At 50.1% G+C, this 57,671-nt stretch carries 53 protein-coding genes and 1 riboswitch (2 of these 54 only partly in view); of the genes, 25 read left to right on the plus strand and 28 right to left on the minus strand.

The annotated features are described in order from the left end of the window. Positions 1-524: the 5' portion of a ribonuclease T gene (gene rnt / locus SPK40_RS00590; protein WP_248141036.1), read on the minus strand. Its footprint begins 142 nt before the window's first position; only the first 524 of its 666 coding nucleotides appear in the window; the start codon lies at positions 522-524; its stop codon lies off the left edge, out of view. Positions 525-707: 183 nt separating this feature from the next. Here rnt and motY point away from each other — a divergent pair, with 183 nt between their 5' ends. Continuing rightward, positions 708-1,595, plus strand: a complete 888-nt coding sequence (gene motY, locus SPK40_RS00595) for a flagellar protein MotY (RefSeq protein ID WP_371929342.1) — start codon at positions 708-710, stop codon at positions 1,593-1,595. Between the two features lie 61 nt (positions 1,596-1,656). Here the strand turns inward: motY and SPK40_RS00600 are convergent, their stop codons facing one another. Together SPK40_RS00600 and SPK40_RS00605 are read right to left on the minus strand one after the other, a co-directional pair. Continuing rightward, positions 1,657-2,100 carry a DUF2753 family protein gene (locus SPK40_RS00600; RefSeq protein ID WP_248141033.1) on the minus strand — a complete coding sequence of 148 codons (444 nt, stop codon included), beginning with the start codon at positions 2,098-2,100 and terminating at the stop codon, positions 1,657-1,659. Between the two features lie 12 nt (positions 2,101-2,112). After that, on the minus strand, positions 2,113-2,724 hold the full coding sequence (locus SPK40_RS00605) for a superoxide dismutase (protein WP_330959097.1): 612 nt from the start codon (positions 2,722-2,724) through the stop codon (positions 2,113-2,115). Positions 2,725-2,899: 175 nt separating this feature from the next. Here SPK40_RS00605 and SPK40_RS00610 point away from each other — a divergent pair, with 175 nt between their 5' ends. Next, positions 2,900-3,244 carry a hypothetical protein gene (locus SPK40_RS00610; protein ID WP_248141029.1) on the plus strand — a complete coding sequence of 115 codons (345 nt, stop codon included), beginning with the start codon at positions 2,900-2,902 and terminating at the stop codon, positions 3,242-3,244. A 40-nt stretch (positions 3,245-3,284) separates the two neighbouring features. On the opposite strand, the gene gloA is transcribed toward SPK40_RS00610, so the two are convergent. From gloA to rsxA, 8 genes are all read right to left on the minus strand, one after another. Next, complete coding sequence (gene gloA, locus SPK40_RS00615; protein WP_248141028.1) at positions 3,285-3,677, minus strand: lactoylglutathione lyase; 393 nt, start codon at positions 3,675-3,677, stop codon at positions 3,285-3,287. Between the two features lie 24 nt (positions 3,678-3,701). After that, positions 3,702-4,343, minus strand: coding sequence for an endonuclease III (gene nth / locus SPK40_RS00620; RefSeq protein ID WP_330959098.1), 642 nt, complete (start codon positions 4,341-4,343; stop codon positions 3,702-3,704). Between the two features lie 72 nt (positions 4,344-4,415). Further along, the gene (locus tag SPK40_RS00625; protein ID WP_248141026.1) at positions 4,416-5,120 is read right to left on the minus strand and encodes an electron transport complex subunit E; all 705 of its coding nucleotides are present in this window, start codon (positions 5,118-5,120) and stop codon (positions 4,416-4,418) included. A 5-nt stretch (positions 5,121-5,125) separates the two neighbouring features. Continuing rightward, complete coding sequence (gene rsxG / locus SPK40_RS00630; protein WP_330959829.1) at positions 5,126-5,758, minus strand: electron transport complex subunit RsxG; 633 nt, start codon at positions 5,756-5,758, stop codon at positions 5,126-5,128. An 11-nt stretch (positions 5,759-5,769) separates the two neighbouring features. Next, entirely contained in the window at positions 5,770-6,816 is a 1,047-nt protein-coding gene (gene rsxD / locus SPK40_RS00635; RefSeq protein WP_330959099.1) for an electron transport complex subunit RsxD, read from the minus strand. A 2-nt stretch (positions 6,817-6,818) separates the two neighbouring features. Next, positions 6,819-9,380 carry an electron transport complex subunit RsxC gene (gene rsxC / locus SPK40_RS00640; protein WP_330959100.1) on the minus strand — a complete coding sequence of 854 codons (2,562 nt, stop codon included), beginning with the start codon at positions 9,378-9,380 and terminating at the stop codon, positions 6,819-6,821. Between the two features lie 5 nt (positions 9,381-9,385). Continuing rightward, positions 9,386-9,970, minus strand: a complete 585-nt coding sequence (rsxB, locus tag SPK40_RS00645; protein WP_248141023.1) for an electron transport complex subunit RsxB — start codon at positions 9,968-9,970, stop codon at positions 9,386-9,388. 2 nt (positions 9,971-9,972) lie between these two features. Further along, the gene (rsxA, locus tag SPK40_RS00650; protein ID WP_027252796.1) at positions 9,973-10,554 is read right to left on the minus strand and encodes an electron transport complex subunit RsxA; all 582 of its coding nucleotides are present in this window, start codon (positions 10,552-10,554) and stop codon (positions 9,973-9,975) included. A 668-nt stretch (positions 10,555-11,222) separates the two neighbouring features. Here rsxA and uvrB point away from each other — a divergent pair. The 3 genes from uvrB to SPK40_RS00665 all read left to right on the plus strand — a co-directional run bounded on the left by uvrB (position 11,223) and on the right by SPK40_RS00665 (position 15,453). Beyond that, positions 11,223-13,244 carry an excinuclease ABC subunit UvrB gene (uvrB, locus tag SPK40_RS00655; protein ID WP_330959101.1) on the plus strand — a complete coding sequence of 674 codons (2,022 nt, stop codon included), beginning with the start codon at positions 11,223-11,225 and terminating at the stop codon, positions 13,242-13,244. Positions 13,245-13,638: 394 nt separating this feature from the next. Beyond that, positions 13,639-15,093 carry a quorum-sensing sigma-54 dependent transcriptional regulator LuxO gene (gene luxO / locus SPK40_RS00660; RefSeq protein WP_330959102.1) on the plus strand — a complete coding sequence of 485 codons (1,455 nt, stop codon included), beginning with the start codon at positions 13,639-13,641 and terminating at the stop codon, positions 15,091-15,093. After that, entirely contained in the window at positions 15,094-15,453 is a 360-nt protein-coding gene (locus SPK40_RS00665) for an Hpt domain-containing protein (protein ID WP_248141020.1), read from the plus strand. On the opposite strand, the gene yvcK is transcribed toward SPK40_RS00665, so the two are convergent. The 3 genes from yvcK to SPK40_RS00680 all read right to left on the minus strand — a co-directional run bounded on the left by yvcK (position 15,415) and on the right by SPK40_RS00680 (position 17,474). Beyond that, positions 15,415-16,314, minus strand: coding sequence for a uridine diphosphate-N-acetylglucosamine-binding protein YvcK (yvcK, locus tag SPK40_RS00670; RefSeq protein ID WP_330959103.1), 900 nt, complete (start codon positions 16,312-16,314; stop codon positions 15,415-15,417). The two genes, SPK40_RS00665 and yvcK, sit on opposite strands and share 39 nt — an antisense overlap. A gap of 149 nt (positions 16,315-16,463) precedes the next feature. Then, positions 16,464-17,039, minus strand: coding sequence for an LON peptidase substrate-binding domain-containing protein (locus SPK40_RS00675; RefSeq protein WP_248141018.1), 576 nt, complete (start codon positions 17,037-17,039; stop codon positions 16,464-16,466). Between the two features lie 207 nt (positions 17,040-17,246). Beyond that, positions 17,247-17,474, minus strand: a complete 228-nt coding sequence (locus SPK40_RS00680) for a hypothetical protein (protein WP_248141017.1) — start codon at positions 17,472-17,474, stop codon at positions 17,247-17,249. Positions 17,475-17,681: 207 nt separating this feature from the next. Next, positions 17,682-17,827: riboswitch (molybdenum cofactor riboswitch) on the plus strand. Here SPK40_RS00680 and moaA point away from each other — a divergent pair. The 11 genes from moaA (at position 17,816) to SPK40_RS00735 (ending at position 30,994) form a co-directional block, all read left to right on the plus strand. Next, positions 17,816-18,805 (plus strand): GTP 3',8-cyclase MoaA, encoded by a 990-nt coding sequence (gene moaA, locus SPK40_RS00685; protein ID WP_330959104.1) that lies wholly within the window; start codon positions 17,816-17,818, stop codon positions 18,803-18,805. It overlaps the preceding riboswitch by 12 nt. Positions 18,806-18,841: 36 nt before the next feature. Further along, a complete protein-coding gene (moaC, locus tag SPK40_RS00690) occupies positions 18,842-19,342 on the plus strand; it encodes a cyclic pyranopterin monophosphate synthase MoaC (RefSeq protein WP_330959105.1) in 501 nt (166 codons plus the stop codon). Continuing rightward, the gene (moaD, locus tag SPK40_RS00695) at positions 19,339-19,584 is read left to right on the plus strand and encodes a molybdopterin synthase sulfur carrier subunit (protein ID WP_248141012.1); all 246 of its coding nucleotides are present in this window, start codon (positions 19,339-19,341) and stop codon (positions 19,582-19,584) included. The genes moaC and moaD overlap by 4 nt, the downstream gene beginning before the upstream one ends. Positions 19,585-19,587: 3 nt before the next feature. Continuing rightward, on the plus strand, positions 19,588-20,055 hold the full coding sequence (gene moaE, locus SPK40_RS00700; protein ID WP_442957535.1) for a molybdopterin synthase catalytic subunit MoaE: 468 nt from the start codon (positions 19,588-19,590) through the stop codon (positions 20,053-20,055). A 650-nt stretch (positions 20,056-20,705) separates the two neighbouring features. Further along, a complete protein-coding gene (locus tag SPK40_RS00705; RefSeq protein WP_330959106.1) occupies positions 20,706-21,833 on the plus strand; it encodes a porin in 1,128 nt (375 codons plus the stop codon). Positions 21,834-23,097: 1,264 nt separating this feature from the next. Then, positions 23,098-24,729, plus strand: coding sequence for an ABC transporter substrate-binding protein (locus tag SPK40_RS00710; RefSeq protein WP_330959107.1), 1,632 nt, complete (start codon positions 23,098-23,100; stop codon positions 24,727-24,729). A 96-nt stretch (positions 24,730-24,825) separates the two neighbouring features. After that, the gene (gene oppB, locus SPK40_RS00715; protein ID WP_330959108.1) at positions 24,826-25,746 is read left to right on the plus strand and encodes an oligopeptide ABC transporter permease OppB; all 921 of its coding nucleotides are present in this window, start codon (positions 24,826-24,828) and stop codon (positions 25,744-25,746) included. Positions 25,747-25,761: 15 nt separating this feature from the next. Next, positions 25,762-26,673 (plus strand): oligopeptide ABC transporter permease OppC, encoded by a 912-nt coding sequence (oppC, locus tag SPK40_RS00720; protein ID WP_330959831.1) that lies wholly within the window; start codon positions 25,762-25,764, stop codon positions 26,671-26,673. 80 nt (positions 26,674-26,753) lie between these two features. Continuing rightward, positions 26,754-27,719, plus strand: coding sequence for an ABC transporter ATP-binding protein (locus SPK40_RS00725; RefSeq protein ID WP_248141008.1), 966 nt, complete (start codon positions 26,754-26,756; stop codon positions 27,717-27,719). Beyond that, complete coding sequence (gene oppF / locus SPK40_RS00730; RefSeq protein ID WP_330959109.1) at positions 27,719-28,708, plus strand: murein tripeptide/oligopeptide ABC transporter ATP binding protein OppF; 990 nt, start codon at positions 27,719-27,721, stop codon at positions 28,706-28,708. Before SPK40_RS00725 ends, oppF begins: the two co-directional genes overlap by 1 nt. A 171-nt stretch (positions 28,709-28,879) precedes the next feature. Next, the gene (locus tag SPK40_RS00735) at positions 28,880-30,994 is read left to right on the plus strand and encodes a methyl-accepting chemotaxis protein (RefSeq protein WP_330959110.1); all 2,115 of its coding nucleotides are present in this window, start codon (positions 28,880-28,882) and stop codon (positions 30,992-30,994) included. A 59-nt stretch (positions 30,995-31,053) separates the two neighbouring features. On the opposite strand, the gene SPK40_RS00740 is transcribed toward SPK40_RS00735, so the two are convergent. From SPK40_RS00740 to SPK40_RS00760, 5 genes are all read right to left on the minus strand, one after another. After that, a complete protein-coding gene (locus SPK40_RS00740; protein WP_330959111.1) occupies positions 31,054-32,187 on the minus strand; it encodes a ribosomal protein uL16 3-hydroxylase in 1,134 nt (377 codons plus the stop codon). Positions 32,188-32,304: 117 nt separating this feature from the next. After that, the gene (gene purB, locus SPK40_RS00745; protein ID WP_248141003.1) at positions 32,305-33,672 is read right to left on the minus strand and encodes an adenylosuccinate lyase; all 1,368 of its coding nucleotides are present in this window, start codon (positions 33,670-33,672) and stop codon (positions 32,305-32,307) included. A gap of 73 nt (positions 33,673-33,745) precedes the next feature. Beyond that, positions 33,746-34,363 (minus strand): high frequency lysogenization protein HflD, encoded by a 618-nt coding sequence (gene hflD, locus SPK40_RS00750; RefSeq protein ID WP_248141002.1) that lies wholly within the window; start codon positions 34,361-34,363, stop codon positions 33,746-33,748. 8 nt (positions 34,364-34,371) lie between these two features. Further along, on the minus strand, positions 34,372-35,481 hold the full coding sequence (mnmA, locus tag SPK40_RS00755) for a tRNA 2-thiouridine(34) synthase MnmA (protein WP_330959112.1): 1,110 nt from the start codon (positions 35,479-35,481) through the stop codon (positions 34,372-34,374). A gap of 254 nt (positions 35,482-35,735) precedes the next feature. Then, the gene (locus SPK40_RS00760; RefSeq protein ID WP_371929340.1) at positions 35,736-36,305 is read right to left on the minus strand and encodes a pseudouridine synthase; all 570 of its coding nucleotides are present in this window, start codon (positions 36,303-36,305) and stop codon (positions 35,736-35,738) included. Positions 36,306-36,543: 238 nt separating this feature from the next. Here SPK40_RS00760 and icd point away from each other — a divergent pair, with 238 nt between their 5' ends. Further along, entirely contained in the window at positions 36,544-37,794 is a 1,251-nt protein-coding gene (icd, locus tag SPK40_RS00765) for an NADP-dependent isocitrate dehydrogenase (RefSeq protein ID WP_248140999.1), read from the plus strand. A 388-nt stretch (positions 37,795-38,182) separates the two neighbouring features. On the opposite strand, the gene cspD is transcribed toward icd, so the two are convergent. Further along, positions 38,183-38,407 (minus strand): cold shock domain-containing protein CspD, encoded by a 225-nt coding sequence (cspD, locus tag SPK40_RS00770; protein WP_248140998.1) that lies wholly within the window; start codon positions 38,405-38,407, stop codon positions 38,183-38,185. 225 nt (positions 38,408-38,632) lie between these two features. Here cspD and clpS point away from each other — a divergent pair, with 225 nt between their 5' ends. Together clpS and clpA are read left to right on the plus strand one after the other, a co-directional pair. Beyond that, complete coding sequence (gene clpS, locus SPK40_RS00775; protein WP_330959114.1) at positions 38,633-38,953, plus strand: ATP-dependent Clp protease adapter ClpS; 321 nt, start codon at positions 38,633-38,635, stop codon at positions 38,951-38,953. A 46-nt stretch (positions 38,954-38,999) separates the two neighbouring features. Then, positions 39,000-41,264: an ATP-dependent Clp protease ATP-binding subunit ClpA gene (clpA, locus tag SPK40_RS00780; protein WP_330959115.1), complete on the plus strand. Its 2,265-nt coding sequence runs from the start codon at positions 39,000-39,002 to the stop codon at positions 41,262-41,264. 144 nt (positions 41,265-41,408) lie between these two features. Here the strand turns inward: clpA and infA are convergent, their stop codons facing one another. The 3 genes from infA to aat form a co-directional block, all read right to left on the minus strand. Next, on the minus strand, positions 41,409-41,627 hold the full coding sequence (gene infA / locus SPK40_RS00785; protein ID WP_027252769.1) for a translation initiation factor IF-1: 219 nt from the start codon (positions 41,625-41,627) through the stop codon (positions 41,409-41,411). 175 nt (positions 41,628-41,802) lie between these two features. Then, a complete protein-coding gene (locus SPK40_RS00790; RefSeq protein ID WP_248140994.1) occupies positions 41,803-42,492 on the minus strand; it encodes an arginyltransferase in 690 nt (229 codons plus the stop codon). A gap of 7 nt (positions 42,493-42,499) precedes the next feature. Then, complete coding sequence (aat, locus tag SPK40_RS00795; RefSeq protein ID WP_330959116.1) at positions 42,500-43,204, minus strand: leucyl/phenylalanyl-tRNA--protein transferase; 705 nt, start codon at positions 43,202-43,204, stop codon at positions 42,500-42,502. 30 nt (positions 43,205-43,234) lie between these two features. Between aat and SPK40_RS00800 the strand changes: the two genes are divergently transcribed. Continuing rightward, entirely contained in the window at positions 43,235-43,699 is a 465-nt protein-coding gene (locus SPK40_RS00800; protein WP_330959117.1) for a glycine zipper 2TM domain-containing protein, read from the plus strand. A 60-nt stretch (positions 43,700-43,759) separates the two neighbouring features. Here SPK40_RS00800 and cydC read toward each other — a convergent pair whose 3' ends face one another. The 4 genes from cydC to ald form a co-directional block, all read right to left on the minus strand. Further along, a complete protein-coding gene (cydC, locus tag SPK40_RS00805; RefSeq protein WP_330959118.1) occupies positions 43,760-45,481 on the minus strand; it encodes a heme ABC transporter ATP-binding protein/permease CydC in 1,722 nt (573 codons plus the stop codon). Continuing rightward, on the minus strand, positions 45,474-47,246 hold the full coding sequence (cydD, locus tag SPK40_RS00810; protein ID WP_248140986.1) for a heme ABC transporter permease/ATP-binding protein CydD: 1,773 nt from the start codon (positions 47,244-47,246) through the stop codon (positions 45,474-45,476). The genes cydC and cydD overlap by 8 nt, the downstream gene beginning before the upstream one ends. Before the next feature lie 96 nt (positions 47,247-47,342). After that, the gene (gene trxB, locus SPK40_RS00815; RefSeq protein ID WP_330959119.1) at positions 47,343-48,299 is read right to left on the minus strand and encodes a thioredoxin-disulfide reductase; all 957 of its coding nucleotides are present in this window, start codon (positions 48,297-48,299) and stop codon (positions 47,343-47,345) included. 166 nt (positions 48,300-48,465) lie between these two features. Continuing rightward, on the minus strand, positions 48,466-49,587 hold the full coding sequence (gene ald / locus SPK40_RS00820; RefSeq protein ID WP_330959120.1) for an alanine dehydrogenase: 1,122 nt from the start codon (positions 49,585-49,587) through the stop codon (positions 48,466-48,468). A gap of 156 nt (positions 49,588-49,743) precedes the next feature. On the opposite strand from ald, the gene lrp reads away from it, so the two are divergent. The 5 genes from lrp to serS all read left to right on the plus strand — a co-directional run bounded on the left by lrp (position 49,744) and on the right by serS (position 57,080). Next, entirely contained in the window at positions 49,744-50,238 is a 495-nt protein-coding gene (lrp, locus tag SPK40_RS00825; RefSeq protein WP_027252761.1) for a leucine-responsive transcriptional regulator Lrp, read from the plus strand. Positions 50,239-50,622: 384 nt separating this feature from the next. Further along, positions 50,623-53,625: a DNA translocase FtsK gene (locus SPK40_RS00830; protein WP_330959121.1), complete on the plus strand. Its 3,003-nt coding sequence runs from the start codon at positions 50,623-50,625 to the stop codon at positions 53,623-53,625. Between the two features lie 33 nt (positions 53,626-53,658). Continuing rightward, positions 53,659-54,255 carry an outer membrane lipoprotein chaperone LolA gene (gene lolA, locus SPK40_RS00835; RefSeq protein WP_371929407.1) on the plus strand — a complete coding sequence of 199 codons (597 nt, stop codon included), beginning with the start codon at positions 53,659-53,661 and terminating at the stop codon, positions 54,253-54,255. 70 nt (positions 54,256-54,325) lie between these two features. After that, entirely contained in the window at positions 54,326-55,663 is a 1,338-nt protein-coding gene (locus tag SPK40_RS00840) for a replication-associated recombination protein A (RefSeq protein WP_330959122.1), read from the plus strand. A 124-nt stretch (positions 55,664-55,787) separates the two neighbouring features. Then, positions 55,788-57,080, plus strand: a complete 1,293-nt coding sequence (gene serS, locus SPK40_RS00845) for a serine--tRNA ligase (protein ID WP_330959123.1) — start codon at positions 55,788-55,790, stop codon at positions 57,078-57,080. Positions 57,081-57,145: 65 nt separating this feature from the next. Here the strand turns inward: serS and SPK40_RS00850 are convergent, their stop codons facing one another. Further along, a protein-coding gene (locus tag SPK40_RS00850) for a hypothetical protein (RefSeq protein ID WP_330959124.1) crosses the window boundary here: on the minus strand, positions 57,146-57,671 show its 3' portion. Its footprint extends 362 nt past the window's final position; 526 of the gene's 888 nt are visible here — the last part of the coding sequence; the start codon falls outside the window, past its right edge; it ends in the stop codon at positions 57,146-57,148.

The following is a 57,671-nucleotide window of genomic DNA, read 5'->3' on the forward strand; positions in this document are numbered from 1 at the left end:
GGGATCCCGGCCGCCTCGCAAGCTTTCGCCAGCACCGTTTGTCCGAATGCAAGGCCACTGAGTGCCGCTGTGTCAAACGTCGCAAACGGATGGAAAGGGATACGTTTCAGACTGGCGCGTTCTGAGGCTGTCATAACGAAGCTGTGATCAAAATTTGCGTTATGGGCCACCATAATGGCACGGGAACAGCCGGCCGCTTTCTGCTCTTTGCGGATTTCTTTGTAGATCTCTTTCAGGGCTTCTTCTTCAGAAACAGCACCACGTAAAGGGCTGAAAGGATCTTTAATCCCATTGAAGTCCAGCGCTTCCTGATGAATCACGGCACCTTCAAAAGGGGTGATATGAAAATGCATTGTGCTGGCAGGTTTGAGCCATCCATCTTCGTCCATGGTTAAAGTGACGGCACAAATCTCAAGCAGGGCATCTGTACTGGCATTGAAACCGGCAGTTTCCACATCGACGACGACAGGGAAGAAACCACGAAAGCGACTTTTCAGGGTATTTGTTGTGTTTTCTTGGCTCATGATAATGCTGTTGAAAAAAAAGAGGCCCGCATTATGTCAGATCTGGCCGTGAAGCTAAACCCTAACCCCGCAGAGTAAAAATTATTGATACAGAGCCATAAAGCGAAAACAGGGTTAAAGATTTTGCACCAGAATCCGATACAATACTCAGTTCTTGCAAGTAGGTTGACCGGGATGAAAAAAATGACGTTGCCATTAAAGCTGGGGGCTTTGTCTTTAGCACTGATAGGAGCCTGTTCACCGGCCTGGGCAGGAAAATATTATGTCGCGACACCCGGAGACTCGACTTGGGAGATGGCGGTCGATACCCCTTTAGAATGCCGGCTTCAGCATCAGATTCCGAATTTTGGCCAAGCTGAGTTTACTGCCCGCGCCAGTAAAAAAATGAATCTTGATTTTGAGCTTCAGATGCGTCGTCCGCTGGGGCAGACGAGTAATGTAACTCTGGTGTCGATGCCACCGCGATGGCGTCCCGGAGAAGCCGCCGAGCCTTTGGCGAAGCTGAAATTTTTCAAACAGTTTGATGGTTACGTCGGCGGACAGACAGCCTGGACCATGTTGTCGGAACTGGAAGAAGGGAAAATCCCTACATTCAGTTATCCCGACTGGCAGCACAGAAACGAACGAGTTGAAGTTGGGCTGTCAGCCGTTGCATTTAACACCGGATACAAAACTTTCAGCAGTTGTTTGGCGAATTTGCTGCCATACAACTTTGAAGATATTTCTTTCACCGTCCTTCACTATGACAAAAACAGCGATGAGCTGAACAAGGCATCGCAGAAACGGCTGGCGCAAATTGCTGACTTCATCAAGTACAGCACGGATATTGATCTGGTGCTTGTTGCGACTTACAGCGATGCTTCCGGCGGTAAGAATACCAATCAGACCCTGTCAGAACGCCGGGCTGAGAAGCTGGAGCAGTACTTTGTGTCTTTAGGATTGCCGAAAGATCGGATTCAGGTGCAGGGATTTGGCGAACGTCGTCCGATTGCGGACAACGGAACACCAATCGGACGGAATAAAAACCGCCGCGTGGTGATTTCTATGGGCAGAACCTCAAGCCTGATGTAAGGCGGCACGATCCGGCCATCCGGAAGGAATCGACTCCGGATGGGCTGGTTTTGGTTTCAACTCACTGTAAACGGAACCGGGCAATCAGTTCGCACTGATTTGAGGTTGTGATCTGTGCAACCTGCTGAGCGATTCTCGGATCCGGATGGCGTTTGAGAAAGTCGATCAGTGCCGATTTGCAGCAACCAATCGAGCTGATAAAGGCTTCACAGTCACGGTGAGGGCATTGCGGAATCAGTGTCATTATTTGCTCTGATGCCAGCTGAAGGTATTTGAGTTCATACTCATTGTCCCCCTGCTTCCGCCAAAAGTTTGCCATGTTATGGCAGGCCGTGACCTGAATTGTCAGCAGTTCTTCAAGCTCATCCAGATTTCCTGCAGTCGGTCTTAATTGCTGAGATTCAGCCAGAGCCAGCTGATAGTGGATGACCGACATCATGGGCTTATTGGCCTTTTCTGCCTCTAAAGCCATTAACGTATGCATTTCCCACCGTGACACGTTCATAGGACGCTCCTGTTATCGTTGCAGTGTATCCAGGTAGTTTTGTTCGATCTGATCCCAGTCCACCACATGCCACCAGGCATCAATGTAATCTGGACGTTTGTTCTGGTAGCTCAGATAGTACGCATGTTCCCATACATCCAGTGCCAGAATCGGTATGCCGGGCTTTTCTGCGACATCCATCAGCGGATTGTCCTGGTTGCTGGTGGATGAAATCTCCAGCCGGCCTTCTGCGACAGACAGCCAGATAAAACCAGACCCGAAATGGGTCGCTGCGGTATCTGAGAAAGCCGTTTTAAAATCTTCGAAACTCCCGAAATGACAGCGAATCGCTTCAGCCAGTAAGCCGCCGGGCTGGCCGCCGCCTTGAGGCGACATACATTGCCAGTAAAGGTTATGGTTAAAAAAACCTCCGCCATGGTTTCTGACGGCCGGGCTGTGCTCAGATACCCGGGCAAAAATCGTTTCCAGGCTTTGATACTCCAGCTCTGTCCCCTGAATTGCAGCCATGAATTTATCAAAGTATGTCTTGTGGTGGCGGCTGTAGTGCACTTCCATTGTTTTCGCATCAATGTAAGGTTCGAGTGCATCAAAGGGATAAGGCAGGGCAGGGAAGTGGAATGACATGGTGGTTCTCCTGTAAGAAATACTAATAGATGATAATGAGATCGATTATCAATATCAACTGAATGATGATCACTGTTCTCACAATTGAAGCTGAGAGACAGGCAAAACACGCTAGATTGATAGAAGCAAGGATCAAAGATTCAATACAGATAAATGGAAAAAGCGTGGTGAAAATATGAAATGGCAACTCTTGGCTATCTCGGTGCTTTTGACTGCCACTTCCGGGCTTGCAGAAGAAAAATATCTCAATGACAGCGATATAGAGGTATTAAAAGAGAAAGTGGCTGAGGCAACTCAGGCTCAGCTGATTACCAAAGAGCAGGCCGAAGAAATGGCGCTGAATAAAGCGGCAACTTATGAAGTGTTCAGCTCCGTCAGTGCAGAGAACTTGACAGAAAATGTACTGGAGAAGCTGAAAGGGTCAGATATGCCATATTATTCAGTGGAAGTCATGGAGCCTGGCAATCAGGATGAAACTTACCGGGTGGAGGTAACGGAGTACTTTGGCAAGGTGGAATAAAGACAGACAGGGCAGGTTGATCCTGCCCTGATTTGTTGGGTCAGCTGCGCTGGATCAGCTCAATCTGGTAACCATCCGGGTCACGGACAAAAGCAATATGTGTTGTCCCGCCTTTGACTGGTCCCGGTTCACGCGTCACATTCCCGCCTGATGCTTTGATTGCATCACAGGTCGCATAGATATCTTCAACCCCAATGGCGATATGACCGTATGCGGTCCCCATGTCATATTCGCTGGTACCCCAGTTATAGGTCAGCTCAATGACAGCCCCTTCTGACTCGTCGGAATAGCCGACGAAAGCAAGTGTGTACTGATAGGCTTCGTTCTCTGATTTTCTCAGCAGCTTCATGCCCATGACATCGGTATAGAACGCGATAGAACGGTCAAGATCACCCACACGCAGCATGGTGTGCAAAATACGTCCGTTAGCCATGAATCTCTCCTCTGTTTTTTGGGCTTATTCAGCCGGATAGACTTTTTCTTTAAATTCGCAGAGATCCTCGATGATACAACTGCCGCAGCGAGGTTTTCTGGCAATACAGGTATAACGGCCATGCAGGATCAGCCAGTGATGGACGTCAACCTTGAATTCTTTGGGAACGACTTTCAGCAGTTTTTGCTCTACTTCGTCGACATTCTTGCCCATTGCAAATTTGGTCCGGTTAGAAACCCTGAAAATATGGGTATCGACGGCAATGGTTGGCCAGCCAAAAGCAGTGTTCAGGACAACATTCGCTGTTTTACGACCGACGCCCGGCAGTGCTTCCAGGGCTTCCCGGCTTTCCGGTACTTCCCCGCCGTGTTGCTCGACCAGAATGCGGCAGGTTTTGATGACATTCTCGGCTTTTGAGTTAAACAGGCCAATGGTTTTGATGTATTCCTTCACGCCATCGACACCCAGTGCCAGCATGGCTTTCGGAGTGTTGGCAATCGGATACAGTTTGTCTGTCGCTTTGTTTACGCTGACATCGGTTGCCTGCGCAGACAGCAAGACAGCGATCAGCAATTCGAAGGGAGTGCTCCAGTTCAGCTCGGTCTCAGGGTGCGGGTTATTCTCCCGCAGTCGCTCAAGGATTTGAACGCGTTTCTGGTTGTTCATGTTCGCTCCCAGGTTCAGCAGGGCAGCTTCCGGCACAGTTGAGTGAGTAGGGGTGCCGGAAGCATTGATTGATTAGTTGACTGAAGTGATCCGTACCCGTTCAATTTCTGGTTTCGTCTCAGCAGCTTTCACTTTTTCTGCCCGTTTCCTGTCGATGATATTTTTCAGGGCAATGAGGAAACCGACGCCAATAAAGGCGCCTGGCGGCAGCATGGCCAGCAGGAAGTTATTCTCGGTACTGAAGACTTCAATGCGCAGGACGGAGGCCCAGTCACCGAGAAGCCGATCAGCACCATCGAACAGGGTGCCATTGCCCAGAATTTCCCTGCCGGCACCCAGCACAACCAGCACCGCGGTCATCCCAAGGCCCATCCACAGGCCGTCAATCACGGCAGGCATGGGGGCATTTTTGGAAGCAAAAGACTCGGCACGGCCAATGATGATGCAATTGGTGACGATTAACGGGATAAAAATACCCAGTGATAAAAACAAACCATAGGTATAAGCGTTCATCAGCAGCTGAACACAAGTCACCAAAGCGGCAATGATCATCACGAAGATCGGAATACGAACTTCATTGGGAACCCATTCCCGGATCAGCGAGACGATGAGGTTCGAGCCCACCAGAACCAGGGTGGTGGCAATGCCAAGGCCCAGCGCATTTGTAACCGTTGCAGAGACAGCCAGCAACGGACACAGCCCGAGCAACTGAACAATCGCCGGGTTGTTATGCCAAAGGCCGTTGGCCATCAGTTCTTTATTTGGCGTGGAACTCATCGGTATCAGGCTCCTTCGCAGTGAGTCGGTTGAGTGAACAGCATGTCACTGTGTTTCTCAAAATAGAGTGACACCCGTTTTACAGCGTTGACGACAGCGCGTGGTGTAATGGTTGCCCCGGTGAACTGGTCAAAGTCGCCACCATCTTTACGAACGGCCCATCGGGGGTCTTTTTCCCCTTCAAGTTTGCGCCCGGTGAAACTGTAAATCCAGTGTGTGATCCGGGTGTCGATTTTATCGCCCAGCCCCGGGGTTTCCTGATGAGCCAGCACCCGGACACCCGTGACCGTGCCGGTCATGTCCAGGCCGACAATCAGCTTGATCGCGCCGTTGTAACCGTCCGGCGCAATGGCTTCAATGGCAGCACCGCTCGGTTGACCGCCTTTGGTCGCCAGATAGGCCGGCATCGGATCACTGGTGCCCAGATAATCTTGCTGCTGAATGAGTGTGCAGCTTTTATAGATTTCATTGTCGTGGCTATCTTCAGGAATGACCTGATTGAGGACCTGGAGCAGTTGTTTCTGTTCCTGCTCCTGAATACGTGATGCGGTGACCTGGTGGGTGAGGGCAACCAGGGCGGTTGCCAGTAAAGCTGAAACCGCCAGGATTCCCCCGTTTTTCTGCATGTTCTTCAGTATCATGAGGACTCCTATGAATGGCCGTAGGTTCGCGGACGGGTGTAATAATCGATCAACGGCACACACATGTTTGCCAGAAGGACGCTGAAGGCAACGCCATCCGGGAAACCGCCAAAGGTACGGATCAGATAGGTCAGAATGCCGATCATGGCACCAAAAATCAGTCGTCCGCGGGTGGTGGTGGACGCAGATACCGGATCGGTGGCAATAAAAAATGCACCCAGCATGGTCGCACCGGAAAACAGGTGGACAAGCGGGGAGGCTGTGCCGTCAGGACTGATGATATAGCCTAACATGCTGATGACAAACAGGGCAGCCAGCATAGCGACCGGGATCTGCCATTGAATAATGCGCAGCTTCAGCAGCACCAGTCCACCCAGCAGAAAGCCGATGTTGACCCATGTCCAGCCGATACCTGCCAGCGTGCCGAATACCGGGCTGTTCATGCCTTCGGTTGCTGTAAATCCTGCTTTCATGGCCGTTTTGATGGTGTCCAGCGGTGTGGCCATGGTGACACCATCAATGCCGTTTCGGAGCTGATGAACACTGAATCCGTCTGCGGTGAATCCGGTGAACATGACCTGCAGGCTTTCCATCAGGGTGACCGGATGATCGCTGATAGCGGCTGGCGGCAGCCAGGAAGTCATCGGAACCGGGAATGAAATCAGCAGAACGACATAGGCAACCATGGCCGGGTTGAACAGGTTCTGACCCAGTCCGCCGTAGAGGTGTTTGGCGATCACCACAGCAAAGAAAATACCGATTACCGTGATCCACCAGGGCGCCAGAGGCGGGATGGACAGGCCGAGCAGCACGCCGGTTAACAGAGCACTGTTATCTCTGACCTGACGGAGCGGGCGTTGACGCAGTGTCAGAATGATGGTTTCAGCCAGGACGGCAAGGCAACCGGCAAACAGGACCTGAAAGACAACTCCCCAACCGAAAAAATACCATTGCGCGGCAAAACCGAGACCGCAGCAAAGAATGACGTTACGCATGATGTCATGCGTGCTGCGACGGCTGTGGGCATGGGGAGAACTGGCAATATTAAAAGCCACGGTTAGTTATCCTCGTTTGATTCTTGTTGATTATCTGTTTGCTTTCGTGCCGCTTCCTGAGCGGCTTTCCGTGCTTTGGCACGGGCGATGGCGGCAGCAACTGCTGCTTTTTTCGGATCTTCTGACGGGACATCAGGCACAGCCGTTTTTTCTGATTCAGCTTCTGATGAATTGCTGTCAGATGGCTCGGGCTGTTTCTTAGCCTGTTGTGCTGCTTTGCGTGCTTTGGCGCGTGCAATGGCAGCAGCAACTGCGGCCTTTTTGGGATCGACCGTCTCGCTTGGTTCTGCCAAACGCTCTGCTTGTGTCACTTCGGGTTCTGCAGCAGCCTCAATGTCTGAAGACGCCGATTCTGAGTTGCTTTGTTGAGCTGCTTTGCGAGCTTTGGCACGTGCAATGGCTGCAGCAACTGCGGCCTTTTTGGGATCGACCGCCTCGCCAGGTTCTGCCGAACGCTCTGTTTGAGCAACTTTGGGTTCTGTAGCAGCCTGATTGTCTGAAGACGCCGTTTCTGAATTGCCTTGTTGAGCTGCTTTACGAGCCTTGGCACGTGCTATCGCAGCGGCAACAGCAGCTTTTTTCGGATCGGTTGCCTGTTCCGGGGATTCAGTTGCTTCCACTTGAGCAGCAGGTGGCTGCTCAGCCGATTGTGCAGCCTTACGGGCTTTGGCACGTGCAACGGCTGTGGCGACGGCATCTTTCTTCTCTTCAGCGTCTGCGCTTCCGGTTCCTTGCGCCGCTTTTCGGGCTTTGGCGCGGGCAACAGCCGCCGCAACGGCGGCTTTTTTGTCCTCAGGTGCAGGTAAGGCCGCTGTGGTTTTTTCTTCCGAAGCGGCCCTGGCGGCTTTTCGTTCCCGGGCTTCTTGTTTACGCTGCTCCCGTAACTTCGCCATTTCACTGTTGTCTGGCAGCACTGTGTCGCCGGGTGCAGCGGACTGGGCATTTGCCAGAGCCTCTGCTTGTTTGGCTTTTGCTTTGGCAATTGCTGCTGCAACGGCAGGTTTGACTTCCGGACCTGCGGCATCGGCTTCTTTTTTCGCTTTCACACGAGCAATGGCAGCGGCAACGGCATCATCTCCGCCTTTGGCAGCCATGTCTTTCCGGCGCTGATCTGCGGCTTTCTTGAAGCGTTGTTCGCGCTCTTCTTTTTCGCGTTCCAGACGTTCTTTTTTGGCTTCAAATCGCTGTTTGGCGCGGTCCGCGCTGAGTTCATCCTGTTTGCGATGGCGAATTTCTGCTTTTGCCTGACGGTAATAATGCACCAGCGGTATTTCGCTTGGGCAGACATACGCACAGGCACCGCATTCAATACAGTCGAACAGGTTGTATTCTTCACACTTGTCATAGTCGCCGTCTTTGGCGTACCACTGTAACTGTTGGGGCAGCAGGGATACAGGGCAGGCTTCTGCACAGGCCGTACAACGGATACAGGACATTTCGTCGCTGGAAGCACTCAGCTCTTTGCGGCTGGGGGCCAGAATACAGTTCGCTGTTTTTGTGATTGGCACGCCGGTGTGGGGGAGGGTGAATCCCATCATCGGTCCGCCCATGATCACGCGCGGCAGTTTTTTATCCAGCTTGTATCCAAAGCGATGCAAAAGAAACTGAACCGGGGTACCCAGCAGTGCCCAGGTGTTGCCGGGTTCTTTGATTGTCTGCCCGGTGACGGTCACAACTCGCTGAATTAGGGGCTCACCGTTTATGACGGCGCGTTTGATGGCATGTGCTGTACCGATGTTTTGCATCATGATGCCAATATCCGCAGGGATGCCCTGCGTTGGCACTTCACGGCCGGTGAGAATCTTAATCAGCTGCTTTTCACCGCCGGACGGGTATTTGGTCGGAATCACCCGGATCAGGATATTGTCTTCTGCCGTGACCACCTGCGTCAGAGCCTGAATGGCTTCGGGTTTGTTATCTTCAATCCCGATGACCGTCATTTTGGGATTCAGGATGTGGCTGATGATACGGATTCCTTCAACAATCTCGTCAGCATGGTCCTGCATCAGGCGATCGTCGGCAGTGATGTAAGGTTCACATTCCGCGGCATTGATAATCAGCAGATCCGTTTTACCCAGCGCGCTCTGTAGTTTACGTGCGGTCGGGAAACCGGCTCCGCCCATCCCAGAGATACCGCAACTGCGGATATGTTCAATCAGATCTGCCGGCTCAGTTTGGCGGTAATCTGAAAGGGGATGTTTGTCACCCCAGCGGTCTTCGCCGTCTGGTTTAAGCACGATACAGCGATCTGATAATCCGGAAGGATGTGCAATCGTGCGTGATTCAATGGCTCTGATCACCCCTGAAGTCGGGGCATGTACAGGCACACTCAGTGCCACATCTGTACGGGTTAATACCTGTCCTTTCAGCACTTTGTCGCCGACATTCACACAAAGGCTGCCTACGGCACCCAGATGCTGTTTGAGCGGAATGATGAGTTCTTCTGGCAGTGCAGCTTGCGCAATCGGCTGCTGATTGGATTGTGTTTTTTGCTCAGGCGGATGGATGCCACCCGGGAAATCCCAGAGTTTTCCCAGTTTTAATTGTTCAATAATAGACAGCATGACGGTTATTCTACCTTATGGCCGTGGTGCTCAGTGGCAGGAAGGTTGACCACAGGGATTTGGTCCAGATTCCAGCGCCAGCTTTCAGGCGTCGACTCGACAGGGATCATCTCAATACAATCTGTCGGGCAAGGGGCCACACAGAGATCGCAGCCAGTACATTCTTCTTTAATCACGGTATGCAGTGCTTTCGTTGCACCGGCAATCGCATCGACCGGACAGGCCTGAATACACTTGGTACAGCCAATACACATATCTTCGTGAATGAACGCGACTTTTTTGATGCTTTTTTCCGCATCATGGGCTGAGTCTTTAACTTCAACACCCATCAAGTCGGCCAGTTTTTCAATAGTTGCCTGGCCACCCGGCGGGCATTTATTGATCTCATCACCGTTGGCTATGGCTTCGGCATAAGGTCGGCAACCGGGGTATCCGCACTGACCGCATTGTGTCTGCGGTAAAATCGCATCAATTTGTTCCACAATCGGATCCGCTTCGACTTTGAAACGAATCGCTGCAAAACCCAGAATCAGTCCGAAGATCGCTGCCAGAATTGCGATAGCGATAATGGCAATTAAAATTCCACTCATAACTACAGTTTCACTAATCCGGTAAAGCCCATAAAGGCAAGCGACATCAAACCAGCCGTGATCATCGCAATGGATGCGCCTTTGAATGGTGAGGGGACATCCGCTGCAGCAATCCGTTCACGCATCGCCGCAAAGAGCACCAGAACCAGAGAGAAACCGACCGCGGCACCGAAACCGTATACGACAGACTCAATGAAGTTATGGCGTTCGTTGATGTTGAGCAACGCGACACCAAGCACCGCACAGTTTGTTGTGATGAGCGGGAGAAAAATCCCTAACAGGCGATACAGCGTCGGACTGGTTTTGTGCACAACCATCTCTGTGAACTGGACGACAACCGCGATGACCAGAATGAAGCTTAAGGTTCGCAGGTACTGAATCCCCAGCGGCTGAAGGATATAGGCTTCAACCAGATACGCGCAGACAGAGGCCAGGGTCAGCACAAAGGTCGTTGCCAGTCCCATGCCAATTGCAGTTTCCAGTTTTTTTGAGACGCCCATGAAAGGGCACAGTCCAAGAAATTTGACCAGAACAAAGTTGTTGACTAAAACAGTGCCGATCAGAAGGAGCAGGTATTCCGTCATACCATCTTTTTTAATGCTTGCCAGTAATCCGACCATTATCTGCCTTTGTGATGGCTATAACAACTCCTCAGCGCAGGGGTTTTTCAAGGTTGCTGTATTTTTCAGCAAAATTTGAGTCAGATTTGGGTGAAAAATCGATTTGGTTCTGTGAGAAAAAAAGCACTTGATCTTTGTTAAAGCAGAGGACACAAGGGGTTGGCTCACTTATCCACGGAAACTGTGGATAAGTATGTTGATTGAGTTCGGGAAAATCCATTTTTGATTAAATTTCATTCTGAGTTGTTACTTTGTAATCGATATCATGCTTTGGTGCTAATGCACTGTTTCATAGGCGTAAGGCGATCGTCAAAAATATGGCGAGGGTCGATTAGAATATATGCTCTAGACGCAGAGATCAGCAAGTTGGGCTTGTGCATTAAAAAATACAGACTGAGGATATGCTGTGGATGAAGTTGTATTCCCAGAGGGAATGCTGATGCAGGTAATTCGATGTGTTTATCACATTATTTTGACGCCGGATACATCAAAGAGAGGCGTATTAAGGTGCATGATATTACGCCGATAATAAGGTCGGGTCAACCACTGATTTTATCTTTCTTGGTTGACAACCATGACGGCGGCAGCACAATGGGAACAGAATCTTTTCTGTACCTTTTCTGGAATTTGTCATGAGTAAAGCGTTCAATCTGGCTGCCGCTTTTGCCCCTGCGGGAGATCAGCCCACGGCTATACATCAGTTACTGGAAGGCCTGGATTCGGGTCTCGCTCACCAGACCCTGCTTGGTGTGACCGGGTCTGGTAAAACCTTTACCATGGCGAATGTGATCGCTTCCGCGAATCGTCCCACACTGATTCTTGCACCCAATAAAACGCTGGCAGCACAGCTCTACGGTGAGATGAAGGAGTTCTTCCCGAATAATGCCGTGGAATACTTTGTGTCTTACTACGATTACTACCAGCCTGAAGCCTACGTGCCCTCAACCGATACTTTTATCGAGAAAGATGCTTCCGTGAATGCGCATATTGAACAGATGCGTCTTTCTGCAACCAAAGCGCTGATGGAACGCAGGGATGTGGTGATTATTGCTTCTGTTTCTGCCATTTATGGTCTGGGTGATCCGGATTCATATCTTAAGATGATGCTGCATGTGCGTCGCGGTGATGTACTGGACCAAAGGGATATTCTGCGTCGTCTGGCAGAACTGCAATACACCCGGAATGATTTGGCATTTGAGCGCGGTACCTTCAGGGTACGAGGCGAGGTCATCGATATTTTTCCTGCGGAGTCTGAAAACGATGCGATACGGATTGAGCTCTTTGATGATGAAGTGGACTGTATCAGCAGTTTTGACCCGCTGACAGGTGTGGTGATCCAGAAAGACTTACCGCGCGCAACCATCTATCCGAAAACGCACTACGTTACACCGCGTGAACGGATCCTGGAAGCGGTCGAGCATATCAAAACCGATCTGGAAATTCGCCGGAAACAGTTGATTGAGAATAATAAGCTGATTGAAGAGCAGCGGATCACGCAGCGTACTCAGTTTGACCTGGAGATGATGCACGAGCTGGGGTATTGCTCGGGGATCGAAAACTATTCCCGTTACCTGAGTGGCCGGGCCGAAGGAGAACCGCCTCCGACGCTGTTTGATTACCTGCCGCCGGATGGCCTGCTGATTATTGATGAATCTCACGTGACGGTTTCGCAGATTGGTGCGATGTTCCGCGGTGACCGCTCCCGGAAGGAAAATCTGGTGGAATACGGGTTCCGTCTGCCTTCGGCTCTGGATAACCGGCCGCTGAAATTTGAAGAGTTTGAGTCTCTGGCCCCGCAAACCATTTATGTTTCGGCAACGCCCGGCAATTATGAACTGGAAAAATCCGAAGGGGATATTGCAGAGCAGGTGGTGCGTCCGACGGGCTTGCTGGATCCGGAAATTGAGGTTCGTCCTGTTGCAACCCAGGTCGATGATCTGTTGTCTGAAATCCGGATCCGGGAAGCGAAGAATGAGCGGGTCCTGGTCACAACGCTGACCAAGCGCATGGCGGAAGACTTAACCGAATATCTGGATGAGCATGGGGTGCGGGTGCGTTATCTGCACTCTGACATTGATACAGTCGAACGTGTTGAGATCATTCGCGATTTGCGACTGGGTGAATTTGATGTGCTGGTGGGGATCAACCTGCTCCGGGAAGGTCTGGATATGCCGGAAGTGTCTCTGGTCGCGATTCTGGATGCAGATAAAGAAGGCTTCCTGCGTTCAGAGCGCTCATTGATCCAGACGATTGGTCGTGCAGCGCGAAACTTATCCGGGAAAGCGATTCTTTATGCTGACCGCATGACGGGCTCCATGCAGCGGGCCATTGGCGAGACTGAACGCCGTCGTGAAAAACAACATGCATACAATCTGGAGCGTGGGATTACACCGCAGGCACTGAACAAGCAGGTTGCTGATATTATGGAGTTGGGCCAGGGACGTACCCGACGCGCCAGTAAAGCGGAGCAATTACATAAAGTTGCTGAACGTAAGGGCAGCTACAGTGTGATGTCTCCACAGGAGCTGGAAGTTGAAATCCAGAAACTGGAAGCCCAGATGTACGATATGGCGCAGAATCTGGAATTTGAAAAAGCAGCTCAGCTGCGGGATCAGATTCATGCACTGCGGGAACAGTTTATCGCGAACAGCTAAACTGATGGTTGTGATCCGGAGGCAGCAACATTGTGCCTCCGCTGTCTCTTGCCAAATTTCAGGTAAAAAAAAGCCAACCGCAAATATGTTCGGTTGGCATCATTGTTTAAGTGAAAATATTCCACAAACAACGTCAGTTGGCTAGGTTGACTCTATCAGAGTCGTATTTATAGATGCACTAAGTGTGCCAACTTTTTTGCCTGAGCAAAAAGACGTGATTTGGCATTTTTCCCCACATTCCTCGCACAAAAAAGTTATACTGAATATGTTGTTTTGCATTTTGCAAACCGATTTGCAATGCGAAATAGTAAACTGCAAGGGACAGGGAAAATTTGCAGGTCACTATTTTTCTATTGATTACAATTACATCAATATTGTCTGCATCGGAGGATGAATGGATAGCAAGCAGAAAGTGCGGCAGGTATTAATGGTCGAAGACACAGCGTCTGTCGCGGCCTTATATAAATCCTACCTCAATCCTCTCGGGCTGAATGTAAATATCGTCGGGACAGGGACGGATGCGCTGAAGGCGATGAAAGCTTCGGTACCTGATTTAATTCTGCTGGATTTGCGTTTACCGGATATGACCGGCATGGAAGTGCTTGAAGATGTCCGCGGTAATCATCCTGAACTGCCTGTTGTGATCATGACGGCACATGGCTCCATTGATGTTGCGGTGGAAGCGATGCGTTTTGGCGCAAAAGATTTCCTGATCAAACCCTGTGAAGCTGACCGGTTACGTATTACGGTGAACAATGCGCTGAAGCGTGACAAAGACGACAGCAAAACACGCACAAACCTTACGCAAGGTGCGCAATATCAAGGGTTTATCGGAACCAGCTTACCGATGCAGGCGGTTTATCGTGTGATTGAGTCTGCCGCTTCCAGCCGGGCGACCGTGTTTATCACCGGTGAAAGTGGTACAGGGAAAGAAGTGTGTGCTGAGGCGGTTCATGCAGCAAGTCCGCGTTCGAACATGCCTTTTGTTGCTTTGAATTGTGCGGCAATTCCAAAAGAACTGATTGAGAGTGAACTCTTTGGTCATGTCAAGGGGGCTTTCACCGGCGCATTGACTGAAAGGCAGGGAGCTGTCGAACTGGCGAACAAGGGAACATTGTTTCTTGATGAGCTTTGCGAAATGGATCTTGATTTGCAAAGCAAATTGCTACGGTTCATTCAAACGGGTACGTATCAAAAGGTCGGATCCTCGGTGACCAATTCGGTGGATGTCCGTTTTGTCTGTGCAACGAACCGGAATCCCTGGGAAGAAGTGAAGCAGGGGCGTTTTCGGGAGGACCTGTATTATCGTCTGCATGTGATTCCGATCAGTTTGCCGCCTCTACGTGAACGTGGTGACGATGTCATTGAAATTGCTCATGCTTTGCTGGGACATATTTCAGTGGAGGAAAGTAAACGGTTCTGTCGGTTCTCTCCCGAGGTACTCGAACGCTTCCGTCAGCACGCCTGGCCGGGTAATGTTCGAGAGCTGCAGAACGTGATCCGTAATATCGTTGTACTCAATGATGGTGAAGAAGTACTCACACAAATGCTCCCGCCATCGGTATCCTCTGATTCTGGCGCCGAAATTGCATCATCGAAAAGAGAGCCCACCTCTTCTGTATCAGAAGCCGGGGCGGTGCATCAACATATGGGTACACCGTCAGCGGTGACTCCTGGCCAGATAGAGCCTTTGTGGCAAGTAGAGAAGCGGACGATTCAGCATGCAATTGCTGCCTGTGACGGGAATATTCCGAGGGCAGCAGGATTACTGGAAGTCAGCCCTTCTACGATTTATCGAAAGTTACAGGCTTGGCAAGAGGCCGAGAGTAGTCAAAGGGAGAGCGATTAAATGACTGCCATGATTAATCAAGCAACACTGAAGAAACTGGCTGAAGAAGTTGGTCAGGAAACTGTTGCACTCTTGCTTGAAGTATTCAGCGGTGAGTTAGAGCAGTACTTACAGCAACTGGCTGAACAGCCCAGCGTGATGCAAATCAGAGAGATCAGCCATGCGATTAAAAGCAGCGCTGCCAGTTTCGGAGCTGATGACCTGGCGCAAATGGCCCAGGAGTGTGAATCACGTGTCAAACAGGGGCAAGAAAATTGGGTGAGTGAACACTTACCTGAGCTGCAGAAGTTAGTGGGCGATATGGCTGAGCAATATCGTCATCTAGCTTCGGATCAGGAGGCTTTCAACCGCATTTTTTAGCATCTGTCTGTCATGACGCCATTCGTGGTTGCGGGAGGCAAACTCCCCAACCACTTGGTCATATTCAGCGGAAAGTTCTGGTCTGTGTTTATCGGACAATAATCCATCGATCTTCCTTCCGCCCATTGCCCTTTCACACCAGTGAATCATGGTTTCCATCGACATGTTTCCCGCCGGGCCATTTTCTTTGTCTAAATTGGTGATGAAATAAACCGGCGCTTTGCAGACTTTCAGTTCGTGGGCGAGATCGCTCAGTAAGAGCGGCGGCATCACACTGGTCAGAAAACTGCCTGGACCCAGCAGGATCAGGTCGGCTTGTTTGATCGCCGACAGGGCTTCTTTTGTCGCTGGCACAGAAGGCTCGATCAGCAGACGTTTCGGCACTTGCTGTAATTCATCAATACTGGTTTCCCCACTGATAATACTGCCATCCGGTAACCAGGCTGCCAGATCCGTCGGGTGCTCAGACATCGGCAGAATGTGAGTTTCGACGTGCAGCATTTCCCGGATCAGGTTGATCGCCTCCAGCGGGCGAATACATAAATTATCGAGTGCTGTCAGGATCAGATTTCCCAGATTATGGCCGTTGAGATCGCCTTCACCTCGGAATCTGTATTCAAAGAGCATTGAACCAATTGAAGGCTCAGTGATCAGCTGATTGATACAATTTCTAGTATCGCCCCAGGCTATTCCCCCCATTGAGGCACGAATACGACCGGTCGATCCGCCATTATCTGTTGTGGTCACAATACCGGTGACGTTCGAACCGAAAGCGGAGAGGGAAGACAGGATGCGCCCCAGTCCGTGACCGCCACCGATCGCGACAACTTTATGACTGGAATAGATGGATTGGCTGGCCATTATGAATCATGCTCTTAGGTAATCAAGGGGTCCGGAACAGTGTACTCAAGGCTGGACAGTGAGGAAAGGGCATTGGATGAATTGGGTGACAAGCAGGGAAGTTTGGCGGCCAGTCATGCGCTCTGTCATGACTGAGCCGCCGGAATTACTTAATGGTTTTGTTGCATAATGCTTTGCAGATAATCATAAGTGTCCAGGCAATCAGGCGATGTGAGTAATGCCTGTTTCTGGAAAGCCGGCATTGGCAGCAACTCCAGCCAGCGCTGGCATAACCAGCTTAAATTGTTGAGATACTTCGTTTGATGCAATTTATCCAGCTCAGGATGATTCTTGAACATGGTTTTCAGTTTGTCTGCCAGTTGCTGCTGATCTTTATTGAGCGTCATATCCGGCCACTGAGGAATGTCTTCAGGCTCTGCGTAAAAAACGCCGTTATCAGCCTGGTTCAGCGATTTGATTCTGAAATTGTTATGTCCGTATAAGGTCGCGATCAGGGCACCATCTTCACTGGAGATGTCAAAATCTTCAACAGTGACATGCGTGCCGATATAACAAAAGTGCTGGCCATGTTCATCTTCGTCAAACATGCAGATACCAAACCCATTTTCTGATGCCAGGGCAACTTTAAATGTTTCCATCTGGCTGCCAGGTGGGATTCGTACCGGGATCCGACCGCCAGGCAGGATATGGCGTTGTTGAAATATCAGTGGGATCATGTCACTCATAGTCGGCTCCAATTTGTCATTTTCATTGGACTTTTTGTCTTATCGACGTTGCTTCATATAAACACTGCAATTTAGATGCCGGATTTTAGACCCCACAGCAGGACAGTCACAGAAATGTCATTGTTCTGACATGCAAATCGCTTTGCATTCTGCAAAATCAATCTGCAAATTGCGTCCTCAGCAAGATGTTCGCGTGCAATCTCAGAACTATTTCTGATTGGCGATGATTTTCATCGCCGCATCACTGGGCAGCAGCTCAAGGTGATTCTGCTCGTCAAAGTACCAGCCTTTGATGAGCCCTTTAGAACGCATATCAATGAAACTATCGATGACCTGTCTGGCTTGCGTACGGGCAAGCTTTGCATCTATGCCTTCTTCCCTTTGTAAGTACAATGCAATGTCTTCAACAGTCGCGGATTCAACGATGTCTGACATAACTTCCCCCTTGACTCGTACCGGTCAACAAGATTACTCCTTAGTAGTATTGTCGCATCCTTGAGCTAGGGGTAGACTTAAAAAGGTAATTCTCAATTATTTGTCAATCAGAGCTAATCTCTGGTAGTGTGAATTTACAACGCTGTTGTGTGTTTTCTGTAAAGAGTGTGACAGTTCTTTGTAAAATATTCTGACATATACGCATAACTGCCATCATAACTCCGAGCGGCCCCCTCTAAGTCATCCGTGATATGAGGTTGTCGCCAGTGAGCAGCTGCACGCTGCTTCACTCAGGGCAAGTTCAGAAATGGGCTCGCCTCCCGTATTTGGAAAGGTGTTCCGTGGCTCAACAATTTGAAGATAGCTTCCAGCGCAAGTTCTACTATTTGCGCTTATCCATTACTGACGTCTGTAATTTCAGATGCACCTATTGTCTGCCGGACGGGTACCATCCTGAGCAAGGAAAGAAACCTTCATTCCTGACTTTGGATGAAATCCGTCGAGTGACCAAGGCATTTGCTGACTGCGGGACAACCAAGGTCAGGCTCACTGGGGGAGAACCCAGCCTGAGACGTGATTTCACAGACATCATCCATACAGTTGCTTCTCAGCCCGGTATCGAGAAGGTGGCAACCACCACCAATGGATACCGGATGGCAAAGCATGTTCATGAATGGCGACAAGCCGGCCTGACGCAAATCAATATCAGTGTTGACAGTCTGGATCCGCGTCAGTTCCATCTGATTACCGGTGAGAATCTGTTCCATACCGTTATGGCCGGCATTGATGCCGCCTTTGATGCCGGTTTTGCACAGATAAAAGTGAACACTGTGCTGCTGAAAGGCATGAATGCGGAGCAGCTACCGCAGTTTCTTGCCTGGATTAAAGATCGCCCAATCCAGCTCAGATTTATCGAACTGATGCAGACCGGAGAAATGGATGATCTGTTTCAGCGCTGCCATGTATCCGGCGTCAGTATCCGAAATACGCTGATAGCCAATGGCTGGCTCCTCCGGCCGAGAGGTCTGAACGATGGACCTGCTCAGGTTTTTTACCATCCCGATTACTTAGGCGAAATTGGTCTGATCATGCCTTATGAAAAAGGTTTCTGTACGACCTGTAATCGCTTGCGTGTCTCCGCACGTGGAAAATTACATTTATGTCTGTTTGGTGAGCATGGCGTTGAACTCCGCGATCTGCTCGCAGAAGATAATCAGCATGAGGCGTTAATAACACGCATTCGTGGTGGCCTGACAGACAAATCGGTCAGCCACTATCTGCTGGAAGGTAATACCGGGATGACGCCGCATTTAGCCTCAATTGGTGGATGAAGAAATTTCCTGAAAATTTGAATAGAAGAGAAGTAAATGACTGAACTGACTCATATTAATGCGTCGGGCGAAGCCAATATGGTGGATGTATCCGGCAAAGTGGAAACGGTTCGTGAAGCAAAAGCGGAAGCGTTTGTCTCAATGTCTGAAACAACGCTGGCGCTCATTTTGTCTGGCCAGCATCACAAAGGGGATGTCTTTGCGACGGCGAGAATTGCGGGGATCCAGGCTGCCAAGAAAACCTGGGATTTAATTCCGCTTTGTCACCCGCTGCTGTTGTCGAAAGTTGAAGTGCAACTGGAAGCTTTACCAGACAGTAATCAGGTCCGGATTTTGTCTACCTGTAAGCTGGCAGGTAAAACCGGTGTTGAAATGGAAGCGTTAACAGCGGCGTCTGTAGCTGCACTGACAATTTATGACATGTGTAAAGCAGTCCAGAAAGATATGGTGATCGGACCGGTAAGATTGCTTGAAAAAAGCGGCGGTAAGTCGGGATACTTCCGTATCGGGCAACAGACTCAGGGAGCAGAACAATGATCACTGTTTTATTTTTTGCTCAGGTGCGTGAGTTGGTGGGGGAAGATAAGCTTGAGCTGCCGAATGAGTTCTCTGATGCCGAAGCAGTTCGCCAGCACTTGTCATTACGCGGAGATAAATGGGCAATCGCGCTTGATAGCACAAAGCTGTTAACGGCGGTCAATCAAACGATCTGTTCTACAGACACCCTGTTAAAAGACGGTGATGAAGTTGCATTCTTTCCGCCGGTAACCGGAGGTTAACCCATGTCAGATCATACAGTATTGACAGATGTTGTCCGCGTACAGCCTGAAGATTTTGATGTCGGAATCGAATATCAATTATTGGCACAAAACTCTCAGGCCGGTGCGATCGTCACTTTCACCGGCCAGGTCCGAGACATGAATTTAGGTGAGTCAGTCACTAGCCTGACGCTGGAGCATTATCCCGGGATGACGGAAAAGTCACTGGCATCCATTATCGAGCAGGCGAAATCTCGCTGGCCGTTGTTCAAGGTGACTGTCATCCACAGAATCGGCCATTTAACTTCAGGCGATCAGATTGTCTTTGTCGGCGTATCCAGTGCTCATCGCGGGGCAGCTTTCCAGGCTTGCGAATTTATCATGGATTATCTGAAAACAGAGGCGCCTTTCTGGAAGAAAGAAGTGCGGGAAGGTAAGCCAAGCTGGGTCGATGCAAGGGAGAGTGACCAGCAGGCTCGGGAGCGTTGGTAGCTGTTCGTTGTTGTGGGAATGTTACGGTCGTGTTTTCCTCTCTGATTTTTAAATGATGGGGGAAAACACCTTATTTTGACATTGATCCAGATATTAAAACTACATTCTATTTAATCTGCATAACTTCACCTCTGTTTTAGTTCTCTTGTTGGGTTTTTATTTCAATCATTTTTGCATATGATTTCCCCATCTGTGCATAAACAGCAGATTTAACCATCCCGCCATTTTACCTGCGAATTTATGCTCACCAAACAAAAGCAAACATAGTTTTAACATCAGGAAGTGTGAAAACCGACACTTTTTTATTGTGTGAGTTAGTCCGGCGACCCAGAAAGTTCCAAAAAAAGTTTATATCTTTTTAAGTGATATTTTTCATTTATTATAACCATATCGCATTATTGTGTTGTTTCTTTTTGTGAATAAAAAGTGAAAATAAATTTAATGAAATCCATAACAAGTAAATAATAATTCACTAAAAATAACTAAATATTCCACATGGATCATGATCACACTTTCGGTTTTGATGGATTTTTATACTATTTTGTAACCTTATTGTTGAAATGTTCTATTGCGTGCTCATTCAGTGCCTGTTAAGTTTTTGTCGTCCTTGGATGGGGCCGAATAACATAAAATCGTTACAGGAATGTAAAATGAAAAAGACACTTTTAGCAGTAGCAATTCCTACCTTACTGATTGCCAACGCAGCGAATGCTTATGAACTTGTCAACGAAGAAGGAAAATTTGTTGATTTTTACGGCCAACTGCGTACTCAAGTTGAAAAATACGAAAATAAAGATGTCACTTTGAATGCTGGTTCTTCACGTGCTGGTGTTGACGCTAAATATGCGATTAACGACTCTGTTGATGTTGTTGGTAAAGTTGAATTTGGCGTGGGCTACAAAGAAGGTTCTTACGATCTGGCGAACCGTTTGCATTTTGCTGGTTTAGCGACTCAGGCCGGTACCTTCACTTTTGGTCGTCAGTGGATTTCTGCCGATGATGTTTGGGGTGCTGATTACTCTTACTTCTTTGGTGGTACTGGTATTGGTCAGACTTCTGAGAAACTGTCAGGCGGTCGCCACGATTCTTCTATCAAGTATAAGTTTGACGGTAAAAGCTTCTGGGTAAACTCTACTTTTGGCTTGTCTGAAGATGATACAAACCAAGAGCTCGCTGAGTTGTTTGTTGGTACAAGCATCGGCAACTTCAACTTGCACTTAGGCGGTGGTTACAACCGCGATAAATCTTTCTCCGTAGGTGAAAATGAAACAACATCAAATGTGCCTGTCGATAGCAATAAAGACGGCGTTAATGATGGTTTCACAACAGTTACAAGCAAGACTGACATTACTGCAGACATCGAAAACACTTATTTCGAAGGTACTGTTGAAGGTACGTTTGGTCCTGCTACAGTTGGTTTCACCTATAACTATGGTTCATTTGAGCAAAAGAATACCAGCACCAAGCGTACCGTTGACGTAGACGCATTTATGCTGGCAGCCACATATAGTGTTGCAAGTAATGCAAGTGTCTACGGTGGCTATGAATTTACTAACTTTGATGCGAAAAATGATACTCAAAGCCTGTCTGACGATTACACTGTTATCTACCTGGGCGGTGTTTATCACCTGAACAGCTGGTCTCGTGTGTATGCTGAATACGGTTATGCAGACGGCGCAACAATCGGTTATAAGAATAACAGCTCTGACGTTACGGTTGTTCGTGGTCTAGTGGACAGCGAAAGCTCCTTCGCAGTCGGTTACCGTGTTTACTGGTAATCACAATCGCTAAAAGCAGTTTGTAACTTGCAAAGACTACTGCCTTTGAACCCGGCGCCCTGGCGCCGGGTTTGTGTTTTCAGGACATAAAATTGCAAGAACAAAAAATAGCCCCGTAATGGGGCTATTTCTTACCATAAGAGTCACTGACGTCAACTGACCTTATTTTGTGCTTTCTTCTTTCACTTTCCGGGCTGGTGGCATGTAGCCATGACGGACTCGTGAAGGGCTGGGACGCGAAGCGCCACCCGCTGGTCTCATAGTTTCGCTCTCAATCACTAACGGAAATTTCAGGAACAGGTTGTATTGGCATCGTGTACAACTGCTGCTGGTTGAATAACCTTGCCAATAGCGCAGATATTAGCGCTAAACATCCGGCTGAGATACATGAAAATTGCGTTGAAATGCTAATGTGAAAACAAAATCTAACAGCGTTTTTTTTATATATTTTTGTTCTTAGAAACAGCGTTCAGCAGAGCAGGAAATGTTGTGCCATAGTTAATTATCTGTGGCGATCTGCCACAGTGATGATTGCACGGACAATGCAGACAGAAATGTCCTCAATGGTCATGTGCTGTAAACCGGTGTCATGATGCAGTCATTGATTCATAGATCTTCTGTTTTTCTGGGAGGAGTTATGAAGCACAGACGCGTTTCGAATAAAAGAGTGAAGCAATTACTTGAAGAGATTGGAATCCGTGATTCGTCGGGCGATGCAATGAGTGAACCTCACGGCACGTTGCGTGAAGGAAGACGATCGCAGCCGCGAGATGACGACAGACATTTTTCCATTGAAACTGATCGAAAATAATTGTCATTTCATATCAAAAAGCGTCAGTTTTGGCGCTTTTTTTGTGGGCATTGATCAACTTTTCCTATCTTTCTCGTTGAATGCATTCAAACAATAATGTTCCCACGGATAAAAATAGCGCAAAAATGAATTAATATGTGATTTGGGTGTATTTTTATTAATGTTATCAGGATGTTTAGCTGCATCAGCTGTTTGGACCAGATATTGTGGGTAAATGCTCTGTTTGTCTATTTTTGCTCAGATTTTTTATCTGTGCTAATCGTTTTTATGAGGTGTGATCTCTGTTTTTGTGATGATTTTATGGCAAATATTGTTAGTTACTGTTAAAGTTGCCAATCAATTCTTCGGTTAAATCATCATTGATAATTGGAATAACAATGCATGATAACGGTTATCATTAACCTGACCTTAGAAAGCCATGGACGCAATGAAATAATGTATTGGAGATAATGCATGTTTAAGAACAAAATTACTCAGGCACTATTACTGAGTGCAGGCGTTAGTGTTGCAGCCGCTTCTTTTTCTGCAGTGGCTGCGCATGTTCCTGCTGGTGTGAAACTGGCCGATAAGCAAGAACTGGTACGTGGAAATGGTGCCGAAGTTGCTTCGATTGACCCACACAAAACAGAAGGTGTGCCTGAATCCCATGTCATTCGTGATTTGCTGGAAGGTCTGGTCAACCAGGATGCTGACGGAAAAACCGTTCCAGGTGTTGCAAAGAGCTGGGAAACCAAAGATAACCGCACATTTATTTTCCACCTTCGTAAAAACGCAAAATGGTCGAACGGCGATCCTGTGACTGCACATGATTTCGTGTATAGCTTCAAGCGTGCTGTAGACCCTGCCACCGCTTCTCCATATTCATGGTATCTGGAAATGACCACCATGAAGAATGCCGCTGACATCATCGCCGGGAAGAAAGATAAAGATACGCTGGGCGTCTTTGCGGACGATGATTACACGTTGCGAATTGAATTGCAGGAAGCAGTTCCTTACTTCGTGAAAATGATGGGTCACACGACTGTGAAACCAGTCAACCAGAAAGTGGTTGAAAAATATGGTGATGACTGGACGAAGCCAGAAAACTTTGTCGGTAACGGCGCTTACGTTCTGGACAAGTGGGTCGTGAATGAGCGTATCGAACTGGTTCGTAATAAGAATTACTGGGATAACGAGCACACGGTTATTAACAAAGTGACCTATCTGCCGATTGAAAACCAGGTTGCTGAGATGAACCGTTTCCTGGCTGGTGAAATCGACTTCACGTACGAAGTACCGAACGAGCATTTCCGTCGCCTGGAGAAAGAGCATCCGAAAGAAGTAACCATTACGGGTAATCTGTGTTCTTACTACTACGGCTTCAATAACGAAAAAGCACCATTCAACGATGTACGTGTTCGTAAAGCACTGACTTATGCAATTGACCGTGACATCATCACCAAAGCACTGTTAGGCCAAGGCCAGAAACCAGCTTATTTCCTGACTCCGGAAATCACTGCTGGATTCGATCCTGTTCAGCCTGACTACGCGAAGATGACTCAGAAAGAGCGTGTTGCAAAAGCGAAAGAACTGCTGAAAGAAGCAGGTTTCGACAGCAGCCACCCTCTGAAATTCACTCTGCTGTACAACACCTCAGAAAACCATAAAAAGATTGCTGTTGCGATCGCTTCGATGTGGAAAAAGAACCTGGGTGTAACTGCTGAGCTGGAGAACCAAGAGTGGAAAACGTACCTGGATAACCGACGCCAGGGTAACTTTGAAGTCACTCGTGCCGGCTGGTGTGGCGACTACAATGAAGCGTCCAGCTTCCTGTCGCTGATGCAGAGCAACAACTCTTCAAATGATCCGCGTTATAAGAGCGAAGCATATGACAAGGTCATGGCTCAGGCTCTGAAATCTACTTCTGATGAAGAGCGTGAAGCGCTGTACGTAGAAGCAGAAAAACTGCTGGCGAAAGATATGCCAATCGCGCCTATCTATCAATACGTTAAGCCTCGCTTGTTAAGCCAGAAAGTTGGCGGCTTCCCATATAACAATGCGGAAGAGAAGATCTTCTCGAAAGATCTGTACATTAAAGCGAACTAAGCGCTCGTACTAACCAAAAAAATAAGACCAACTGCATCTCCTTCTGAGAAGGGGGAGATGCAGCATTTCTGTCACAGCTATTAGTCGGTAACAATTATGATTAAGTTTGTTGCAAAACGGATTTTTGAGGCGATCCCAACGTTGTTGGTATTGATCACTATCTCATTTTTCCTGATGCGCTTCGCGCCGGGGAATCCGTTCTCAAGTGAACGCCCGCTTCCACCAGAAGTGATGGCAAACATTGAAGCGAAATATGGCCTGGATAAGCCTGTTTTTGAGCAGTACACCACGTACCTTGGAAACATTCTTCATGGCGATTTTGGTCCGTCTTTCAAATATAAAGACTTTACGGTGAATGAACTGATTCGGGATGCATTACCTGTTTCAGCTAAAATCGGTTTCTTTGCCTTTATTTTTGCACTGGTGATGGGCGTAACCGTCGGGACCATCGCAGCTCTGAAGCAAAATACCTGGGTAGATTATCTGATCATGTCGACCGCGATGGCCGGTGTGGTAATGCCATCGTTTATTCTGGCGCCAGTTCTTATCTATATCTTCGCAATTAACATGCATTGGCTGCCTGCAGGTGGCTGGCAGGGGGGCACGATTGAGTTCATGTTGCTGCCGATGTTTGGCATGGCGCTGCTGTATGTTGCCACTTTTGCCCGTATTACACGGGGAAGCATGATTGAAACGCTGAATAGTAACTTTATCCGTACAGCCCGTGCAAAAGGACTGAGTTATCCATACATCATTGTCAAACATGCTCTGAAGCCAGCCTTGCTGCCAGTGGTCTCTTATATGGGCCCTGCCTTTGTCGGTATCATCACAGGTTCCGTTGTGATTGAAACCATCTTCGGTCTGCCTGGTATTGGAAAGCTGTTCGTGAATGCCGCCTTTAACCGTGACTATTCACTGGTACTTGGTGTGACTATTCTGATCGGTACCCTGACCATTCTGTTTAACGCCATTGTGGATATTGTTCTGGCGTATATCGATCCGAAAATCCGCTACTAAGGAAACTGACCGATGATGTTAACTAAAAAAGAAAACGTGCAAGCGGTTGAGAAGTTTTCAGGACAGCTGGAAATTGAAGGCCGTAGTTTGTGGCAGGACGCCCGTACCCGTTTTACACGAAATAAAGCGGCAATGGTCAGCCTGTTTATTCTGTCCTTGATCACACTGGCTGTGATTTTTGGCCCAATGTTCAGCCAGTATGCATTTGATGATACAGACTGGTACGCGCTGCATGAAGCCCCAAGTTTTGGCGAGGAAGGCCATTTTTTTGGGACTGACAGTCTGGGGCGTGACCTCTATACCCGAACGCTGATTGGTGGCCGTATTTCATTGCTGGTCGGTGTGCTGGGTGCGCTGGTTGCCGTGATTATCGGAACACTGTATGGCGCGACCTCTGGTTTCATTGGTGGCCGTACAGACCGTATCATGATGCGTATTCTGGAAATCCTGTACTCAATTCCGTTTATGTTCTTCGTGATTGTATTGGTGACCTTCTTTGGCCGAAATATCATGCTGATTTTCGTAGCGATTGGTGCGATTTCCTGGCTGGATATGGCACGTATCGTCCGTGGTCAGACGCTTTCTCTGCGAAGTAAAGAGTTTATTGAAGCGGCCCATGTCTGTGGTGTCAGCCGCTGGAATATTATTACCCGTCATATCGTTCCGAACGTTTTGGGTATTGTTGCGGTGTACTCAACATTACTTGTTCCACAAATGATATTGACAGAATCTTTCCTGAGCTTCCTTGGTTTGGGTGTTCAGGAGCCAATGACCAGCTGGGGTGCACTGCTGCAAGAAGGTGCGCAGACAATGGAAATTGCCATCTGGCAATTGATGTTCCCGGCCGCGTTTATGGTCCTGACCCTGTTCTGCTTTAACTATGTTGGTGACGGTCTGCGTGACGCACTGGATCCAAAAGACAGATAAAAACGAAGCAATATTGATTGCCGCTGTTCAGTCTCCCTGCAAATACAGGACTGAATGGCGGCAGGAAAAGGAAGCAAGATATGAGCCTATTAGAAGTCAAAGATCTGCGCGTCGAATTCACCACGCAAGATGGGATTGTCACCGCAGTAAACGATCTGAATTTCTCTCTGAAACAGGGTGAAACTTTGGGTATCGTGGGTGAATCTGGTTCTGGTAAAAGCCAGACAGTATTTGCCATTATGGGCCTGTTGGCCAAAAACGGTAAGATCAGCGGCAGTGCTAAATTTGAAGGCCGCGAAATTCTGAATTTGTCTGAGCGTGAGCTGAACAGAATTCGTGCCGAACAAATTGCGATGATCTTTCAGGACCCGATGACCTCACTGAACCCGTATATGAAAGTCAGCGATCAGCTGATGGAAGTTCTGATGCTTCATAAAGGGATGGGGAAAGCGGAAGCTTTTGAAGAAAGTGTACGTATGCTGGATGCGGTGAAAATTCCGGAAGCCCGCAAGCGTATTACAATGTACCCGCATGAATTTTCAGGTGGTATGCGTCAGCGTGTGATGATTGCAATGGCGCTGCTGTGCCGTCCGAAGTTGCTGATTGCAGATGAGCCGACCACAGCTCTCGACGTGACGGTTCAGGCACAGATTATGGATCTGCTGAACGAACTGAAATCAGACTTTAACACTGCAATTATCATGATTACCCACGATCTGGGTGTCGTTGCCGGCAGCTGTGACAAAGTTCTGGTCATGTATGCTGGCCGTACGATGGAGTACGGCAAAATCAATGAGATTTTCTACCAGCCTGCTCACCCGTATACAGAAGGGTTGCTGAAAGCGATTCCTCGTCTGGATACCGAAGGTGAAGAATTACCGACGATTCCGGGTAACCCGCCAAACCTGCTGCGTCTGCCGGTCGGCTGCCCATATCAGGAGCGTTGCCATCGGGCAACCAGCCTGTGTTCACAGGAAGCACCTTCTTTGCAGCCGTTTGCTGAAGGTCGTTTACGTGCATGTTTTTCTGATGTGGGGACTTGGTAATGCAAGCAGAGAAGAAAGTTTTACTCGATATTCAAGATCTGAAGGTTCACTTTAACATTTCACCGAAGTCTGCATGGCCCTGGACGAAACCGCTGAAGCTGAAAGCTGTCGATGGTGTCGGGATTCGCCTGTATGAAGGTGAGACACTGGGTGTCGTCGGTGAGTCTGGCTGTGGTAAGTCTACCTTTGCCCGTGCTGTGATTGGTCTGGTGGAAGCGACGGAAGGCAACGTGGTTTGGCTAGGTCAGGATCTGACGAAGCTGGAACACAATGCGCTGCGCGAAAAGCGTAAAGAAATTCAGATGATCTTCCAGGACCCGCTGGCATCATTGAATCCGCGGATGACGGTGGGCGACATTATTGCTGAGCCGCTGAAAACCTTTTACCCGGAGCTGACGATTGATGAAGTCAAAGCTCGTGTCAAAGAAATGATGAAAAAGGTTGGTTTGCTGCCGAATGTGATTAACCGCTATCCACATGAATTTTCTGGCGGCCAGTGTCAGCGCATCGGGATTGCCCGTGCACTGATCCTGAAACCGAAACTGATCATTTGTGATGAACCGGTTTCTGCCCTGGATGTATCCATTCAGGCACAGGTCGTCAACCTGCTGAAATCACTACAGAAAGAGATGGGCCTGAGCCTGATTTTTATTGCACACGACCTGTCTGTTGTGAAGCACATTTCAGATCGTGTGATGGTGATGTATCTGGGGAATGCAGTGGAAATTGGTGAAGGGGAAGCCTTGTTTGCTGAACCGAAGCACCCGTATACCAAAGCACTGATGTCAGCGGTACCAATTCCAGATCCTGAGCTGGAGCGGAGTAAGACGATCCAGTTACTGGAAGGTGATTTGCCGTCACCGATGAATCCGCCGTCAGGCTGTGTGTTCAGAACCCGTTGTCCTCAGGCAACCGATACATGTGCTCAGAAAAAACCTCAATTAGAAGGGAATGACGTACATGCGGTGTCTTGTCTGAATGTGCACTGATTTAAGCCTGTGACAGGCTTTAAGCGCGGCGTAAAACCCGCGCTTTTTTTGTTCGCACCATGCGAAACACTGAATAAACCTCAAACTTTCAAGTGTTCTGTTAACAATTTATTGATGTAGTTATCACCAGTAGATACATTTTTGACTGATATTACTTACAAGGATGGTTTTATGCGGTCGCTCTCTGTTCAGTGGAAAATTACCCTCATGGCAGGGTTTGCCTTACTGGCAACAGCAGCAGTACTTACAAGTTTATCTTTTTATTTTTCGGGACAAAGCCAGCAGTTAGTCAGCCAGCAGTCTTTCAGTTCACTCAGAAGCCAGTCGCAGGCACTGGTGAAAGCTCAGGCAGAACGACAGGCTATTTCTATTCAGCAGTTTTTTGACGAAGCGTCTTACCGGGCGGAGATGCTGGCTCAGAGTGTTCTGTTTCTGAAATATAACGCAGAAGAAAATTATACCAACAGTGCAGAGTTACGAGGCTCTGTGACTGAATTATTAAGACGTTCCGTGAATGGCTTTTCGAACATTCACGGGGCCTTTGTTGTTTTTGAACCGGATGCGCTGGACGGCGAAGACGGCAATTATGTCGACGCTGCCTATGTCGGGGCAAACTCAACCGGCCGTTTTGCGCCGTATTGGTACCGCGGTGAGAGCGGTGAGGCGGAACAGCGAATTATCAGTGAAGAAGAAATTACGAATAACGGCACGAATCACTGGTACACCTGCAGTCTGAAAGGGTCTCAATCCTGCATACAGGATCCGAAGTTTTCAACGGATAACGGCGAGCAGGTATTGCTGAGCTCTATCACGATTCCGCTGATCGTCAACGGTAAAGCCCTTGGTGTAATGGGGATTGATATCAAGCTGGATTCGCTCCAGCAAGTCATTAATGTTGTCGACGGGAATCTGTTTCATGGCAGCGGGCAGGTTTCCCTAATCAGCCAGAACGGAACAGTGGTTGCCTGGGATCAGGCTGAGAGCCGCGTGGGTAGTCAGCTTCAGAGCAGTGATGGCTTGCCGGATGCGATTCCGGCGTGGTTGAAGGCTGGTCAGCAGCGTGTCGGCTGGAGTCAGGACCAAACGTCTCTGACGGCTTACAATCCGGTGGAACTTGGTCAGACGACCTGGGGCGTTGTGATTCAATTGCCGGCGGAAAATGTTCTGGCAGAAGCCACAGCTCTGGATCAGGCTATTCAGAAGCAACGAGATGAATCTTCTGTGGTTCAGTTGCTGGTGAGTTTCGTGATTGCCGCGGCAGGTTTACTGATGCTGTGGTTTGCGGCCGCGAAACTGGTTGCTCCGATTCGTCAGGTTGCAGATCGTCTGAAAGACATTGCGTCGGGTGAAGGGGATTTAACTCAGCGTTTGCAGGTTGATCAGCAGGATGAACTGGGTGAGTTGGCAACCTGGTTCAACCGTTTTCTGGATAAACTTCAGCATACGATTTCGCAGGTGATTATCGCAGTTGATCAGGTTGGCACCACTGCCAATGAAGCGGCACAGGTAGCGAGCCATACCCGGGACGGCAGTCAGGCCCAGTTTAAAGAAGTGGATATGGTTGCGACAGCTTCTGAAGAAATGGCGCAGACTGCGCAACAGGTGGTCAGTCATACAGAAACTGCGGTTGTTGCTGCGCGTGATGCCGATGCGGCAGCGGTTGAAGGGCAGGGGGTGATTTATGCCTCTGCCGATTCAATGAATCACCTTGTTGCACGGATGGAAACGGCTGTGCCAGTCGCGCGTGAGCTTGAAAGTAGCAGCGAAGATATTGATGAAATCCTTCAGGTGATCGCCGGGATTTCGGAGCAGACAAACTTGCTGGCACTGAATGCTGCCATTGAAGCTGCTCGTGCCGGTGAGCAAGGCCGTGGTTTTGCTGTGGTGGCCGATGAAGTGCGCCAGCTTGCCAGCCGGACACAGGATTCTGTCGGGCAGATCCGCAACGTGATCGAAGTATTGCAGCAAGGAACCCGTGAAGTGGTGAAAGCCATTGAAGAGGGCAATCAGCTGGCGGGTGACACGGCGCAGCAGGTCAGAGAAGCGGTCAGCAGTCTGGAGCGGATCACGGAATCGGTCCGTGCAATTCAGTCGATGAATGAGCAAATCATGCATGCTGCCGACGAGCAGCGGGCGGTCGCGGGTGAAGTGAACAGGAATGTGTCGAACATCCGTGAACTCAGCGAGACGATTCTCGGCCAGGCCGAGCATTCGGCAACCATTGGTCAGCGCCTGACAACCTTGTCCCATAAACAGCAAGAGCTGGCCGGGCAGTTCAGAGTGTAACATTCTGTGCTGATGAACTGAAAAGCCCGCATTGCGGGCTTTTTTAATTTTTAGCGGGCTTATTCGGCCGGATGCCAGTAGCCCATATTGACGAACTTAGTCAGCAGGGGAAGCAGCGTCTGATGTTCAATCAGCGGACCCATGTCGGCGACGGAAAAACTATCCTGATTGCAGAGCCAGTCCGCGGCTGTTTCACAGCCCGATGGCAGGTGATAGCACTCGCCGTCAACGTACACTGTGCCGGGCTTGCCCTGATGGTAGAAAGCACGTAATCCGCCAATCTTGAACAGAGTCTCTCCCTGCAGCAGCAGATCCGCCAATTCGCTTGGTGTCCACAAAGGGTCTGCAGAGATGATATCCATCTCATGGCGGCTCAGGCTCAGGTATTCGCCCAGCCATTGTTGCATGGCTTCAGGATCATCCATCAAGCTTCGCATCATACTGATCAGATCTTCCGCTTCGGCAACTGGGACTTCACCATAGTTTTCGCGAGCAGGCAGATCCGGGTTGTGGTAGTGCTCATCGCCCATCTCATTTTCAATCACAAAGTCTGCAAAGCTGCTCAGGAGTTCCTGTTTTTTCGGTGAGCGGAACCCCATGGAATAACTCATCGCATTTTCCAGCGCATAGCCATCATGCGGGAAACCTGCCGGGATATACAGGATGTCACCGGCTTCCAGAACTTCATCAATGATAGGATCAAAGCCAGTAATCTGGCGAAGACTCGGATGACGGAAGCACTCTTCATAATTGTCTTTTTTCGGACCGACGCGCCAGCGCCGCTTGCCGCTGCCCTGAATGATGAAGACATCGTACTGATCAAAGTGCGGTCCGACACCGCCGCCGGGAGTGGAATAGCTGATCATCAGATCATCAAACAGCCAGCCCGGCATCTGACGGAATGGTTTCACCAGACGGGCAGCCCCGGTATGCCAGTGATTGGCGGCCTGCACCATGAAAGACCAGTGATCTTCCGGAAGATTTTCGAATGTCAGCGGGCCTTGTTCAACTTGCCACTGTTCACCCTGACGAGCGACATAGCGTGAGTCGACCTCAGCTTCCATGGCCAGTCCTGCCAGCTCATCCGGGCTGATAGGGTCAACGAAATCGGTCAAACCACCCTTGATGACAGTTGGCTGTTTTTGCCAGTAAGTTGACAAGAACTCACTGAATGAAAAGCTAAATTGATACATAGTCTTCAATGTCTAAAAAATTTTGCGGGATTATAGCAGCAAATGAGAGTCTTTCGTCTGAAAGCAAAAAAGGCCAGCGGTGCGCTGGCCTTGAGTGTCTGTATCAAAACGGTTTGATTACAGCTCGTCTGTCAGTTTGACTGCGTCACCAATATAATTGGCAGGTGTCATTGCTTTCAGGCGCTCTTTCTCGTGCTCCGGCAGTTCCAGACCATCGATAAACTGACGCATACCTTCGCCGTCAACACGTTTACCGCGGGTCAGCTCTTTCAGCTTTTCGTATGGCTTTTCAATGCCATAGCGGCGCATGACAGTCTGTACCGGCTCAGCCAGAACTTCCCAGTTCTGATCCAGCTCAGCTTCCAGCGCCGCCTGATTGACCTGAAGTTTGCTGATGCCTTTCATGGTAGAACCGTATGCAATCAGTGCGTAGCCACAGCCAACGCCCAGGTTGCGCAGAACAGTTGAATCTGTCAGGTCACGCTGCCAGCGAGAAATTGGCAGTTTCTGGGCCAGATGACCAAAGATGGCATTGGCCAGACCCAGATTACCTTCCGAGTTCTCGAAATCAATCGGGTTCACTTTGTGCGGCATGGTTGAAGAACCGATCTCACCGGCAATGGTCTTCTGCTTGAAGTGGCCCAGTGCGATATAACCCCATACATCACGGTCGAAGTCGATCAGAATCGTGTTAAAACGGGCAAAGGCGTCAAACAGTTCCGCAATGTAATCATGCGGCTCGATCTGTGTGGTGTACGGGTTCCAGGTCAGACCCAGAGAAGTGACGAATTCTTCGCTGTACTGATGCCAGTCGATGTTCGGATAAGCAGACAGGTGTGCGTTGTAGTTACCGACGGCGCCGTTGATTTTACCCAGCAGTTCGACCTGTTCAATCTGGCGGAACTGGCGCTCCATACGGTACGCCACGTTTGCCATTTCTTTACCCATGGTACTCGGGGAAGCTGGCTGGCCATGTGTGCGGGACAGCAGCGGCACTTCGCGGTATTCAGCTGCCAGTGCTTTGATGGCATCAATCAGACCGCGTACTTCAGGCAGCATCACTTGTTCACGCGCTTCTTTCAGCATCAGGGCGTGAGACAGATTATTGATGTCTTCTGATGTGCAGGCAAAGTGAATGAATTCGTTAACTGCATGCAGCTCTGGCAGTTCAGCCACTTTTTCCTTCAGGAAATATTCCACGGCTTTCACGTCGTGGTTGGTGGTGCGCTCAATGGTTTTGATACGCTGCGCATCTTCTTCACTGAACTCAGCGGCAATGCGATCCAGGAAGGCATTGGCTTCAGCGCTGAACGCTGGAACTTCCGCGATAGCGTCAGTTGCTGCCAGTTTTTGCAGCCAGCGAATTTCTACGATGGTGCGATATTTCAGCAGACCGAATTCACTGAAGATACTGCGCAGGGCGCTGGTCTTGCTACCATAGCGGCCGTCTACCGGGGAAACAGCAGTCAATGCTGACAGTTCCATGTTGTCTCTCTCCTGATTAAGGGGTTATAGCTGATTTACAGAGCATCCGTCTCAGATACTCAATGAAATAGGTTTAGCTTCTGGCCTGAATAATCCGGGCCTGTTCAAGCATTTGTTTACGGCCAAACAGCAGGTGACGGCGTTTGCCGCCAACCTGACGCCAGAGCACGGCACTGCGGACCGCTGCCAGCAGCAGCGCCCGGACTTTGTGCTGAACGTGTTGTTGCTGAAGCTGGGCCGGAGTGCCTGTGACCTGAATTCTTGGACCGAGCGGACTGATAATGTCGAGATAAACACTGGCTAAATTACTGATCATCTGGTCATCCAGCAGGTCAAAATGTGTCAGCTGGCGTTTGACCATATCAATGCGATCGCCCAGCTGAGCCATGCTGTCCCGGCGGCTGGCCAGTTTCCGCTCCAGTGCCATGACACTGACCAGATAGCGGGTAATTTCGCTGCCGGCCGGTGTGTTATCGATTTCGTGGATCATGGTGCTGAGCCCGAGTTGCAGATCGGATTCATCCCCGTAAATTTCAATGACATTTTTCGGGTCGGTCGCCGTCAGGCTGCGAAGGCAGGTCGCGAGTGCATCATTGTCACAGGTACCGGTCCGGGCAATGGTCTGAACCAGTTTGACAGCCTGGCAGATTCCAGCGAAAGCGACCGTCCTGTCATAAATTGAATATGCCATGTCCGTCCTCAGATCCTTTCTTCAATGATACCGCCGCCCAGGCACACTTCACCCTGATAGAAGACGGCAGACTGGCCTGGTGTGACCGCGATTTGCGGCTCATCAAAAATGACCTTAATACTGTTATCGTCAACCGGAATGATAGTGCACGGGATATCCTGCTGGCGGTAGCGGGTTTTCACGGTACACTGCAGTGGTTCACGGACAGGTTCGCGGTCGACCCAATGAAGCTGAGCGGCGATCAGTCCGTTCGACTGCAGGCGAGGGTGGTCTTTGCCCTGGCCGACAATTAGCTGATTCTTTTTAATATCTTTATCAACGACATACCAAGGATCATCCGAGCTGTCTTTCATACCACCGATCAGCAGGCCTTTGCGCTGCCCCAGTGTGTGGTACATCAGGCCCTGGTGCTGACCAATGACTTTGCCTTCATCTGCGGTGACGATATCACCCGGTTGTGCAGGCAGATACTTACTCAGAAACTCGGTGAATTTGCGTTCACCGATAAAGCAGATACCGGTTGAATCTTTTTTCTTGGCGGTGATCAGATCTTGCTCTTCAGCGATACGGCGCACTTCAGGTTTTTCCAGTTCGCCGACCGGGAACAGGCTGCGGGCAATCTGGTCATGGCTCAGGGTATACAGGAAGTAGCTCTGGTCTTTGTTGTTATCCAGACCACGCAGCATCTGTGGTTTTTCACCCGGCTGAGTCGGGAAGCTACGCCGGGTATAATGACCCATGGCGATATAATCAGCATCCAGCACTTCGTCGGCAAACTCCAGAAACGCCTTGAACTTGATTTCTTTATTACACAGGATGTCCGGATTCGGAGTACGTCCTGCTTTGTATTCGGCCAGGAAATACTCGAAAACGTTATCCCAGTACTCAGCCGCAAAGTTGATCGTATGAAGATGAATGCCCAGCTTGTCGCATACGGCCTGCGCGTCCGCAAGATCTTCTGCGGCAGAGCAGTACTCGTCGTTATCGTCCTCTTCCCAGTTTTTCATGAACAGGCCTTCTACCTGATAACCCTGTTGAAGGAGCAGGTAAGCAGAAACCGAGGAATCGACGCCGCCGGACATGCCGACAATAACTTTTTTCTGGCTGTTATCTGACATTTTTCTCTTCAATCTTGAATAAGTGATAAGAGCGTGATTCTAACAGAAAGTGGTCTGCTGAAACAGATCGGGAGCGCCTTCACACTTTATTCATACTTCTGCTGCAAACGAGCTGCTGAACATACAGCAGAACGTGCATGTTTTACCGCCGCGCAATCGTTTGCTATTTGCCGGCAATGATAGTTGAAGTGGTGATGAAAGTGTAGTGCTTTCGTTCAATTAACCGAGTCGGCGTTGCATACCTGCCGGGGAAGTCAGAGCGTGACTTCCCGCCATTCTCCCGGAGCGAGGCCGTCGACTGTCCAGTCGGCCATCTGATAACGGATCAGCCTGAGTGTCGGATGGCCAATATGGGCGGTCATCCGGCGGACCTGCCGGTTTCTGCCTTCAATCAGCGTGATACTCAGCCAGGTTGTCGGTATGTTCTTTCGTTCCCGGATTGGTGGTGTCCTTTCCCAGACTTCAGGCGCAGGCATCACTTCGACCGTTGCCGGCAGCGTCATCCCGTCTTTCAGTTCAACACCATGGCGTAATTGTTCCAGTGTGTCATCGGCTGGTATTCCCTCAACCTGGACCCAGTATGTTTTGGGTTTCTTGGAGCCGGGTTGGGTCAGGCGGGCCTGCAAAATGCCGTCATTTGTCAGGACCAGCAGTCCTTCACTGTCTTTATCCAGTCGTCCCGCCGGATACACGTCTTTAACAGAAATGTAATCTGCGAGTGTGATATCACCGGGTTCGCCACTGAACTGGGTCAGAACGTTAAATGGCTTATTGAAAAGGATAATCTTCCGAGGGCCCTGAGGTCGGCGAGGCTTGTTCGCCATGCGCGATGGACGCCGGTTTGTGCTTCTATGTCCATGGTTCGGCGAACTTTTTTGAGAGGGTTTGCCGGATAGCTGACGAGGTTTCATTGTTTTCATGCTGATAAGATTTCAGGGGGATAAGCGTTTTGTGAGCGGATGATTATATCCTAAAAATCCGCCCATGGCGTGTTGGCAAATTTTCAAGTATGATGCCCCGGCATCTTACAAAAAGATAACAAACGGACGCTAGGAGAATTTAATGGATAGTAAAGTAGTTGTACCAGCTGAAGGTCAGAAGATTACCCTCGATGCTCATGGTAAGCTGGTCGTTCCTAACAACCCAATCATCCCTTTCATCGAAGGCGACGGTATTGGTGTTGATGTAAGCCCTGCAATGCTGAAAGTTGTTGATGCAGCGGTTGAGAAAGCTTACGGCGGCGACCGTAAAATTTCTTGGATGGAAATCTACACCGGTGAGAAATCAACTCAGGTTTACGGTGAAGACGCCTGGCTGCCTCAAGAAACCCTCGATTTTATTCGTGACTACAAAGTTGCGATTAAAGGCCCGCTGACCACGCCTGTAGGCGGCGGTATCCGCTCTCTGAACGTTGCTCTGCGTCAGGAACTGGATCTGTATATCTGTGCTCGTCCGGTTCGTTACTTTGACGGCGTGCCAAGCCCGCTGAAACAGCCTGAACTGACTGATATGGTTATCTACCGTGAAAACTCGGAAGATATCTACGCGGGTATTGAGTACAAAGCCGGTACTGAAGAAGCGGACAAAGTCATCAAGTTCCTGCGTGAAGAAATGGGCGCAACCAAAATCCGTTTCCCACAACAATGTGGTATCGGTATCAAGCCTGTTTCTGAAGAAGGTACCAAGCGTCTGGTTCGTGCTGCGCTGCAATACACCATCGACAACGATCGTGATTCACTGACTCTGGTGCACAAAGGTAACATCATGAAGTTCACCGAAGGTGCCTTCAAAGACTGGGGTTACGAAGTTGCGAAAGAGTTTGGTGCTGAGCTGCTGGACGGTGGCCCATGGATGACGCTGAAGAATCCAAACACCGGTAAAGAAATCACCATCAAAGACAGCATCGCAGATGCCTTCCTGCAGCAAATCCTGCTGCGTCCGGCTGAGTACGATGTGATTGCAACACTGAACCTGAACGGTGACTACATCTCTGATGCACTGGCTGCACAGGTGGGTGGTATCGGTATTGCACCGGGTGCCAACATCGGTGATGGCGTTGCACTGTTCGAAGCGACTCACGGTACAGCACCGAAGTATGCAGGTCAGGACAAAGTAAACCCAGGTTCTCTGATCCTGTCTGCTGAGATGATGCTGCGTCATATGGGCTGGACTGAAGCTGCTGACCTGATCATCAAGTCAATGGAAGCGGCTATTCGCAACAAAACTGTGACTTACGATTTCGAGCGTCTGATGGACGGTGCGACACTGCGTAAGTGTTCAGAGTTTGCGAACGATATGATCGAGCAAATGTAATTAAACTGAAAGTTCGATTTCAGAAGGGCTCAGCTTAAGGCTGGGCCTTTTTATTTTGTTGGGAAAACGTGCTCACAAATGGCATCAAAGTCTGGTGAAGGGATTGTGTTGTTTTATACAGATCAGCCATAATTACTTCAGCCGTCATCCGGATAACTGCTGTAAAAGCATATGAAGCAGTGAAGTTGTTTTTTATTTGTTAATTTTCTGTGATTTTATGGCTGTATTCATCTTTTATTCACTTATCGGTCAGTAAGAATATTACTGAGCCTGGAAAAAGGAATAAAAAATAAAAATGAATTTGTCAGTAATAAGGTTGGCGGGGAGTGGGAACTAAAAGGTGAGCATGTGCCCACCTAATCAAGTGATGTAAACGTGTCAGCAAATGTTATTTACTGGCGCTTTCAGCATCGATGGGGACAATTTCACTGGCGTGGTAGCCTTTCGGGCCAGTCTGAACGGTGTAGTTAACTTGTTGACCTGCCTTGAGTGTGCGATATCCTTCCATCTGGATAGTTGAATAGTGTGCAAAGATATCGCCTTCGCCGTTTTCAGGGCAAATGAAACCGAAACCTTTTGCGTTGTTGAACCACTTAACTGTACCTGTTGCCATGCTTTACATCCCTCTTTGCATTCAATTTCCATTTAGCATTTATATAACAATACAGTTTTATCATGAGTTGAATATAAATGCTATTTTGATGCAGATAGTATCTACTACAAGGTACACTTTAGTAAAAAGACCTAGACAGTCAAGCACGACTTGTAACATTTGGATGAAATCTTTTTTGTCCGTCGCAATCTAGCAACCGATTGAACATATGACTAAGATGAGATTATGAGTAAGTTAAGTGAATGGATTAACCCTGAGTCAGACGTACTGAACGAGGAGGGCACTCAGGTTAAGCCGCCATCGATGTACAAAGTGATTTTGAATAATGATGATTACACACCGATGGATTTTGTGATAGAAGTGTTACAGAAGTTCTTCTCCATGGACTTGGAGAGAGCAACACAGTTGATGCTGACTGTGCATTATGAGGGGAAGGCAGTATGCGGCATTTTTACTGCCGAAGTCGCTGAAACCAAAGTGGCTCAAGTCATGATGTATGCAAGAGAGCATGAACATCCGCTACTGTGTACGATGGAAAAAGCCTGACTTTTTCCGGCACGCCAATTCGAGTGGTATTTAGGGGAGGTGCCTTATGCTAAACAAAGAACTTGAAACCAGTCTCAATGGGGCTTTTGCACGAGCAAGGGAAAAGCGCCATGAGTTCATGACAGTTGAGCATCTGCTGCTGGCGCTTTTGGAGAATCCTGCTGCTCAGGAAGCCTTATTAGCCTGCCGGGCTAATCTGGACACCCTTCGTAAAGAACTGGATGCATTCATCGAGCAAACAACACCATTGATCCCAGCGGATGATGAGAGCCGGGAAACCCAACCGACGCTGAGCTTCCAGCGTGTCTTACAACGGGCCGTTTTTCATGTTCAGTCTTCTGGTCGCAGCGAAGTGACCGGCGCAAACGTACTGGTCGCTATTTTCAGTGAGCAGGAATCTCATGCGGCTTATCTGCTGAAGAAAAGCGATATCAGCCGACTGGATGTGGTGAATTTCATTTCTCACGGTACGGTCAAAGACAGCGACAATGATGATTTAAACCAATCGGATGTCAGTTCAGACGACCCTCGTGCAGAAAACGGGGAAGACCGTCTCGAAAACTTCGCAACGAACCTGAACCAGCTGGCTCGCGCGGGAGCGATTGACCCGCTGATTGGCCGCGAACATGAACTGGAACGTACTGTTCAGGTGCTGTGCCGCCGCCGTAAAAACAACCCGCTGCTGGTGGGTGAGGCTGGTGTTGGTAAAACGGCAATCGCAGAAGGTCTGGCATGGCGGATTGTCGAAGGCCAGGTTCCCGACATTATTAAAGAGTGCGTGATTTACTCTCTGGATATTGGTTCTCTGCTGGCTGGCACCAAGTATCGCGGCGACTTCGAAAAACGCTTCAAAGCGATTCTGAAACAGCTGGAAAAAGAAGAGAAAGCGGTTCTCTTCATTGACGAAATCCATACCATTATTGGTGCAGGTGCCGCTTCCGGTGGTCAGGTCGATGCCGCCAATCTGATTAAGCCATTGCTGAGCAGCGGTAAAATCCGCTGTATGGGTTCAACCACTTATCAGGAATACAGCAATATCTTCGAGAAAGAGCGGGCACTGGCTCGTTGCTTCCAGAAAATTGATATTGTTGAGCCGTCTCTGGATGACACGACGAAGATCCTGATGGGACTGAAACCCAAATATGAAGCACACCATGAAGTGCGCTATACCAACAAAGCCATTCGTGCAGCGGTAGAGCTGTCGGCAAAATATATCAATGAGCGTCATTTACCGGATAAGGCAATTGATGTGATTGATGAGGCGGGCGCACGTTGCCGTCTGGCCCCTGCCAGTAAGCGTAAGAAAACTATCAATGTCAGCGACATTGAAGCCATGATTGCCCGGATTGCCCGTATTCCTGAGAAATCGGTGTCATCCAGTGACAAAGAAGTGCTGCAAAAACTCGACGGCAAGCTGAAAATGCTGGTGTTTGGTCAGGATCCTGCCATCGATGCACTGACAGAGGTCATCAAGCTGAGTCGTGCTGGTCTGGGGGCTGATAACAAGCCTGTCGGTTCTTTCCTGTTTGCCGGCCCGACCGGGGTAGGTAAAACGGAAGTGACCGTTCAGCTGGCGAAGATTCTTGGCATTGAGCTGCTGCGTTTCGATATGTCCGAGTATATGGAGCGCCATACGGTCAGTCGCCTGATTGGTGCGCCTCCAGGCTATGTCGGGTTTGATCAGGGCGGTTTGCTGACGGATGCCGTCATCAAGCATCCGCATTCAGTGGTGCTGCTGGATGAAATTGAAAAGGCCCATCCGGATGTGTTTAACCTGTTGTTGCAAGTGATGGATAACGGGACGCTGACGGATAATAATGGCCGAAAAGCGGATTTCCGGAATGTCATTCTGGTGATGACCACCAATGCGGGTGTGCAGGAAACGGTGCGTAAATCGATTGGTTTGGTTCAGCAAGATCACAGCCATGACGCGATGTCAGAAATTAAGCGTGTGTTTGCACCGGAGTTCCGCAACCGTCTGGATAACATCATCTGGTTTAACCATCTTGAAAAAGAAGTCATTAATCAGGTCGTCGATAAGTTCATTGTTGAGTTGCAGGCACAACTGGATGCAAGAGGCGTATCCATGGAAGTGTCTAACGAAGCACGTGAATGGCTGGCGAACAAAGGTTATGACAAGTCGATGGGGGCTCGTCCGATGGCCCGTGTTATTCAGGAAAACCTGAAAAAACCGATGGCGAACGAATTGCTCTTTGGCAGTCTGGTCAATGGTGGGTCTGTTCGGGTTGGTCTGCGGGATGACGGTACGCTGGACTTCCACTTCAGCAGTGAAATGGAACCGGCTCACTAGTGTTCCACTGAAAGACAGTATTCGCTGAATAAAGAAACGGGACCTTCAGGTCCCGTTTTTATTCATCCTGTTTCAACAGGGAATGAGAGTTCTGCGTTGTTTGCAGCAGAAAAGCCAGAATGACTAGTCTCTGGCTCAGTACAATTAGCGCGAACGGAAGACGATGCGGCCTTTAGACAGATCGTAAGGAGTCAGTTCTACTGTTACCTTGTCGCCCGTCAGAATACGGATGTAGTTTTTACGCATTTTGCCGGAGATGTGTGCAGTCACAACGTGACCGTTTTCCAGCTCAACGCGGAACATAGTATTAGGTAGTGTATCTAGTACAGTACCTTGCATTTCAATTACGTCTTCTTTTGCCATTGAATCCTCTTAGGCTACCGTGCCATGCTTCTGATTGGGCCGGATAATGCCTTGAAACTGTTTAAGTGTAAAGTTAGGCCCGCAATTTTACCCTCGCAGCTTCTCTTTGTCAGCTTTTGTTGCAAACTTCATTTCTTTTCGCAGAGAAGCGATCGAGATATACCGGCCGAATGCTTTACTGCCATTGCCCCTTGACCAGCTTCTGGTAGGGCTTGAACCGGGTTTTATAGTTCATCGCAGGGCAGTCATCAATCTGATAACCTGGATACAGCCAGCGCCGTTCCGTTTCCCGGCAGAAATCAATCTGTTTCAGAACGCATAAAGTGCCCAGAGAGAGCGGATGTTCGGGGTCAAAAAACGTATAGACTGCACTCAGGGCTTGATCAAGAAAATCTGTTACAGCAACCGCAACCAGTCGGCCCGCCTGATACAGATGCAGGAAGCGTGTATCCATCCAGTTCGCCTGGCAAAATTCAAAAAACTGTTGTCTGTTTGCCGGATACATCGCCCCGTGGACGTGCCGTTTCCGGATATAGTTTTCATAGAGCGGAAACCAGTTGTCATCCAGTTTGGATTTGAACTCAGCGTGAAAGCTATCCAGTTGTTTGAGCTGACGTTTCTGGCTTTTACTCGGGCTAAAGTTCTGACAATCAACCCGTAATGGCGTGCAGGCCTGACAGTGTTCACACATCGGCTTATAGATAGCCTGTCCGCTGCGGCGGAAACCGCAGCCGAGTAATGCGCCGTAACCGGACGTCGTCAGCCAGCGGTGGTCAACGACGACACCCAACTGTTCTTGCTGTTCAGGCAGGTAACTGCAATTGATGACGGGCGTAAAACCTAAGCGAATACTGGGAAGGCTCATGATGTTCCTACAACGTAATAACCTGAGGTGAGTAACAGTCTGCTGTAAGTATGGCGCATCTCAGATGGGCCAGGCTTTGCAAAAATGCGTCACGCTCGATTTCTCGTGCGCCCAGAGAGTTCAGGTGCGGGTTCATGATCTGACAATCAATGAGTTTGCCGCCGTGGGCACTGAAGTGGCGGCAAAAATGCCAAAGCGCAATTTTTGAGGCATTATCAGCCAGAGAAAACATCGATTCACCGCAAAAAACTGCACCGACGCTGATTCCGTACAAACCGCCAATCAGCTGGCCTTGCAACCAGACTTCTACGGAGTGGCAGTGGCCCAGTTGATGGAGATTTTTGTAAGCCTGAATCATGGCTGGCGTGATCCAGGTGGCATCCGGACCACGACTGTATGCACACTGCTCAATCACCTGATGACAGGCATGGTTCAGTGTCACCTGATAGCCTGATTTGCGAAAAAACTTTTTCAGGCTTTTGCTGGGCTGGAAAACATCGGGCAGAATGACTGCACGGGGAGAAGGGCTCCACCATAACAGGGGCTCCCCTTCGGCATACCAGGGAAAAATCCCCTGCTGATAGGCATGGATAAGCCGCTGGGGACTGAGGTCGCCGCCAAAGGCTAGCAGACCATTCGGATCTTCCAGTGCGGTATTGGGATGGGGAAACTCTAAATCAACCTGATCAAGCTCAGGCAAGTATATAGCCATATAAATACAATCTAGTTGGAGAAAATCCGTATGAAAAAGTGGTTACTGTTCGTGTTGCTGTTTCCACTGGTGTTGCAAGCTGCACCTTATCACCGCAATCAGGCCCGGCCAGTGAATGAGGTCGTGTTCGGCCAGTTGGAAACTGTACGTTATATTACCCAGCAGGAAGTGGTCAACTCCAGTCATAACGGCTGGGAAACACTTTTGGGGGCTGTGGTCGGGGGCTTGATCGGGAATCAGTTTGGTGGCGGTCACGGGCGTGAAGTTGCAACCGCCATTGGCGCGATGGCTGGCGCTGGGGTTGCGTACCGCCAGCAGGACATCGGACAAGCAATCCGGCACTATAAACTGGTCGAGCTGCTGATCAAAACAGAAGAAGGGAAGCTGGTGGATGTGATCCAGGATGTGGATCCGGATATGCTTTTCCAGTCAGGCGATAATGTCCGTATCCTGTATTTTGATGATGGCGTTCGGGTTGATCGTACCTATCCGTAATCTCTGCCCGTCTCACAACGAAAAAGGCTCTGAAATCATCAGAGCCTTTTGATATGCAGGTCAGATACGTTGCCAGAGTTCGCTGTACCGGCCTTGCTGGGCCATCAGTGAGGCGTGATTGCCTCGTTCTATGATGGCTCCCTCATCCATCAGACAAACCTGATCCATCTGTTCCAGCCCGACCAGGCGGTGGGTGATAAAGACCACGGTTTTCTCCGCCATATGTTCAAACAGTAGTGACAGGATTTGTTGTTCCGTGCGGCGATCCAGTCCCTCTGTCGGTTCATCCAGCAGTATGACCGGAGCATCGTGCAGCAGGGCACGGGCAATCCCCAGCCGACGGCGTTCACCGCCGGAAATCTGGCGGCCACCGTCGCCCAGCCAGGTATCCAGCCCATTGCCTTCCAGCAGTTTTTGCAGTCCGACCTGAGTCAGGGTTTGTGCAAGTTCTTCATCATTGGCCTCAGGTTTGGCCAGCAGCAGGTTCTCACGAACCGTGCCGTTAAAGATATCCACCCGCTGGCTGACCACACTGATCGCGTTGCGCAGCGATGCTTCCTGCCATTGAGCCAAAGGCACATTATCCAGCAGAATCTGTCCTTGCTGAGGGTCCCAGTTCCGGGTCAGTAACTGCAGCAGCGTGGATTTACCACAGCCGGTACGGCCCAGCAGCGCCAGTTTTTCACCGGCTGTCATGGTGAAGGAAACCTGATTGAGGACGCTTTTTTCACTGCCGTGATAAGTGAAGTGAATGCTCTCGACCCGGATATCACCTTTCACATTGGCCTGGTGGCCGTTGGGATCAAACGGGGTGTCCGGTTCAGCATGGATGATTTCGTTCAGACGTCTGGCCGATGTCAGGGTTTGTCCCAGATACTGGAATGCGCCGGCGACAGGCATCATCAGTTCAAAGCTGGCCATCGTGGCGAAGGCGGCAAGGGCAATCATTGGATCTGGCGTTGTCCCGCCGACACCATCGGCAGCCAGCCAGAGCATCAGGACCAGGGTCCAGCCAGTCGCCAGCATCAGCATCGCGCTTGCCATGCCGGTCAGGCCGGCCATGCGGCGTTGCGCCAGCAGCAGGGACTTCTGTTCATTGAGTGTCTGTTCACGGTAACTCGGTTCTGCATTGAACAGAAGCAGCTCGGCCTGACCCTGAATCCAGTCAAGCAGACGGATTCGGAATCCGGCTTTCGCCAGCGTCAGGGTTTCGCCGTGTTTTTGCCCTAATTTGTAGAAAATTACCGGCAGGGTGAACATCAGCGTCAGTAAGATACAGCCAAGGACAAGACCCAGCGTCGGATCAAACCAGGCCAGAAATCCGCTGATTGCCAGCAGTGCTATCACCCCAATTACTAACGGACTGATCAGGCGAAGATACACATGATCCATCGCATCGACATCAGCGACCAGGCGGTTCAGCAAATCTGCATCCCGCAGATTGGTTTGACGGCCCGGGATCAGCGGGGTCAGTTTGCGGAAGAAGAAGATTCGTAAATCCGCCAGCAACTTGAACGTTGCATTGTGGCTGATGACGCGCTCTCCCCAGCGACCTGCGGTTCGTGCAATGGAGAAACCACGCACGCCAGCCGCCGGGAGCATGTAATTGAACGTTTCGCGGGCGATGCTCAAACCGGCGACCGCAGATGCGGCCAGAAACCAGCCGGATAAGGTCAGCAGGCTCATGGCGGCAAGTAAGGTCGCCAGGCCCAGCAGCATTCCCAGTGTCAGACCGAACCAGTGCCGGCGGTACAGTTTCAGGTAAGGGATTAAATCACGCATCGAGATCCCTCTTATCAGTGTGCGATAACATGTCGGCTAACAAACCTTCCCGGCTGATCTGGCTGAAATGGCCTTGCTGGACGATCTGGCCATTTTCCAGTACCAGGACTTTATCCATTTCGGTGAGCTGGTCCAGACGGTGACTGATCATCAGCGCTGTCTGTCCCTGAGTCGCCTGATTCAGACTCTGCTGAACCAGTTGTTCACTGTTGGCATCCAGACTGGCTGTGGGCTCGTCAAGCAGCCAGAAGCTGCCGTTTTGCAGCAATGCACGCGCGACAGCCAGACGCTGCGCTTGTCCGACGGATAAGCCGGCAGAGCGGTCACCCACCGGGTGATCATATCCACGTTCAAGGCGCTGGATAAATTCGCTGGCAAAGGCTCTTTCGGCGACTTGCTGAATATGCTCGTCCGTGGCCTGCGGGTTCCCTAAAACAATGTTGTCGCGGACACTGCCATGGATCAGCAGCGGATTCTGTCCGACCCAACTGATGGCCTGACGCCATTGAACCGGATCGATTTCTCGCAGCTCTGTACCGTTCACCCGGATGCTGCCTTCATAAGGCAGGAAGCCGAGCAGGGCGTTCAGCAGGCTGGTTTTTCCGGCACCACTCGGTCCGACGAGCGCGACCTGCTGGTGCGCTTCAATGTCAAAACTCAGCGGCCCTGCCAGTATCTGGCCTTGCGGACTCAGTACTTTGACATCGTTCAGGCGGATACTGATGGTTTCAGGCGCTTCGAGCGGCTGCTCGCCCTGGCTCATGTTATCCGCTTTTGTATTCAGGAAAGTCACGATAGATTCTGCAGCGCCAATGGCCTGTGCTTTGGCATGATAATAGGTGCCGAGATCACGCAACGGCTGGTAGAACTCCGGCGCCAGCAGCAGGATAAAGAAGCCGGTAAACAGGGTGATTGGCAGGCCGTAGTGGCCGAAATCTAACTCACCGATGAATGAGAAGCCGAAGTACACGGCGACCAGAGCAATCGAAATTGCCGTAAAAAATTCCAGAACCGCAGAAGAAAGGAATGCAAGACGCAATACTTCCATCGTACGTTTGCGCAGCGTATCTGCGGCGTCATGCAGGTTTTCTGCTTCTGCTTCAGCACGGTTAAACAGGCGCAGTGTCGCCAGTCCCTGCAGGCGGTCATAAAAGTGCCCGGACAGACGCTGCATCGCTGTAAAGTTACGTCGGCTGGCATCTGCGGCACCAATACCAACCAAGGCCATAAAAAAGGGAACCAGTGGTGCGGTGACCAGGAAAATCAGTCCGGCGGCCCAGTTGAACGGGAACACGGCGACTAAAATCACCAGCGGGATCAGAACGGACAGCGCCATTTGCGGGAGATAACGGGCAAAGAAATCCTGCATTTCTTCAACCTGCTCCAGGATCAGACTTGCCCAGGAGCCAGCCGGACGTCCTTTAATGAACGCCGGACCCAACTGATGCAGCCGGTTGATAATCAGTTCCCGGATATGCAGGCGGATTTGTTCGCCACAGCGGTAACCTGCGACTTCCCGTCCCCAGCTGCAGGCAGCACGCAGGGCAACAACAGCAATTAATCCCGCAAAATGAGGAAGCAACTGATGTTTGTCGGTCTGTTCGATAATGAGTTGCTGCAGGATAGTGGCGAGTAGGCCTGCCTGGGCAATAAGGAGAAGACCCGACAGAAATCCCAGGCCCACACTCAGCATCAGCCAGGGTTTGGCCAGCTTGCTTTGCGATTTTAACCACTTGGTCAACTCGCGCTGTAATTGTTTATCCATGTTGAAATAGCGCTGTATGGTTGGTTGAATTCTGGTTTCCCAATTGGGGGAAGGTAAACAGGCCGCAGTCGATTGCCGCGGCCGTAGTCATCGGTATTACTTGCTTAGGGCATCCAGATAGCGTTCTGCATCCAGAGCTGCCATACAGCCTGTTCCGGCAGATGTGATGGCCTGACGATAAACATGATCCATAACATCACCCGCGGCAAAGACACCGGCAACGCTGGTCTGGGTCGCATTTCCTTCCAGCCCGGACTGTACCTTGAGATAACCGTTTTCCATGGCCAGCTGACCGGCGAAAATATCTGTGTTCGGCTGGTGACCAATCGCAATGAAAACACCCATCACGTCGAGGTTTTCGGTGGCGTCTGACTTGGTGTCTCTCAGGCGTACGCCGGTTACACCCATGTCGTCGCCCAGCACTTCATCCAGCGTACGATCGGTATGCAGGATGATGTTGCCGTTGTTCACTTTGTCCATCAGACGATCGATCAGAATCTTCTCTGAGCGGAAGGTATCACGGCGGTGAACCAGGTGAACCTCTGAAGCGATATTGGCTAGATACAGTGCTTCTTCAACCGCTGTATTACCACCGCCAACAACCGCGACTTTCTGATTGCGGTAGAAGAAACCATCGCAGGTTGCACAGGCAGAGACGCCGCGTCCCTGAAATGCCTGCTCGGATTCCAGGCCAATATATTTGGCGGAAGCGCCTGTTGCGATAATCAGCGCGTCACAGGTGTACTCGCCATTGTCTCCTTTGAGGAGGAAAGGCCGCTGGCTGAAGTCTGTTTCATTGATATGATCGAAAATAATTTCCGTATTGAATTTTTCGGCATGAGTTTTCATGCGTTCCATCAGTGCAGGACCTGTCAGGCCTTCTGCATCGCCTGGCCAGTTCTCTACTTCTGTTGTGGTTGTCAGTTGACCACCTTGCTGCATGCCAGTAATCATGACTGGATTTAAATTGGCGCGGGCCGCATAAACCGCTGCGGTATAGCCGGCTGGGCCAGAACCGAGGATGAGTAGTTTACTGTGTTTTACGTTACTCATTGTTTCTCCAGACTTAGTCAGCGTCACGTATCAGTAAGGCATCGATTGTAGGGAAATTGCAGGTGTAAGGAAAGAGCAGACCATAGCTCTGTTACAAACTCAATGAAAAAGCGCTAAAAACAAAGTTTTCAGCGCTGAAAGGGAAGTTCGGGCTCTGAAATTCACATTAGTGCATACTCAGGGCCACGGTCGGGTCTGTATAGTGCAGATTAAAGGCTTCGGCGACTTCGCGGTAGGTAACTTTACCGTGAATCACGTTCAGCCCGGCAAGGAAACCGGGGTCATCCAGCAGAGCTTGTTTATAGCCCTTGCCAGCCAGTTGAATGATATAGGGCAGTGTGGCGTTGTTCAGTGCAAAAGCTGAGGTTCTGGCCACGGCACCCGGCATATTTGCCACACAGTAATGAACGACCTGATCCACGATATAGGTCGGATCTGTATGCGTTGTCGGGTGCGAGGTTTCAAAGCAGCCCCCCTGATCGATGGCGACGTCCACCAGACAAGAGCCCGGTTTCATCTGCTTCACGTGTTCCGCCGAGATCAGTTTCGGGGCGGCGGCTCCGGGGATCAGGACTGCACCAATAATGACGTCGGCTTCGGGAACCATCCGGTCGATCAGGTCGTCGGTTGAGTAAAGCAGCTTCACTTTACCCTGAAACTCACAATCCAATGCCCGGAGGGTATCCAGGTTGCGATCGAGTACGGTGACATCAGCCCGCATGCCCATGGCCATCCGGGCCGCGTTTGAGCCGACGACGCCCCCTCCGAGGATCAGGACTTTGGCCGGTTCCACACCTGGCACACCACTGAGCAGCAATCCTCTGCCGCCCCGGGGGTTTTCCAGTGTCTGAGCCGCAGCCTGTACCGACATTCTGCCCGCAACTTCGGACATCGGAGCCAGTAAAGGCAACTGGCCTTTATGGTTTTTGACCGTCTCATAAGCAATACAAATAGATTTGCTCTGAATCAGATCCTTTGTTTGCTCATAATCAGGGGCAAGATGCAAATAAGTGAAGAGGATTTGCCCTTCGCGAAGCATGGCTCTTTCGACGGCTTGAGGTTCTTTTACTTTAATAATCAGCTCTGATCTGGTAAAAACTTCTGAAGCAGTCGAAAGAATGGTTGCTCCGGCAGATTGATAATCTGCATCGGACAACCCTATACCAGCTCCGGCCTGGGTTTCAATGAGAACCTCATGGCCGAGTGAAACCAGCTCTCTGACACTACTGGTGACAAGGCCAACGCGGTATTCATGGTCTTTGATTTCTTTAGGCACACCGATGATCATGCTGTGCTCCTTGATCGATTTAGCAGGGTAAGCTATGGACAAGGTTGAAATGACAGAGCTAATGGCAGTATAGTTTGACTAAAAGAGTATTTGATACTAAAAAACTCGTAGATGTAATATATTTTATTGCAAGGAAGTAAGAAGGTGGAATAAAAAATGGTAGATACCAAAAAGAAACCCTCCAAGGAGTTGGATCGAATAGACCGTAACATTCTGAATGAACTTCAGAAAGACGGTCGAATTTCAAACGTTGAGTTGTCTAAACGTGTAGGTTTGTCCCCAACCCCTTGTCTCGAGCGTGTACGTCGTCTGGAGCGCCAAGGCTACATCAGTGGCTATACTGCGCTTCTGAATCCCCAGTATCTGGATGCCTCTCTGTTGGTTTTCGTAGAGATTACGCTGAATCGTGGTGCGCCGGATGTCTTTGAGCAATTTAACCGCTCAGTTCAGGAACTGGAAGATATTCAGGAATGTCATCTGGTCTCCGGTGATTTCGACTACCTGCTGAAAACCCGCGTATCAGACATGTCGGCATACCGTAAGCTGCTGGGGGAAACCCTGCTGCGTCTGCCGGGTGTGAATGACACGCGTACATATGTGGTGATGGAAGAAGTGAAGCAGACCAACAATCTGGTGATTAAGACCCGTTAATTGGTCGGATTGCTGAACCTGCTTCTCTCGTGAATTCAAGCGGCCTTTGTGCCGCTTGAATTGTTTCTGGGAATGCAGAAAAACATTCGGTCTTGATTGCTGAAAAAGTCTGCAACTCATCATTGAATTGACATTCAGATGAATTATTTGTGTTATCAAGCAACTACAATAAAAGCCTGATGACTGAAGTATCCAGGTCGTGGCGTAAGTAGGCGCGCTTTTTCCTACTTTGCTCCCACATTTTTTCAGGCGGGTAACAATACCAGTGAAGTGGTATAAAATGGGTCACTTGGATATCACAGCGCATCATGCTGATCCGCTCAGCTGGGTTACTGTTACTTACCCCCGGCTTACAGTCAGTTTTAGCAAGACCGGAGAGAATTTTTGAGGAAGGTAAAAGGCAAATTTCAGCCTGTGCGTTTGTCAGGTGGGCAGCGCTTATTGGAAAGTTTCCTGATCATCGGCATACTTGCCGCAGTGTATCTTATGGTGGCGCTGGTCAGCTTTGATCCGGCGGATCCGTCCTGGTCACAAACGGCCTGGCAGGGGCCGGTTCAGAACAAGGCTGGTGCTTTTGGTGCACTGGTGGCGGATACATTCTTTTTCACTTTCGGTTCTCTGGCATATCCCTTACCCGCCGTGATTCTCGGCGCGACCTGGATTATGTTTCGCCGTCGTGGTGAGCGGACAGCACCGGATTATATGATTTATGGCACCCGGCTGCTCGGGCTGCTGGTTTTGTTCCTGACCAGTTGCGGTCTTGCCGATCTGAACTTTGATGATATCTGGTACTTTTCTTCCGGCGGAGTCATTGGTGATGTGGTAGCCAACCTGACGTTGCCGCTGTTCAATCTGTTGGGCACCACGCTGGTGCTGATGTTTTTATGGGCGGTTGGTTTCACTCTGCTGACGGGGATTTCCTGGCTGCGGGTTGTTGACGGAATTGGTGAATCGACGCTGGGGATGCTCAGCTGGCTGCTGAATAAAATCCGGGGTGAATCGTCGCAAACCCTGACACCTTTTGCCTCTGAAATTCCTGACGAAAGCCAGACGCCTTATGCTGCGACTTTGCTCGACAAGCCGAATGGGTCTGAGATTGACGACGATGACGTCTTACTGAAAAAGCCAGCGGTCCGGGTGGCTTACACCCCAACTTCGTTTGCAGACACTGTACTGAACGAAGCGCCGAAGTCTGGTCTCGCGTCTGCCGGTTCTGCAATTCCGGCAGCGAAACCTGAGTCTGACGTCGCGGTGAGTACTCCGCCGCCTGCGGAACCGGCCATTGTGATGCCGGAGCGCAGCAGACCGACTGCTGTGCAGGTGAACCAGCCACTGGGTACGAACCCGGATGCTGCGGACCTGACGATTGAAGCGTTGCAGTCTCAGCTGGCTCAGGACGAAGACTATAGTGTGTATGCGCCAGAGGCAGGCAGGGCTCAGGAACATCAGCAAGAGCATACTGCAGAACTGGCCGGAGATGATTTTGATGAAGAGCCGTCTCTGGGTGATCTGTCGTTGATTGAAGACGTGCCTGAATTGAATCAGCCGGACCCGGTGCAGGCATCTGAAGCGCCGGAAGAGGATGACCTTCCGTGGGAAGAGCAGGATGAGGCGGAATCTGAAGCAGCTTCAGCCTATGAGGATGCGTTCGAGAGTGAACACGAGATTGAAATCGGTGTTCATGATGGGATGTCTGAGCTGGAGCGCGCTGCCGCTGCAGATGAAGCGGATGATGCAGAAGACGCAGAGGAAATCGATGCCGAAGAATCGGACGAAGAGGCTTTCCAGCGTAAAATCCGTGAAGCGCAGCAGGCCCAGCAGCAACAGGCTTATGCTGCCGGTCTCGACAATCCTTTCCTGATGAAGAAAGACGTGGATTTACCGAAGCCGACATCCCCGATGCCGACGCTGGATTTACTTCAGCCGGCACAACAGAATGTGCAGCCAACCAGTGAGGAAGAGCTGAAGCACACTGCGCGGCTGGTGGAATCTAAGCTGGCGGATTACAAAATTAAAGCCAAAGTGGTTGGGATTTATCCGGGCCCGGTGATTACCCGATACGAACTGGATCTGGCACCAGGCGTGAAAGTCAGCCGGATTTCCGGGCTGGCGAAAGATTTGGCCCGGGCCCTGTCGGCTTATGCCGTGCGTGTGGTCGAAGTGATTCCGGGCAAACCGTACATTGGTCTGGAATTGCCCAATGAACATCGCGAAACCGTGTATATGTCTGAGGTGCTGGCCAGCGACCGGTTCCAGAATATGCGCAGCGCGCTGCCGATTGTGCTGGGTTATGACATTGCCGGGGAGGCTGTGGTTGCTGACCTGAGTAAAATGCCTCACCTGCTGGTGGCCGGTACCACAGGTTCCGGTAAATCGGTCGGTGTGAACGTGATGATCCTCAGTCTGCTTTACAAGTGTAAGCCTGAAGACTGCCGCTTTATCATGATCGACCCGAAAATGCTGGAATTGTCGATTTATGAAGGAATTCCGCACCTGCTGACCGAAGTGGTCACTGACATGAAAGATGCCGGAAACGCCTTGCGCTGGTGTGTGGGCGAGATGGAGCGCCGTTATAAACTGATGGCCGCAGTTGGGGTTCGTAATCTGGCCGGCTTTAATGCCAAGCTGAAAGAAGCTGCTGCAGCCGGTCATCCGATTCACGATCCGTTATGGCGACCTGGCGATTCTTTAGACGAACACCCGCCGCTGTTGGAGAAAATGCCGAGTATTGTGGTCATAGTGGATGAGTTTGCTGATCTGATGATGGTCGTCGGCAAGAAAGTTGAGGAACTGATTGCGCGTCTGGCCCAGAAAGCGCGGGCTTCAGGGATCCATCTGGTTCTGGCAACTCAGCGTCCGTCGGTGGATGTGATTACCGGTCTGATCAAGGCCAATATTCCAAGCCGGATGGCGTTTACGGTATCCACCAAGACCGACTCACGGACCATTCTGGATCAGGGGGGTGCCGAATCACTGCTGGGTATGGGTGACATGTTGTACCTGCCGGCGGGTCAGAGTCATACAGTGCGTGTTCACGGGGCATTTGCCTCTGATGATGACGTGCATAACGTGGTCAATGACTGGAAAGCCAGAGGTAAACCTCAGTACATTGACGGCATTCTGAATGCCGATCAGGGGACTGAAGGCATGTTGCCCGGAGAGAGTCCGGCCGGTGGAGATGACGATTTGGATCAGCTGTTTGATCAGGTTGCAGCGTTTGTCGCTGAAAGTCGTCGCGGGTCAGTCTCTGGTGTGCAGCGCCGCTTTAAAATTGGCTACAACCGGGCTGCCCGGATTGTAGAACAGCTGGAAGCACACGGTATCGTCAGTCCGCCCGGGCATAACGGCAACCGTGAGGTTCTGGCTCCCGCTCCAACAGGAGATTAATGAATGAAGAAACACCCGAAAATGATAAAGACAGTGCAGCGAATTCTTTTGGCTGCGGCGCTCCTGCCTGGTTTGGCTTTTGCCAGTGCGCAGCAGGAGCTGAGCCAGCGTCTGAATAAAGTGGATGCGTTCAGTGCGAGTTTTACTCAGAAAGTTACCAGCCCGGAAGGCGACCTGCTGGTTGAAGGTCAGGGGAAAGTATCGGTGCAACGTCCGAATCTGTTCCGCTGGCATGCAGATACGCCGGATGAAAACCTGCTGGTTTCTGATGGCCGGACCTTGTGGTATTACACCCCGATGGTTGAACAGGTGACGGCGATGAAGCTGGAGGATGCAACTGAGCAGACGCCTTTTGTTCTGCTGATCCGGAATCAGAATCAGGATTGGGCAAAATATAACGTCGTGCAAACTGCTGATACATTCACGCTGACCCCGAAAGACCGTGCCGCTGTGACCGGTAAGTTTGTCGTGACCGTCGGTAAAGATGGCCAGGTCCGCGGCTTCTCGGTGGAAGAACAGGACGGTCAGCTCAGTCAGTTCCGTTTTGCTCAGTTTGCCAAGGGCAAACAGGACAGAAAGCAGTATAGTTTCACCCCACCTGCAGGGGTTGAGCTGGACGACAAGCGCTGATTGCGCTAAAAACAAGAGATTCATATACAGGCGGTAGAAATACCGCCTTTTTCAGTTTTGGATGGTCAGTGTGGATAACTTCAGTCTTAACTTTGCCTCGGATTTTCGTCCGCTAGCCGCTCGTATGCGGCCACGTACTGTTGAAGAGTATATCGGGCAGCAGCATATCCTGGGGCCAGGAAAACCGCTGCGAAGAGCACTGGAAGCCGGGCATCTCCATTCCATGATTCTGTGGGGACCACCGGGCACCGGAAAGACCACACTGGCGGAAGTGGCTGCTCACTATGCTAATGCTGAAGTCGAACGGGTATCTGCAGTGACCTCCGGAGTGAAAGATATTCGCGCGGCCATTGATAAAGCGCATCAGAACCAACAGGCTGGCCGTCGAACCATTCTCTTCGTAGATGAGGTGCACCGCTTCAACAAAAGCCAGCAGGACGCTTTTCTGCCCCATATTGAAGACGGCACCGTGACCTTCATCGGGGCGACCACGGAAAATCCGTCATTCGAACTGAATAACGCATTATTGTCCCGTGCCCGGGTGTATAAACTGAAATCTCTGAGTCGGGACGATATTCTGACCGTGATTGATCAGGCGCTGGCCGATAAAACCCGCGGGATTCAGGATGACAGCCTGACCTTTGCACCGGAAGTGAAAGAAAATCTGGCAGAGCTGGTGAATGGCGATGCCCGGATGTCACTGAATTATCTTGAGCTGCTGGCTGATATGGCGGAAGAGCAGCAGGGCCAGAAACTCATCACACTGGATTTGCTGGCAGAAGTTGCGGGTGAGAAAGTGACCCGGTTCGATAACAAAGGTGATCTCTGGTACGACATGATTTCTGCCGTGCATAAATCGATTCGGGGCTCCAGTCCGGATGGTGCGCTCTATTGGTATGCCCGGATGCTGCAGGCCGGTTGTGATCCGCTCTATGTTGCCCGCCGTTTGCTGGCGATTGCCTCGGAAGATGTCGGTAATGCTGATCCGCGCGGGATGCAGGTCGCGATTGCGGCCTGGGACTGTTTTACTCGGGTAGGCGCTTATGAAGGTGAGCGGGCGATTGCACAAGCGATCGTGTATCTGGCCTGTGCTCCGAAAAGTAATGCGGTTTATACGGCGTTCAATCAGGCCAAAGCCGATGCGGCGAATTTACCGGACTTTGAAGTGCCGCCGCATCTGAGAAATGCCCCCACCAAACTGATGAAAGAGCTGGGGTATGGGTCCGAGTACCGTTATGCCCATGATGAACCCGGCGCGTATGCGGCGGGTGAGTGTTATCTCCCGCCTGAAATGCAGGGGAAACGGTATTATCAGCCTTCTGAACGAGGCTTAGAGGGTAAAATTCGTGAGAAGCTGGATTATCTGGCTTCTTTGGATGCAAAAAGCCCGCAGAAACGCTATCAATAACCGGTTTTTTTGGGTATGGTTTGTGGACGTACGTTAGGGGTTCTAACGTATTCAGATTTCAACTGATTTAATCCGCATTCGGATTAAACTTTGTGCAACATTCTATGACGAGCACAGGATTAGCATGCTAGATTCTAAACTTCTTCGAACTGAGCTGGACGCGACAGCAGAAAAATTAGCGCAACGTGGGTTTACCCTTGATGTAGAAACACTTCGTTCCCTGGAAGAGCAACGTAAGTCGATCCAGGTAAAAACGGAAGAACTGCAGTCCCAGCGTAACTCCCGCTCGAAGTTGATTGGTCAGCTGAAAGGCAAGGGCGAGCACGAAGAAGCCGAAAAAGTCATGGCTGAAGTTGCGGGTCTGGGATCTGAACTGGACGAAGCAAAAAAAGCGCTGGCAGAAATCCAGTCGCAGCTGAGCGATATTGAACTGTCTATCCCGAATATCCCGGATGAGTCGGCACCTTTTGGTAAAGACGAAGAAGAGAATGTCGAAATTTCTCGCTGGGGTGAGCCGAAGTCTTTTGATTTCGAAGTGAGAGACCACGTCGATCTGGGTGAAATGGGCGAAGGTCTTGATTTTGCCAGTGCTGTGAAATTGTCCGGCTCTCGTTTCATCGTGATGAAAGGCCAGTTTGCCCGTCTGCATCGCGCGATCGCACAGTTTATGCTGGATCTGCACACTGAACAGCATGGTTATACAGAGATGTATGTCCCTTACCTGGTGAACCAGGACAGTCTGTACGGTACGGGTCAGCTGCCGAAGTTTGGTGAAGATCTGTTCAACACCAAGCCAGCGACTGAAGAAGGCGTTGGTATGTCACTGATCCCGACAGCTGAAGTACCGCTGACCAATATGGTTCGCGATACCATCGTTGAAGAAGCAGATCTGCCAATCAAGATGACAGCACATACGCCATGTTTCCGTTCAGAAGCCGGTTCTTATGGTCGTGATACCCGTGGCCTGATCCGTATGCACCAGTTCGATAAGGTTGAGCTGGTTCAGATCACCCGTCCGGAAGATTCAATGGCTGCACTGGAAGAACTGACCGGTCAGGCAGAAAAAGTACTGCAATTGCTGAACCTGCCATACCGTAAAGTGATTCTGTGTACCGGTGATATGGGCTTCGGCGCAATGAAGACTTACGATCTGGAAGTCTGGCTGCCAGCTCAGAACACGTACCGTGAAATCTCTTCTTGCTCAAATGTTGGTGATTTCCAGGCGCGTCGTATGCAGGCACGTTTCCGCCGTAAAGGTGAGAAAAAGCCTGAGCTGGTTCATACCCTGAACGGTTCTGGTTTGGCTGTTGGCCGTACCATGGTTGCCATTATGGAAAACTACCAGCAGGCTGACGGCCGTATCGAGATCCCAGAAGTACTGCGCCAGTACATGGGTGGCCTGACACACATCGGTTAAGTTGGTCAGATTTGTTCTGAACCTGATTTGAATGAAAACCCAGCCTTTCGGCTGGGTTTTTTATTTCAGGCCTGTAGCTTGAGCTGTTCAGCGTCTGCGGTGTCAGCCTTCGACTTTTCCAGCAGTGGCACCAGACTGGCAGGGATGTCGGTGGGAAAGTCATCAATTGCCAGCGCGTGGGCAATTTCAAGCAGTTTGGCGTCAAACAGGCAGAATATATTGTCCGACAAGCTGAGCGATAATTTGTACAGTGCCAGCCTGCATGCATAGGTAGCACTGGCGGATTGCAACAGTGTGTCCAGATCCTGTTCCAGCTGATCGGCCATCAGGGATGGCCCCGGTACAGACAACATCAGGTTCATCTGACCTAAACGGCGTTGCAGCAAATTCAGGTGGCGGCGCAGCAGCACTTCAGTTTTGATCTTCCCGGGACGAAACGAGGCCACCGTTGCCCGAAACTGAGCCAAAGTATCCAGCGCATTCAGAGTGACCGGCCAGAATTGCTGGTATTGATCAAAAAGACTGTCATTGTCGGCGATCAGCATGCTGGTGGTTAAGTGGTCATCAATCAGATACATCGCATGACGGATG

The organism is Photobacterium sp. 53610 (assembly GCF_036409375.1).
Lineage (GTDB): Bacteria > Pseudomonadota > Gammaproteobacteria > Enterobacterales > Vibrionaceae > Photobacterium.

Excerpts from the sequence above, each read along its gene's own strand:
- motY (WP_371929342.1), top strand. The coding sequence starts at position 708 with ATGACGTTGCCATTAAAGCTGGGGGCTTTGTCTTTAGCACTGATAGGA.
- SPK40_RS00600 (WP_248141033.1), bottom strand. The coding sequence starts at position 2,100 with ATGAACGTGTCACGGTGGGAAATGCATACGTTAATGGCTTTAGAGGCA.
- SPK40_RS00605 (WP_330959097.1), bottom strand. The coding sequence starts at position 2,724 with ATGTCATTCCACTTCCCTGCCCTGCCTTATCCCTTTGATGCACTCGAA.
- SPK40_RS00610 (WP_248141029.1), top strand. The coding sequence starts at position 2,900 with ATGAAATGGCAACTCTTGGCTATCTCGGTGCTTTTGACTGCCACTTCC.
- gloA (WP_248141028.1), bottom strand. The coding sequence starts at position 3,677 with ATGGCTAACGGACGTATTTTGCACACCATGCTGCGTGTGGGTGATCTT.
- nth (WP_330959098.1), bottom strand. The coding sequence starts at position 4,343 with ATGAACAACCAGAAACGCGTTCAAATCCTTGAGCGACTGCGGGAGAAT.
- SPK40_RS00625 (WP_248141026.1), bottom strand. The coding sequence starts at position 5,120 with ATGAGTTCCACGCCAAATAAAGAACTGATGGCCAACGGCCTTTGGCAT.
- rsxC (WP_330959100.1), bottom strand. The coding sequence starts at position 9,380 with ATGCTGTCTATTATTGAACAATTAAAACTGGGAAAACTCTGGGATTTC.
- rsxB (WP_248141023.1), bottom strand. The coding sequence starts at position 9,970 with ATGAGTGGAATTTTAATTGCCATTATCGCTATCGCAATTCTGGCAGCG.
- rsxA (WP_027252796.1), bottom strand. The coding sequence starts at position 10,554 with ATGACGGAATACCTGCTCCTTCTGATCGGCACTGTTTTAGTCAACAAC.
- uvrB (WP_330959101.1), top strand. The coding sequence starts at position 11,223 with ATGAGTAAAGCGTTCAATCTGGCTGCCGCTTTTGCCCCTGCGGGAGAT.
- luxO (WP_330959102.1), top strand. The coding sequence starts at position 13,639 with ATGGATAGCAAGCAGAAAGTGCGGCAGGTATTAATGGTCGAAGACACA.
- SPK40_RS00665 (WP_248141020.1), top strand. The coding sequence starts at position 15,094 with ATGACTGCCATGATTAATCAAGCAACACTGAAGAAACTGGCTGAAGAA.
- yvcK (WP_330959103.1), bottom strand. The coding sequence starts at position 16,314 with ATGGCCAGCCAATCCATCTATTCCAGTCATAAAGTTGTCGCGATCGGT.
- SPK40_RS00675 (WP_248141018.1), bottom strand. The coding sequence starts at position 17,039 with ATGAGTGACATGATCCCACTGATATTTCAACAACGCCATATCCTGCCT.
- SPK40_RS00680 (WP_248141017.1), bottom strand. The coding sequence starts at position 17,474 with ATGTCAGACATCGTTGAATCCGCGACTGTTGAAGACATTGCATTGTAC.
- moaC (WP_330959105.1), top strand. The coding sequence starts at position 18,842 with ATGACTGAACTGACTCATATTAATGCGTCGGGCGAAGCCAATATGGTG.
- moaD (WP_248141012.1), top strand. The coding sequence starts at position 19,339 with ATGATCACTGTTTTATTTTTTGCTCAGGTGCGTGAGTTGGTGGGGGAA.
- moaE (WP_442957535.1), top strand. The coding sequence starts at position 19,588 with ATGTCAGATCATACAGTATTGACAGATGTTGTCCGCGTACAGCCTGAA.
- SPK40_RS00705 (WP_330959106.1), top strand. The coding sequence starts at position 20,706 with ATGAAAAAGACACTTTTAGCAGTAGCAATTCCTACCTTACTGATTGCC.
- SPK40_RS00710 (WP_330959107.1), top strand. The coding sequence starts at position 23,098 with ATGTTTAAGAACAAAATTACTCAGGCACTATTACTGAGTGCAGGCGTT.
- oppB (WP_330959108.1), top strand. The coding sequence starts at position 24,826 with ATGATTAAGTTTGTTGCAAAACGGATTTTTGAGGCGATCCCAACGTTG.
- oppC (WP_330959831.1), top strand. The coding sequence starts at position 25,762 with ATGTTAACTAAAAAAGAAAACGTGCAAGCGGTTGAGAAGTTTTCAGGA.
- SPK40_RS00725 (WP_248141008.1), top strand. The coding sequence starts at position 26,754 with ATGAGCCTATTAGAAGTCAAAGATCTGCGCGTCGAATTCACCACGCAA.
- oppF (WP_330959109.1), top strand. The coding sequence starts at position 27,719 with ATGCAAGCAGAGAAGAAAGTTTTACTCGATATTCAAGATCTGAAGGTT.
- SPK40_RS00735 (WP_330959110.1), top strand. The coding sequence starts at position 28,880 with ATGCGGTCGCTCTCTGTTCAGTGGAAAATTACCCTCATGGCAGGGTTT.
- SPK40_RS00740 (WP_330959111.1), bottom strand. The coding sequence starts at position 32,187 with ATGTATCAATTTAGCTTTTCATTCAGTGAGTTCTTGTCAACTTACTGG.
- purB (WP_248141003.1), bottom strand. The coding sequence starts at position 33,672 with ATGGAACTGTCAGCATTGACTGCTGTTTCCCCGGTAGACGGCCGCTAT.
- hflD (WP_248141002.1), bottom strand. The coding sequence starts at position 34,363 with ATGGCATATTCAATTTATGACAGGACGGTCGCTTTCGCTGGAATCTGC.
- mnmA (WP_330959112.1), bottom strand. The coding sequence starts at position 35,481 with ATGTCAGATAACAGCCAGAAAAAAGTTATTGTCGGCATGTCCGGCGGC.
- SPK40_RS00760 (WP_371929340.1), bottom strand. The coding sequence starts at position 36,305 with ATGGCGAACAAGCCTCGCCGACCTCAGGGCCCTCGGAAGATTATCCTT.
- icd (WP_248140999.1), top strand. The coding sequence starts at position 36,544 with ATGGATAGTAAAGTAGTTGTACCAGCTGAAGGTCAGAAGATTACCCTC.
- cspD (WP_248140998.1), bottom strand. The coding sequence starts at position 38,407 with ATGGCAACAGGTACAGTTAAGTGGTTCAACAACGCAAAAGGTTTCGGT.
- clpS (WP_330959114.1), top strand. The coding sequence starts at position 38,633 with ATGAGTAAGTTAAGTGAATGGATTAACCCTGAGTCAGACGTACTGAAC.
- clpA (WP_330959115.1), top strand. The coding sequence starts at position 39,000 with ATGCTAAACAAAGAACTTGAAACCAGTCTCAATGGGGCTTTTGCACGA.
- infA (WP_027252769.1), bottom strand. The coding sequence starts at position 41,627 with ATGGCAAAAGAAGACGTAATTGAAATGCAAGGTACTGTACTAGATACA.
- SPK40_RS00790 (WP_248140994.1), bottom strand. The coding sequence starts at position 42,492 with ATGAGCCTTCCCAGTATTCGCTTAGGTTTTACGCCCGTCATCAATTGC.
- aat (WP_330959116.1), bottom strand. The coding sequence starts at position 43,204 with ATGGCTATATACTTGCCTGAGCTTGATCAGGTTGATTTAGAGTTTCCC.
- SPK40_RS00800 (WP_330959117.1), top strand. The coding sequence starts at position 43,235 with ATGAAAAAGTGGTTACTGTTCGTGTTGCTGTTTCCACTGGTGTTGCAA.
- cydC (WP_330959118.1), bottom strand. The coding sequence starts at position 45,481 with ATGCGTGATTTAATCCCTTACCTGAAACTGTACCGCCGGCACTGGTTC.
- cydD (WP_248140986.1), bottom strand. The coding sequence starts at position 47,246 with ATGGATAAACAATTACAGCGCGAGTTGACCAAGTGGTTAAAATCGCAA.
- trxB (WP_330959119.1), bottom strand. The coding sequence starts at position 48,299 with ATGAGTAACGTAAAACACAGTAAACTACTCATCCTCGGTTCTGGCCCA.
- ald (WP_330959120.1), bottom strand. The coding sequence starts at position 49,587 with ATGATCATCGGTGTGCCTAAAGAAATCAAAGACCATGAATACCGCGTT.
- lrp (WP_027252761.1), top strand. The coding sequence starts at position 49,744 with ATGGTAGATACCAAAAAGAAACCCTCCAAGGAGTTGGATCGAATAGAC.
- serS (WP_330959123.1), top strand. The coding sequence starts at position 55,788 with ATGCTAGATTCTAAACTTCTTCGAACTGAGCTGGACGCGACAGCAGAA.